This window comes from Albibacterium sp. (assembly GCF_035514885.1).
Taxonomy (GTDB): domain Bacteria; phylum Bacteroidota; class Bacteroidia; order Sphingobacteriales; family Sphingobacteriaceae; genus Albibacterium.
In genome coordinates, this window is the sequence record NZ_DATJCH010000022.1 from 1 (window position 1) to 57,671 (window position 57,671).

46 protein-coding genes, 1 tRNA gene and 1 riboswitch (1 of these 48 running past the window's edge) are annotated in these 57,671 nt (G+C 36.8%); of the genes, 21 read left to right on the plus strand and 26 right to left on the minus strand.

The window, feature by feature from the left end:
- Positions 1 to 32: 32 nt before the first annotated feature.
- Genes VL047_RS10080 through VL047_RS10100 form a run of 5 tightly spaced genes read right to left on the minus strand, consistent with a single transcriptional unit; the run spans position 33 to position 9,194 of the window.
- The gene (locus VL047_RS10080; protein ID WP_325360204.1) at positions 33 to 368 is read right to left on the minus strand and encodes a LytTR family DNA-binding domain-containing protein; all 336 of its coding nucleotides are present in this window, start codon (positions 366 to 368) and stop codon (positions 33 to 35) included.
- A 10-nt stretch (positions 369 to 378) separates the two neighbouring features.
- Entirely contained in the window at positions 379 to 1,857 is a 1,479-nt protein-coding gene (locus VL047_RS10085) for a TolC family protein (RefSeq protein WP_325360206.1), read from the minus strand.
- Positions 1,854 to 4,907: an efflux RND transporter permease subunit gene (locus tag VL047_RS10090; protein ID WP_325360207.1), complete on the minus strand. Its 3,054-nt coding sequence runs from the start codon at positions 4,905 to 4,907 to the stop codon at positions 1,854 to 1,856. The genes VL047_RS10085 and VL047_RS10090 overlap by 4 nt, the downstream gene beginning before the upstream one ends.
- Positions 4,888 to 8,103 carry an efflux RND transporter permease subunit gene (locus tag VL047_RS10095; protein WP_325360209.1) on the minus strand — a complete coding sequence of 1,072 codons (3,216 nt, stop codon included), beginning with the start codon at positions 8,101 to 8,103 and terminating at the stop codon, positions 4,888 to 4,890. Before VL047_RS10095 ends, VL047_RS10090 begins: the two co-directional genes overlap by 20 nt.
- Before the next feature lie 14 nt (positions 8,104 to 8,117).
- Positions 8,118 to 9,194 carry an efflux RND transporter periplasmic adaptor subunit gene (locus VL047_RS10100; RefSeq protein WP_325360211.1) on the minus strand — a complete coding sequence of 359 codons (1,077 nt, stop codon included), beginning with the start codon at positions 9,192 to 9,194 and terminating at the stop codon, positions 8,118 to 8,120.
- A gap of 529 nt (positions 9,195 to 9,723) precedes the next feature.
- Between VL047_RS10100 and VL047_RS10105 the strand changes: the two genes are divergently transcribed.
- Positions 9,724 to 11,541 carry a glycoside hydrolase family 15 protein gene (locus VL047_RS10105; protein ID WP_325360213.1) on the plus strand — a complete coding sequence of 606 codons (1,818 nt, stop codon included), beginning with the start codon at positions 9,724 to 9,726 and terminating at the stop codon, positions 11,539 to 11,541.
- A 3-nt stretch (positions 11,542 to 11,544) separates the two neighbouring features.
- Complete coding sequence (locus tag VL047_RS10110; protein WP_325360215.1) at positions 11,545 to 12,657, plus strand: glucose 1-dehydrogenase; 1,113 nt, start codon at positions 11,545 to 11,547, stop codon at positions 12,655 to 12,657.
- A 37-nt stretch (positions 12,658 to 12,694) separates the two neighbouring features.
- Here VL047_RS10110 and VL047_RS10115 read toward each other — a convergent pair whose 3' ends face one another.
- The 5 genes from VL047_RS10115 to VL047_RS10135 all read right to left on the minus strand — a co-directional run bounded on the left by VL047_RS10115 (position 12,695) and on the right by VL047_RS10135 (position 16,058).
- Positions 12,695 to 13,345 (minus strand): carbonic anhydrase, encoded by a 651-nt coding sequence (locus tag VL047_RS10115; protein ID WP_325360217.1) that lies wholly within the window; start codon positions 13,343 to 13,345, stop codon positions 12,695 to 12,697.
- Positions 13,346 to 14,685: 1,340 nt separating this feature from the next.
- Positions 14,686 to 14,901, minus strand: a complete 216-nt coding sequence (locus VL047_RS10120) for a hypothetical protein (RefSeq protein ID WP_325360219.1) — start codon at positions 14,899 to 14,901, stop codon at positions 14,686 to 14,688.
- A gap of 47 nt (positions 14,902 to 14,948) precedes the next feature.
- Positions 14,949 to 15,212, minus strand: coding sequence for a hypothetical protein (locus tag VL047_RS10125; RefSeq protein ID WP_325360220.1), 264 nt, complete (start codon positions 15,210 to 15,212; stop codon positions 14,949 to 14,951).
- A 20-nt stretch (positions 15,213 to 15,232) separates the two neighbouring features.
- On the minus strand, positions 15,233 to 15,742 hold the full coding sequence (locus tag VL047_RS10130; RefSeq protein ID WP_325360222.1) for a hypothetical protein: 510 nt from the start codon (positions 15,740 to 15,742) through the stop codon (positions 15,233 to 15,235).
- Positions 15,743 to 15,981: 239 nt separating this feature from the next.
- Positions 15,982 to 16,058, minus strand: a tRNA-Met gene (locus VL047_RS10135).
- Between the two features lie 349 nt (positions 16,059 to 16,407).
- Between VL047_RS10135 and VL047_RS10140 the strand changes: the two genes are divergently transcribed.
- The 3 genes from VL047_RS10140 to VL047_RS10150 all read left to right on the plus strand — a co-directional run bounded on the left by VL047_RS10140 (position 16,408) and on the right by VL047_RS10150 (position 18,522).
- Entirely contained in the window at positions 16,408 to 17,022 is a 615-nt protein-coding gene (locus tag VL047_RS10140) for a hypothetical protein (protein WP_325360224.1), read from the plus strand.
- Entirely contained in the window at positions 17,019 to 17,318 is a 300-nt protein-coding gene (locus VL047_RS10145) for a transcriptional regulator (RefSeq protein ID WP_325360226.1), read from the plus strand. The genes VL047_RS10140 and VL047_RS10145 overlap by 4 nt, the downstream gene beginning before the upstream one ends.
- A 64-nt stretch (positions 17,319 to 17,382) precedes the next feature.
- The gene (locus VL047_RS10150; protein WP_325360228.1) at positions 17,383 to 18,522 is read left to right on the plus strand and encodes a hypothetical protein; all 1,140 of its coding nucleotides are present in this window, start codon (positions 17,383 to 17,385) and stop codon (positions 18,520 to 18,522) included.
- Between the two features lie 13 nt (positions 18,523 to 18,535).
- Here the strand turns inward: VL047_RS10150 and VL047_RS10155 are convergent, their stop codons facing one another.
- Together VL047_RS10155 and VL047_RS10160 are read right to left on the minus strand one after the other, a co-directional pair.
- Complete coding sequence (locus tag VL047_RS10155) at positions 18,536 to 18,733, minus strand: hypothetical protein (protein WP_325360230.1); 198 nt, start codon at positions 18,731 to 18,733, stop codon at positions 18,536 to 18,538.
- A gap of 64 nt (positions 18,734 to 18,797) precedes the next feature.
- On the minus strand, positions 18,798 to 19,487 hold the full coding sequence (locus VL047_RS10160) for a YetF domain-containing protein (RefSeq protein ID WP_325360232.1): 690 nt from the start codon (positions 19,485 to 19,487) through the stop codon (positions 18,798 to 18,800).
- Positions 19,488 to 19,613: 126 nt separating this feature from the next.
- Between VL047_RS10160 and VL047_RS10165 the strand changes: the two genes are divergently transcribed.
- From VL047_RS10165 to VL047_RS10180, 4 genes are all read left to right on the plus strand, one after another.
- On the plus strand, positions 19,614 to 21,986 hold the full coding sequence (locus tag VL047_RS10165) for a TonB-dependent receptor (protein WP_325360234.1): 2,373 nt from the start codon (positions 19,614 to 19,616) through the stop codon (positions 21,984 to 21,986).
- 23 nt (positions 21,987 to 22,009) lie between these two features.
- Entirely contained in the window at positions 22,010 to 22,582 is a 573-nt protein-coding gene (locus tag VL047_RS10170) for an NAD(P)H-dependent oxidoreductase (protein WP_325360236.1), read from the plus strand.
- 37 nt (positions 22,583 to 22,619) lie between these two features.
- On the plus strand, positions 22,620 to 23,651 hold the full coding sequence (locus VL047_RS10175; protein ID WP_325360237.1) for an LLM class flavin-dependent oxidoreductase: 1,032 nt from the start codon (positions 22,620 to 22,622) through the stop codon (positions 23,649 to 23,651).
- A 100-nt stretch (positions 23,652 to 23,751) separates the two neighbouring features.
- Positions 23,752 to 26,541: a DUF7133 domain-containing protein gene (locus tag VL047_RS10180; RefSeq protein ID WP_325360239.1), complete on the plus strand. Its 2,790-nt coding sequence runs from the start codon at positions 23,752 to 23,754 to the stop codon at positions 26,539 to 26,541.
- Positions 26,542 to 26,631: 90 nt separating this feature from the next.
- On the opposite strand, the gene VL047_RS10185 is transcribed toward VL047_RS10180, so the two are convergent.
- From VL047_RS10185 to VL047_RS10200, 4 genes are all read right to left on the minus strand, one after another.
- Complete coding sequence (locus VL047_RS10185) at positions 26,632 to 28,278, minus strand: ribonucleoside-diphosphate reductase subunit alpha (protein WP_325360240.1); 1,647 nt, start codon at positions 28,276 to 28,278, stop codon at positions 26,632 to 26,634.
- 21 nt (positions 28,279 to 28,299) lie between these two features.
- A complete protein-coding gene (locus VL047_RS10190) occupies positions 28,300 to 29,274 on the minus strand; it encodes a ribonucleotide-diphosphate reductase subunit beta (protein WP_325360242.1) in 975 nt (324 codons plus the stop codon).
- Between the two features lie 123 nt (positions 29,275 to 29,397).
- A riboswitch (cobalamin riboswitch) is annotated at positions 29,398 to 29,530 on the minus strand.
- A gap of 131 nt (positions 29,531 to 29,661) precedes the next feature.
- Positions 29,662 to 30,174: a CinA family protein gene (locus VL047_RS10195; RefSeq protein WP_325360244.1), complete on the minus strand. Its 513-nt coding sequence runs from the start codon at positions 30,172 to 30,174 to the stop codon at positions 29,662 to 29,664.
- Positions 30,167 to 31,027, minus strand: coding sequence for an SDR family oxidoreductase (locus VL047_RS10200; protein ID WP_325360246.1), 861 nt, complete (start codon positions 31,025 to 31,027; stop codon positions 30,167 to 30,169). The genes VL047_RS10195 and VL047_RS10200 overlap by 8 nt, the downstream gene beginning before the upstream one ends.
- A 205-nt stretch (positions 31,028 to 31,232) precedes the next feature.
- Here VL047_RS10200 and lpdA point away from each other — a divergent pair, with 205 nt between their 5' ends.
- Positions 31,233 to 32,621 carry a dihydrolipoyl dehydrogenase gene (gene lpdA / locus VL047_RS10205; protein ID WP_325360248.1) on the plus strand — a complete coding sequence of 463 codons (1,389 nt, stop codon included), beginning with the start codon at positions 31,233 to 31,235 and terminating at the stop codon, positions 32,619 to 32,621.
- An 87-nt stretch (positions 32,622 to 32,708) separates the two neighbouring features.
- Here the strand turns inward: lpdA and VL047_RS10210 are convergent, their stop codons facing one another.
- The 7 genes from VL047_RS10210 to VL047_RS10240 all read right to left on the minus strand — a co-directional run bounded on the left by VL047_RS10210 (position 32,709) and on the right by VL047_RS10240 (position 41,366).
- A complete protein-coding gene (locus tag VL047_RS10210; RefSeq protein WP_325360250.1) occupies positions 32,709 to 33,566 on the minus strand; it encodes a TIGR02757 family protein in 858 nt (285 codons plus the stop codon).
- Positions 33,567 to 33,585: 19 nt separating this feature from the next.
- Entirely contained in the window at positions 33,586 to 34,200 is a 615-nt protein-coding gene (locus VL047_RS10215; RefSeq protein ID WP_325360252.1) for an HAD family phosphatase, read from the minus strand.
- A gap of 160 nt (positions 34,201 to 34,360) precedes the next feature.
- Positions 34,361 to 35,575, minus strand: a complete 1,215-nt coding sequence (locus tag VL047_RS10220; protein WP_325360254.1) for an MFS transporter — start codon at positions 35,573 to 35,575, stop codon at positions 34,361 to 34,363.
- Positions 35,576 to 35,579: 4 nt separating this feature from the next.
- A complete protein-coding gene (gene thrC / locus VL047_RS10225; protein ID WP_325360256.1) occupies positions 35,580 to 36,890 on the minus strand; it encodes a threonine synthase in 1,311 nt (436 codons plus the stop codon).
- Positions 36,891 to 36,915: 25 nt separating this feature from the next.
- Positions 36,916 to 37,893 carry a homoserine kinase gene (locus VL047_RS10230; protein ID WP_325360258.1) on the minus strand — a complete coding sequence of 326 codons (978 nt, stop codon included), beginning with the start codon at positions 37,891 to 37,893 and terminating at the stop codon, positions 36,916 to 36,918.
- Between the two features lie 11 nt (positions 37,894 to 37,904).
- Positions 37,905 to 40,358 carry a bifunctional aspartate kinase/homoserine dehydrogenase I gene (thrA, locus tag VL047_RS10235; RefSeq protein WP_325360260.1) on the minus strand — a complete coding sequence of 818 codons (2,454 nt, stop codon included), beginning with the start codon at positions 40,356 to 40,358 and terminating at the stop codon, positions 37,905 to 37,907.
- Between the two features lie 270 nt (positions 40,359 to 40,628).
- Positions 40,629 to 41,366: a YoaK family protein gene (locus VL047_RS10240; protein ID WP_325360262.1), complete on the minus strand. Its 738-nt coding sequence runs from the start codon at positions 41,364 to 41,366 to the stop codon at positions 40,629 to 40,631.
- A 104-nt stretch (positions 41,367 to 41,470) separates the two neighbouring features.
- On the opposite strand from VL047_RS10240, the gene nagA reads away from it, so the two are divergent.
- From nagA to VL047_RS10255, 3 genes are read left to right on the plus strand one after another with little or no spacing between them, the layout of a single operon-like run.
- Positions 41,471 to 42,589 (plus strand): N-acetylglucosamine-6-phosphate deacetylase, encoded by a 1,119-nt coding sequence (gene nagA / locus VL047_RS10245; protein ID WP_325360264.1) that lies wholly within the window; start codon positions 41,471 to 41,473, stop codon positions 42,587 to 42,589.
- Positions 42,586 to 43,887: a DEAD/DEAH box helicase gene (locus tag VL047_RS10250; RefSeq protein WP_325360266.1), complete on the plus strand. Its 1,302-nt coding sequence runs from the start codon at positions 42,586 to 42,588 to the stop codon at positions 43,885 to 43,887. Before nagA ends, VL047_RS10250 begins: the two co-directional genes overlap by 4 nt.
- Before the next feature lies 1 nt (position 43,888).
- The gene (locus tag VL047_RS10255; RefSeq protein WP_325360268.1) at positions 43,889 to 44,263 is read left to right on the plus strand and encodes a YccF domain-containing protein; all 375 of its coding nucleotides are present in this window, start codon (positions 43,889 to 43,891) and stop codon (positions 44,261 to 44,263) included.
- Between the two features lie 2 nt (positions 44,264 to 44,265).
- On the opposite strand, the gene VL047_RS10260 is transcribed toward VL047_RS10255, so the two are convergent.
- Together VL047_RS10260 and VL047_RS10265 are read right to left on the minus strand one after the other, a co-directional pair.
- Positions 44,266 to 45,132, minus strand: a complete 867-nt coding sequence (locus VL047_RS10260) for a DUF72 domain-containing protein (protein WP_325360269.1) — start codon at positions 45,130 to 45,132, stop codon at positions 44,266 to 44,268.
- Between the two features lie 34 nt (positions 45,133 to 45,166).
- On the minus strand, positions 45,167 to 46,057 hold the full coding sequence (locus tag VL047_RS10265) for a CorA family divalent cation transporter (RefSeq protein ID WP_325360271.1): 891 nt from the start codon (positions 46,055 to 46,057) through the stop codon (positions 45,167 to 45,169).
- A gap of 194 nt (positions 46,058 to 46,251) precedes the next feature.
- On the opposite strand from VL047_RS10265, the gene VL047_RS10270 reads away from it, so the two are divergent.
- From VL047_RS10270 to VL047_RS10305, 8 genes are all read left to right on the plus strand, one after another.
- Positions 46,252 to 46,785, plus strand: a complete 534-nt coding sequence (locus VL047_RS10270; RefSeq protein WP_325360272.1) for a DUF4142 domain-containing protein — start codon at positions 46,252 to 46,254, stop codon at positions 46,783 to 46,785.
- Positions 46,786 to 46,815: 30 nt separating this feature from the next.
- A complete protein-coding gene (locus VL047_RS10275) occupies positions 46,816 to 47,418 on the plus strand; it encodes a DUF4142 domain-containing protein (protein ID WP_325360274.1) in 603 nt (200 codons plus the stop codon).
- A 200-nt stretch (positions 47,419 to 47,618) separates the two neighbouring features.
- The gene (locus VL047_RS10280; RefSeq protein WP_325360275.1) at positions 47,619 to 48,206 is read left to right on the plus strand and encodes a sigma-70 family RNA polymerase sigma factor; all 588 of its coding nucleotides are present in this window, start codon (positions 47,619 to 47,621) and stop codon (positions 48,204 to 48,206) included.
- A 117-nt stretch (positions 48,207 to 48,323) separates the two neighbouring features.
- Positions 48,324 to 49,364: a FecR family protein gene (locus tag VL047_RS10285; RefSeq protein ID WP_325360277.1), complete on the plus strand. Its 1,041-nt coding sequence runs from the start codon at positions 48,324 to 48,326 to the stop codon at positions 49,362 to 49,364.
- Between the two features lie 201 nt (positions 49,365 to 49,565).
- Entirely contained in the window at positions 49,566 to 52,916 is a 3,351-nt protein-coding gene (locus VL047_RS10290) for a TonB-dependent receptor (protein WP_325360279.1), read from the plus strand.
- 10 nt (positions 52,917 to 52,926) lie between these two features.
- Complete coding sequence (locus VL047_RS10295; RefSeq protein WP_325360281.1) at positions 52,927 to 54,507, plus strand: RagB/SusD family nutrient uptake outer membrane protein; 1,581 nt, start codon at positions 52,927 to 52,929, stop codon at positions 54,505 to 54,507.
- 112 nt (positions 54,508 to 54,619) lie between these two features.
- The gene (locus tag VL047_RS10300) at positions 54,620 to 55,783 is read left to right on the plus strand and encodes an esterase (protein ID WP_325360283.1); all 1,164 of its coding nucleotides are present in this window, start codon (positions 54,620 to 54,622) and stop codon (positions 55,781 to 55,783) included.
- 8 nt (positions 55,784 to 55,791) lie between these two features.
- Positions 55,792 to 56,940, plus strand: coding sequence for an esterase (locus VL047_RS10305; RefSeq protein ID WP_325360285.1), 1,149 nt, complete (start codon positions 55,792 to 55,794; stop codon positions 56,938 to 56,940).
- Positions 56,941 to 57,027: 87 nt separating this feature from the next.
- Here the strand turns inward: VL047_RS10305 and VL047_RS10310 are convergent, their stop codons facing one another.
- A protein-coding gene (locus tag VL047_RS10310; protein WP_325360288.1) for a TonB-dependent receptor crosses the window boundary here: on the minus strand, positions 57,028 to 57,671 show its final stretch. Its footprint extends 1,951 nt past the window's final position; only the last 644 of its 2,595 coding nucleotides appear in the window; the start codon falls outside the window, past its right edge; the stop codon is at positions 57,028 to 57,030.

Below are 57,671 nucleotides of genomic sequence, written 5' to 3' on the forward strand. Positions count from 1 at the left end.
CCCCCCGACAATATCATCTCATCCCTTTGATTTTATGCTTCTAAAAGACTCCTAAGTTCATTTTGCTGAATAGTAAAAGAAAGCTTTATCGCTTTAAAATTCAATTCTACTTTTTTCTCCTTTTTATGAATCATTTTTAAAAAAGTTCTGTTGATTATTATCGATTGCGATAATTTAATGAATCCTGAATCATCCAATTCTTTGAGAACATCGCCAATGCGTTTACACCATAAAAATGATTCTTCATCATTCGTAAAAACTTTACAATAACTACCATCAGCTTCAAAGTATAAAATATCGGCTAAAGGTATAAATGTAATTGTGTCTAAACTATTAATAATAATTGTCTTTCTTTCTGCTTTCATCATGTTTTCCTTATTAATCAAACTCAAGTGTATAAACCAATTTCTCCACTTTATCAAAATCATATAAAGTAAGCCGCCTCAGGGTGTAATACAACTCCCAATAAGTTCGTATTGCGCTGAAATAAGTCAAAATGGCCATGTCTTTCTGTGCTTGTGCCTGATTCAGATCATTGATACTGATGGTACCTCTTAAATATCGCTCAACCTCCAGTTCATAGTTCTTCTCTGAAATCGCCTTGGTTTCTATTGCTATGGTCATCTGTTGCGTGTGAAGATTCCAGCGCGAGGTATGCAAGGCTATTTCCTGCGCAAACTGCATCTGGTCCTGTTCAATCTGACTTTTCACAATTTCCAAATTGGCCTCTGCCCGTAACTTCTGTGTTTTTGAATAACCCCAATCCAACAAGGGAAGAGAGAAACTAAGGGCAAAGTTTTGTTGATTTTCCAAATGATTGAACAGCTGCGTAAAATTATCGGCTCTGTTAGAAAGCCCGAAATTAGCCCGAATATTAAACTTCAGGTTACTTTCTGAATTAGCCTTGTCCAGTGCCTGTTCTGCATCCAACCTATCTAAGCGAAATCTCAATACCGATTCACTATTTTCATAGGCCTGTTTCAAAGCTTCGTCAAAGCGTACATCAAAAAGAGGAATGGAATCAGGAAGTGACAAAGTAAGGGATTCTCCTTCGGGCAAGGTAAGATAACGCAAAAACTGTTGCTGGCCCAGCACCATATCAACACTGTCCTGTGTAAGTTCTTTTTGCGCATTCAATACTTTCAGCTGCAATTGAAGAAGCTCACTCTGGCTAACCGCCCCCAGTTTAAAGCGCTCTTGGGAAATTCTATAAAGCTTTTCCGAATTGGCGAGGTTTTGTTGGGACAATGCCCTTCTTGACTGGGCAACAAAGAGGTTGAAATAATACGATACGGCCTGCAGTCCAATCTGTTCCATATCGGATATCAGCTTCTTTTGGGAAACTTCAAAGCGCAGGGGCTCTGTCTTTTTAAGCCATTTAAAACGGTTATAACCAATGGCATCCTGATTATATGAAATGGATACTGGAACGGTAGAATAGCGTACCGAACGGTTATCGCCCAAAATATCGATTCGGTCAAGTATGGAACTCAGAGATAATACACCTCCGGTAATTCCTATATTCTGTCGCATCCCCAAGTTCAGGGAACTGAAAGCCTGATTCTGGTTGACAAAAGCATCCTCACCCGTAGGCAAGGTTATCTTGCGAATGCTGCGGCTATAATTTGGAATGGTACCGTCCAAGTATAAGCTTGGCAAAAATGAAGCATTGTGGTTTCTGAAATTCCATACACTGCTCTGATAGCGGTTGGCAGCAACTTTATACTCAAAAGAGTTTTTCTGTGCCATGTGAATAGCCTGTTCCAAGCTGATTACCCTTTCCTGCGCATAGATCGAATTGACCATGCCCGTTCCCAGGAACAAAACCAGAACCTTTAATCGATACGTTATTTTCATAGCAACTCTTTAATTTTATTATTTCTTTCTTCTTCTTTTTTGTAGATTAACCAGTAGATCAGTGGTACAAAAAATAGACTTACCAGCATCCCAATAAGCATTCCACCGATCAATGCCAGTGCAAGAGGCTTTTGTAGCTCAGAACCCAAATCATGCATAAATAAGGTAGGAAGCAAAGCACCTACACTAGTTACAGTAATCATGATAATAGGTTTTAAACGTTTATGTCCGCCATCATAGATTGCTTTCTTTAAAGGTATCCCCTGCCTTCTCAATTGATTGATGGCATCTATTTTCAGAATGGAGTCATTGATAATGAGTCCATTCATGACGATGAGCCCGATCATCGACATCAGGTTCAGGCCGTTGTTTCCAAAATAGAGAAAGATGAAAGCTCCCGACATGGCGATCGGCAGTTCTATTAAAATAAACAAAGGTTGAAGCAGGGATTCAAACTGGGCAGCAAGGATAAAATACAACAACAGTACTGAAATCAAGAAAATGATGGCCATCTCTTTGATCAGAGCCTGGTTTGAAAAATAACTGCCTGTATAAACCGCTTCTACCTCTTCTTGCTGATTCATAAAACTTTTGAGGGTCGTCAAATCCTTTTCAGGTTGCTCAGTATAGATATCGATTGGATAATAAGCACCTGATATACCTGCCGTAATGGATTGATATTCTTTTACCGAACTTACTTCGATGAGGGAATTGAGCGGAATATCAACTTTATCTTGGTTTCTGATGAAATTCTCTGACAAGAGACGATCAATGGCCTTCCCACTTCCCCTGAGCATTACAACGGGAACCAAGACCTGTGCACCTTGAAAATATTCTACAAAATAAGGCTTTAAGATTGACTCCAATTCCTTATTTACATCTGAAATATTGGTTTTGTACAGGAGAGCTGTTTCTGACTTTACACGCAATACAACCTTGTCATGCAAAGCAACTGGATTGATATTGGCATCTGGGAAAAGGCTATCCAGTTTCTGCACAAGGGTTACACTTGTCTCTAAAGAGGGCATCTCCCGCTTGCCAAATGCCGCGGTTTGTATTCTTATGGGAGGTATCTCATCTGAGAAAACCGCATCAAAAGCATTCTTGCCCAGTTCAAAAGTAAGAACAGCCAGTGGATACTCTTGCTGACACATTTTTTCCAACTGTGTCTTTATGTTATTAAGTTCTTTTTTATCAAGCACTTTCACATAGAGCTTTGCTTCCCTAATACTCAGTTCGGTATCTTTCATAAAAAAGTATTGCTGCTTTCCAATCCAAGCATCTGCTACCGTCACTTTTCCTTTTATCTCCGAAATCAAATGAGCAACGCGTTTTTCATTCTCAGTAATACCAATGCTTTCATTCCAATCAACAAAAAGTTCAAAATCATCCCGACTTACCGTCGGAAGTCTTTCTTTCTCAAGGATATCAAAGAGGACAAAAGTGCTTCCAAAAAGTATAAACACAATAAAGAAGGTAAGTTTTGGAAATTTAAAGACAAATGACAAGCCACCTTCGTACCAACTGGTCACATTAACAAAAGAGCGGATTTCGTAAGGTCTTCTATTCGTTTTTATCCGATAAAAAAGCACATATAAAGGAGGAAGAAGCAGAATAGAAACGAGCAGGGAAGAAATTACGCCTATGGTAATTGAAATAGCCTGATCATAGAAAATAGCACCTGCCAGTCCACTCAAAAATATCAGGGGTATAAATACGGCACAATTAGTCAGTACTGAGGTAATCAATGGACGAATGATATCATTGGTGCCTCTTATAGCAGCATCTTCATTACTAGAGCCATTCTTTTTCTCCAGATTAATGGTATCAATTACCACTATGGAGTTATCAATAATCATGGCCAAACCCAAAATCAAACCACCTAATGAGATGATATTGATATTGATGCCCATAAAATAAAAACCAAGCATGCTGATAACCAAAGAAACGGGAATGGTAATTCCAATAAGCAAAGCTGCCCTGATTTGTCTGATAAAGACCAACATCAACAAAAAAGCCAGAATCCCTCCTAGTAACAGATCCTGTTGCAGGTTATTAATTGAAAAGTCAAGCAGCTCCGTTTGGTCATTGCTCACCTCAAATGCAATATCTGGATAATCTTTCTCAAAATTAGCAAGCTGACTATTGAAGCTTTTTTGAAGATCTTCTATTTTGGCAGAAGACTGCTTCATGATGGTCAGATTAATGCCCCGTTTGCCATTGGTATAAAAAGATCCTGTTTCATCGGCATGTGAAAAACGTATTTCGGCCAAATCTTTTAACGAAAACAACCGACCACTCACATTTAAAAGTGTGTTTTCTATTTCACGCAAGGAAAGCAGATCTGAATTAAACTGAAGGTAATACTGATAATGCCCATCTTTTACCAAGATACTTCCCAGGTTTATTTTATTCTCCTGAAAGGCCTGTAGCAAATGATTTGTTGAAATCCCCATTCCTTTCAGATAATCTTCTTTGGGAATAATCTGAACCTGCGGTTCGCTCAAGCCACTAATATCCACCATAGATATTTCGGGCTGTTGCTCCAACCGCCTTTTAATGATCTCTCTGGTAAAGCTACTGAGCTCAGCTAGCCTTGCAGTGTCAATCTCACCTGCTTTGGGATAGATATTCAACCTGAAAATTGGAATATCCGCTACGCTTACTTTATTAACGAGCGGCCTTTGAACTCCTTTGGGCAGATTGCTCATCGCCCTGTCTACCTTCTCATTAACCTCAATAAAGGCCAGGCTAATATTAACACCATGTTCAAAAACCAATCGGATCTGCCCTTCTCCTTCAGAAGAACTGCTTTCAATACTTTCCAGTCCATGCAACTGTTGCAAGTTGCTACGTAAATTAGCGATGCTATTCAGTTCAATTTCTTTTGCACCAGAATTGGGCATCTTCACACTGATATTGATCTGAGGAATATCTGCCTCGGGCAAAAGTGAAGTAGGCAAATACAGAAAGGCACTGATACCCAATAGTAAAAGGGCGAAAAAGCTAACCAGAACTGCTATCGGTCTTTCAACCAGAAATCTTACCATATCGCTTATTTATTTTTATTTTAAATTTCTTTTCTGTTTTCAATAAAGCCAACGGAAGCATTAAATAGGCTCCAAATAAAGAAAACAATAAGCCGCCAATAGTACCAGCTGAAAGGGTAAACCAGAAACCTTGTTCTTCCCCATTGATCATAAAAGGTAATAAACTCAAAATTGCCGATCCCGTAGTAATCATGATCGGCATGGCTTTGGCATTAAAAGCTTTAATATATATTTTCACTCGGTCTTTCGCATCCTTTTTTGGATAGTGCTTGTTAATAAAATTAATATCATTAATGATATATAATGCCACATTGGTAACCAGACCGCTCAACATCAATAAGGCTGCATAACCTCCCTGGTCAAACTTGAGTTCCAACAGATAGAATATCAAAAACACACCGATAAAGGAAAAAGGGATCATCAAGATGACAGCGAACGATTGACTAAACGATTCAAGCAATACAGCACAAATCATAAAGATGATTAACAGTACCAATGCAACGTACCAAAGGTTTTCTGAGCCAGATGTGTTTCCTCCCCACCATCCCATTTCATCGGGTAAAAACACCTCATAACCATGGGGAATCTGCTCATTTAGACTTTTCACTACACGCTTCTTCACCAAATCATTCAGATACCATGTACCAATAAAACGATAATGTACATTGAGCAAATATTCCTGATTATGTCGCTTGATGGAGGAGCTCAGCTTCACCTTAGAAATTTCACTAAGATCAGCAAGCTTCAACATAACCGATTCTTTGACAGGTAAAGGAGTTTGCAAGGCTGACCAAACACTAGGAGGATTTTCATAATTGGTCAGCACTGCCAATTGCATGTACTGATCATTTACAGGGATCATGCCAACAGAACTTTGTTGTTCCTCAACCGCATTAATAGATCGACTCATGTTTCCACGCCCAATCTGATAAACTGTTAAATATTCAGGATCTGTCAAGCTGATCTGATATTGCTGAATAGGCTTTCCTTCATAGCGATCCTGTGAGGAGATTAAAACATCGGCCACCCTCGGGTTCTGCAACAACGTATCGCGTACTTTGAGCGCAAGATCCTGAAGTTGACCATAATTATAGCCTTTCAGCGCAATAGTAGAATCGTAATTATCTACATTAATGGCATTACTGAACCCTTTACCTACTCCATATACTTGAAAATCTGCAGAGCCTGACATAATACTCTCAGTTTCAAGCAAGGCTTTTAAACGATGTGGAAAAGCATCTCTATATTGTTTTGTAAATAAAATATCAATCATTGCCGAATTGGGTCCGGAAACGTTGGCTGTAAAAACTTCAAGTTCCTTATCAAACTGCTTCAGATAGTCTTCAAAGCCTCTTGTCACTTCATCCATCTGAGCCAAGGTAGAGCCGTTCGGCATGCTGATCCGAACAAAAAGCTGGGTTCTTTCTTCATCGCCCGAATTGTTTGCACCTCGAAAACCTCCCATACTGCTGATATAAAGGTAGCTGACACCACCTAAATACTTATTAATGGGTTCTCTTAGATTTTTATTGTAAAATTCACTGCCAAAAATATGGTTGTAGGCCTTGCCCCATGTATTCTCTTTTTCACTTTTTTCTGGAAGCAGATAGGTTGGCAAACCAAAACATAGAATTAATAAAAGCACAAAAATCCATTTCTTTCTGAGCATGAAATGTGCCTGTTTAAAGTAAAAACGGCTAAAGCCTACCAAGCGACGTTTGCGTTTGAAAAGAACAGCACTCTTTTTTATCTGTACGGGAAACTTCTCCAATAATGCGGGTATAAAGAAATAAGCAACAGGGAGTGATACAATGAGGTTGATGATAATAGCAATTGCAAAATCTAACAGGTTTAAACGTTGAGACTCTTCCAATAAAAAGATAACGGAAAGGGCACCTAAAGCAGTAAAGGTAGAAGCCAGAATAGCTGCAAATATTCGGTTCTTTCCTGTATGACGAATATCTTCCACAATCACGATTATATTGTCAATGATAAGTCCAACAGAAATAGTAATGCCTGCCAAAGAATACAAATGAATCTCTAGTTTAAAGATGTAATAAAAGATAAAGGAAAGCAGCACATTAACGGCAAGGGATGCCACAACAATAAACATATAGCGCAATTGGCGGGTAATCAACAGCACAAAGGAAAGCAGGATAAAGACTGATAATAGGGTACGAATATAAATTTTCTCTAATTCTTTCTTTATATATTCGGTTGAATCATAATTCATAGTCAACTTATACCCTGCTGGAAGTTCTTCTTTCACCAGATCCATTACCTCTTTCACCTCTTTCGCTAATGATACAGTATTAACATGCTCCTCAGGATAAATACTGATATTGATCAAATCCTGTCCATTAATACGGTAATAGGTTCTATCGGGTTGAAAATTTTTCTCAATACTGGCTACATCTTTCAAACGAACAATCCGGCCTCCCAAATTTTTCAGTGGGAAATTCTCCAATTGGTCAAACTTAAACAAACTGCCTTCCATCACCACTTCCACCCTTTGATCATTCGCATTGACCATCCCAATATTACGGTTGGCAAGCCCCTCTCCAAGTATTGACACTAACTCTTGATGGCCCATTTGTGCAGATTGCATCTTGGCCTTATCTGTTTGAATAACAATTCGTTCGCTTTTCACCCCAGCAATATTGACCTCAAACACCCCATTTATTCTTGCCAAGAGGGGTCGTATCCTCTCCTCGGCAATCAAAGCAAGTTCATTTGTTTCAACTGGTCCATTGAGCGAATAGCCCAACATGCTGCTTTTATAACGGTTATCGTCAGGTCTATTCAGATAAACCTGCGGATAGCTGGAATTGTCAGGAAGCTGATTTTGCAATTGCCGTAATTGCGAAGAAACTTCAAAGCGAAAGAGCTCAGGATCAGTCCATTTATCTAGTTCAACATGAACCCGTGTTGAACCAGATTCTGTATTAGAGCTAATAGCCTTAATCCCCTTCAAACCAGCCAATACATTCTCAATAGGATTGGTCAGTTCCAACTCCACCACTTCTTGCGATGCACCCGGTAAACTACTATAAATGCTGACTGATGACAATGTTCTGCTTGGTACCAATTGCACAGAAAGAAAAGGGATGGTTGCCACCCCAATCAAGCAAAGCACAAAAAAAATAATAAGCGTACTGAATGCAGGAAAACCAGATTCGGACTTATTTGGATTCATAGAAATCGGGCTTTTTATTCAGTTTCGGTAACTGGTTTATCATGTGCCAGATTAAAATTGCCTTCGTATATTACCTTATCACCTTCTTTAATCCCTTCTTTCAGAGCAAATTGACTACTGTTCTCAAAAGCAATATCTACATAATTCCATATGGCAACTCCATTTTCCAAAGTAAAGACCACCTTTCGGTTCTGCCTGTCAAGCACAGCTTTCTTTGGAACCACCAACTGACCAGAAATTGCTTTTTCAATAATGACGCGTACATTCATTCCATCCATCAATTGCCCGTCACTGTTAGCTAGTTTTGCTTTGACGGTAATCATTCCCGATTGATCTACCAATGGATTGATGCTTGATATCTTTCCAGAATAAAACTGACCATTACCGCTAAAAGATTGCAAACGGATATTTCTGCTTTCCCGCACAAAATCAAGCTCCTGTTCCATCACCTGAAACTCAACTTCCAGTTGCGAATCATCTATCAGCGTACATATGTAGTCAAAAGAATTGGATAGATTATGGGGACTGGCTTTCAGGTTTGCGATTTTACCAGCGAAAGGTGCTTTCAATATGGCATTCTGCTTTTCGATAGTGTTTTTCTGAAGTTCAAGTTCGGCATTGCTCAATCCGCTTCTAAGACGTGCGATTGCCAAAACCTCAGGATTCAAAGCAGCTGTATCTTTCAATTGATAGCCTGCTCGTAATAATTGATCCTGATAATCCAACAAGGCCTGTTTATGTTTTAGTTTAACTTGGAGATAATCACGCTCTTGTTGCTCTTGGTTGAGCTCAGCAAGAACTTGCCCTATATGTACTCTCATTCCTTCTTTGATAAAAACACTTTGGATAATGCCTTGTTCTTTAAAACTAAGGTTTGCCTTGTTCACGGCGAACAACTTCCCGTTGGCTAACAGCTCTCTATTAAACGTTTGACGATTGATTATCAACACCTTTACGGAAGTAAATGACTTAGTCGGAGTAGGTGAATTTTCTTTTTCTGACGTGACTTTCTCGTTTTTATCTTTACTACTATTACAGGCTGTTACTAAAAAGCAAATAGTTAGAAATATAATAATATACAGTTGTTTCATTCGTAGGTTATTATTATAATATAAACCATAAGTTATAAATTAATAAGGCATAGATAACAAATAATTTACAATAGGTTAGTACTTGCTAAACTATGAATAAATCATTTTCGTACTAAGCACTATTGTTAAAATAAATCGCACAAATGTTTAACAATTGAAGTTTAAAAGAATTTGAGTAAAACTATGATTATCGAAAATCTGTGATTTATGTCCTTTTTTTACAGAAATTTCACCAAATATCTAATACTACTCAAATAAAACACTTGACTTTAGCAGCAACTCTACTTTGGATCATTCTTTTATAAAAGAATGATATTGTATAATTGTATTGAGGACTACGCAACGTGAAATATTTTCTGTTCAGGCCCACCAATATCTATGCGTGATTTTCCTACTGCTCCACAACTTTACATGGATTATTCAAAATAAGTTATGAATCATAAAACAACTTAAGCCAAAAAGTGTTGAAAAATTGCCAGTCTTTCTCACTTAACGAGAAATAATCTCATCCAAATAATACAATAATACAATGAGCTATCAACCCATAGAAAATTATGGAATAATAGGAGACCTTAATACCATCGCTTTAGTTGGGCTGGATGGCTCCATAGATTTTATGTGTTTCCCTGATTTTGATTCACCAAGCATTTTTGCGGCTTTATTGGATGATAAAAAAGGTGGATCTTTCCAGTTAAGCCCGTTATTTAAAGAAATGAAGACAAAACAATTGTATTTACCTGATACAAATGTTTTGCTTACGCGGTTCCTATCACCGGAGGGGGTAGCCGAAATAACCGACTTTATGCCGGTTGAAGAACTTTATAATGGCAAGGAGCTGATTAGGCGTGTTACTTCCATCCGTGGGGAAGTGAGCTATAAAATGAAATGTAATCCTAAGTTTAATTACGGAAAAAGCAATCATAGAATTCAACGAATTTCGGATAAAGAAATACTTTTCATCAGTGAGGATAAAACAGTTCTCCGATTAATAAGCTCAATTTCTTTAAAAATAAATGGTGGGGACGTTATCGCAGAATTCACCTTGCAACCAACGGAAACCGCTGACTTTTTACTAGAGCATTTAGACAAAGACCACGGCCAGGAAAGGGATTTGGAAGGATTTATTACACAAAGTTTATTTGAAACGGTAAACTATTGGAAAAACTGGATATCACAATCTACTTATAAAGGAAGATGGCTAGATAGCGTAAACCGCTCAGCTTTAGTCTTAAAGTTATTAACCTCACATAATTATGGATCAATAATAGCTGCACCAACTTTTAGCTTACCTGAAAGTATAGGTGCTTCAAGAAATTTTGATTACAGGTATACATGGATTAGGGATGCCTCTTTTTCGATGTATGCTCTAATACGACTTGGCTACACCAAAGAAGCAGGTGCTTTTATGCATTGGGTTGAAAAACTTTGTCAGGATATCAAAGGGCATAACAGATTAGGAATTATGTATTCTATTAATGGCGAGAGGCAAATTGAAGAACGGGTTCTGGAAAATTTTGAAGGTTACCAAAAATCTTCTCCCGTCAGGATAGGAAATGATGCATACGGTCAATTGCAATTGGACATTTATGGGGAATTATTAGATTCGGTCTACCTCTATAATAAATATGGCGAGCCTATTTCCTACGATTTCTGGAAAGATCTTGAAAAGCAAATTGATTGGCTCTGTGATAATTGGAATCAACCGGATGAGGGTATTTGGGAGGTTAGAGGAGGGAGAAAAAATTTCCTTTATTCTCGTTTATTGTGCTGGGTGTCGTTTGATAGAGCCATAAAAATTAGTGAGGCACGTTCATTCCCATTGAATAGTAAATGGAGGGTAGAACGTGATAAAATCTACAATAGCGTTTTCTCAGAATATTGGAATGAAGAAAAACAGTCGTTTATGCAATTTCCTGGATCTGAAACGGTCGACGCTTCTACATTATTGATGCCGCTCGTTCGTTTCATTAGTCCCAAAGATCCACGCTGGCTCTCAACTATGAAGAGAATTGAAAAAGAGCTGGTTTCAGACTCTTTAGTATATCGCTACCGGCCGGAAGTTGCCGCTCCAGATGGCTTTGTTAGCCATGAAGGAACATTTTCAATGTGTTCATTTTGGTATGTCGAATGTCTTTCTCGTGCGGGCCAATTGGAGAAAGCAAGGTTTTACTTTGAAAAAATGTTAGGATATGGTAATCACTTGGGTTTATATGCTGAACAATTAGGTTTTCAAGGGGAACATTTAGGTAATTTTCCACAAGCTTTTACCCATTTAGGTTTAATAAGCGCTGCCTATAATCTGAATCATCAATTAAACGATAGTCGTAATAAAAACGTTAATTTCTAAAGTATGAAAGCAATATCATTAGTGCCGGGAACCTCAAACATTTCGTTAAAAGATGTGACAGAACCGGTAATCCAATATCCGGATGAAATAAAGATGAAAGTTTTACAAGTTGGAATCTGCGGTACAGACAGAGATGAAGCTACAGGCGGAAGGGCTAAAGCGCCAGCCCGCAAACCTGAATTAATTATCGGCCATGAAATGTTTGGCCGGGTTGTAGCAGTTGGAAACGATGTAAAATCCGTACAGGTAGGTGAATATGGAATATTTACAGTTCGACGAGGCTGCGGGAAATGCATCGCCTGCAATAATAACCGCAGCGATATGTGCTTTACTGGAGAATACACAGAAAGGGGTATTAAAGGTGCGGATGGGTTTCAATCTGAGTTTGTTATAGATAAAGATCAGTACTTTATAAAAATACCTGATGAGATTAAAGACATTGGAGTATTAACTGAACCGATGTCTATCGCAGCTAAAGCAATAGATGAAGCGTTAATTATCCAACAGGCCAGATTTAAGAATTTCGGCAGTTCTGAAAATTGGCTCAATGGTAAAAAGGCTTTGGTAGCTGGCATTGGCTCAATTGGTTTACTAGCAGCTTTTGCACTTCGTTTAAGGGGTGCGACTGTCTACGGAATGGATATAGTAGATGAAAACAGTCTGCGTCCGCAGCTTCTTAAAGAAATCGGCGGAAAATATATAAATGGCAATGAAGTAGATGTAAATAATTTAGATGAGAAGCTAGGCCAGGTTGATTTTATCTTTGAAGCTGCAGGTATTGGTAAGCTGCAGATACAATTGATAGATGCCTTAGGTATTAATGGGATTTATATAGCTACCGGTATTCCCGAAGGTACAAGACCGGTAACCGTGAACGGCGCAGACCTGATGCGTCAATTGGTGCTAAAGAACCAAGTCGTCCTAGGCAGTGTCAATGCAAGCATTGACCATTACAAACTAGCGGTTGCAGACCTCGAAGGTTGCAAAAAAAGATGGCCAGAAGCTACTGATCAGCTGATAACTGAACGCATTCCGTATACTGACTTTAAACAAGCTCTCCATGATCATAAAACCGATGAAATAAAAGTCGTTATTGAATGGGCACAACAAATATGACTTCATAAAGGTAAATTGCGATGTAATTGGACTGGATTTATACAGCGCTATTTTCTAAAAACATCGTTTTAATAAAATCCACCTCACCGGTCTCCACATTATAAAAAGCCCCTAAAACGCCTATCTCTCCTTTTTCATACATGTCATGAAGCACCTCACTTTTATCCAAAATTCCTGCTATCGTATGTTCTACGTGCCGAGACGCTACGAGATTAATTCCCTCGATGGACGCTAAATCAGTGTCGGCATGGTGTTCTTTTACGTATTCAATTGAAGGACTTACTTTCTCAAGAAGATTTGTCAAATGTCCCAATTTGGTTTCTTTACAGGCGCCAGTGATGGCCCCGCATTTGGAATGTCCTAATACTACGATCAGTTTAGAACCAGCAAGCTTACAAGCGAATTCCATTGAACCTATAACATCCTCGCTAATCACATTCCCGGCGATACGTACACTAAATATATCACCAAGACCCTGATCAAAAATAAGTTCTGCCGAGGTCCGACTATCAATGCAACTTAAAATAACAGCAAAGGGAAATTGGCCATTCTTCGTTTCGTTTACTTGTTCGAGCAAATTACGGTTGGCTTTTAAGTTATTTACAAACCGTTGATTCCCTTCTTTTAAAAATGACAATGCCAATGAAGGTGTTATTGATCTTTGATCTTCTATGTTATGTAATCTCATGATATTGTATTGTTTTTTTTACAAAGGTAGAAATCATTCTAAGAAATATGAATAGTTACTAACAAGGCTTGGAGAAATAAGAGGAACACCGCATTGATTCCTATTCTGTTACGCCACGAAGGAAAAATTATATGCAACCAGATCCATCTGGTGCTATCGTAAGAATCTGAATCCTGAATCAACCTGCTTAAATCAATGACTTTTCAATATCCTTAGGCGTTATAATCTCCATTCCGTTTAATGTATATACTAATAACTATGAATAGTTTCTGCAATGAAATAGTTATAAATATAAAACTTTTCCACAATTATAAATTTATAATACATTGTTAATCAGATACATAATATAAATTGTTTGTAATGTTTATAACATTCAGTTAATTTACACCTAACACAAAGCAACATTTTAACTTATATTTGTGATGTTTCAATTATATGATTATAGACCTCCAAGCCTATATCAATCAAATGAAGCTGATCCTGAAGACAAAAAAGATTGGATAGTACGACAAACCTATCGGTAGTTAATGCTAAGTAAAGCTATCCTCGTCAATTCTTAGTAATTTAAAAACAGAAAGGAGGTCTAAATACTATGAATGAAACCATTATCGAAAAAGATGGTAAGCGTTACAAAGTAGTCTTTTCTAAATATACAACTAGAAACGGCAAACGAGTTTACCATCCAAAAGGTAAAGTATACCGTTTCTTAGTTGAAATTAAGTAGACTAACGGTGCGTTGATTATCTGGTTTAAGTTTCCAAGCAGAACCAGGTAAGCATCTACTAGAACTGATTAGGAGTTTGTCGACCTAATCAGTTTTTTTATGAAATTAAAGAGCTTGTATTTTAGTTATATAGAAGCCGTCATCCAAAGGAAAATATTGTTCAATCTGGATTCTTACCCCAATCAATAAATCATAAATTTTATTTGTTCCTTTTACTTCCATAGTATTCTCGTTGAAGTAACAAGGAATACCGTAAATTTTTGCAAGGTGTGTGAATTCAATTATATTTTCTTTCATCATTGCTCTCGGAAAACAATATAAATTTTTAATTTATTTAAATTTTAAATCATTAAAGACTCATAGAAACAACATACTCTATTCATGATTGTTTCACGCTTGCTTAAGTGTTTTGCGTCATCAAATTAACGATGTTTATTTTGATTTCCAAAATATTTATTGGAATATATTTGCAATTAAATTATAAATTAAATTTTATATAGATAGTAACATATTTACTATCAATTACTTATCTATTTAATTTACAAGTTTTCGACTGTCCTTTCTGATTGTGAAACTTTTTTCTATCTTTGCCGCCCGCTAATATAAAAACAGCACATTAAATACCCTCGATTAATTTAGGAAATGTCGTGATTAAAATATGGTTTTTTACCTCTATATTTTGGCTATACACCCTACCCTCATCATCTTGAAATTCAATTACAAACAATATTTGATCTTCATATTCGAGTGAAAAGATCTCAGGCAATGTAGCTGGAGAATAATGTAACTCCCAAATATCAACTCGTTGTATTTCTTTATTTATAAGATCCATTTCTCTGATTACAGCTCGACAATTAAAATTAAATGGTGTAGTATTTGTTAGAAAAAACTGATATTCATCAATAGTCTCCCATTGCCTTTATATTTTTCATGCTTTATCTTAAAACAAGGTCTTATTTCCCTCCTTGCCTTTTCTGAATTCTGCTGATTAATAATTCTCTGTTGCTCTTTATTAATTCCCATTTGTTCCAGCAATGTCCAGATAAGTGCACCGGCAGATACCAGCGTGATTACAACCATTGCCCAATCGGCACAAGTTCCTGAAATAGATGAGGGAGAATGAAAGAAAAAATTAAAATTCATATATAATTAATTTGACCTGATCATCCCTTTTTTAAATAATGGATAGCCACAATATAGATTATTTTGCGCTTATTATCTTTAATTATAAATGACATCAATATCATTCCAAAAAATAACAGGATTACTATTGCGAAGTATGCAATAAATTTAATTGTAGTTTCATCTAAACTTAAAATCTTATAATTACTCTTCATAAGATTTAATCCTTCCAAATCAGCATTAAAAGAAGTAATATATAATATACTCATTAAAATACAAAAGTTAAGAAAGAAAAACAAGGTCACATAATGATATATAGTTTTTAAAGTATAGACTACAAATTTCTGATAGTCGTTTTTCAAGAGCGCTATCAATTCATTATCCTTATTTTTTCTAATCTCGACTGATTTTGCATAGCTTGTGTAAGCATGTTTATAATATTTAGATATTTTTTGTTTAATAAAGTCTTTTAAAATATCTAATACTAATGCACCAATTAAAGCGGTAATCCACCATTTAATTGATAGCACAGAGTCTACGAATTCTTCCATGAAATTTAGGTTTATATTGAATACAAATTTAGATTTAAAATTCAAATTAAAAAGCTCCACCATTACGATGAGACTTCTACTAATATAAACCAATACATGCCGTCTTTTCTGCTGTCACTATTTTTTACACTTGAACTATCTGTTGATATTGTTTTATCAACGCGCAACCTCACCAGCTTTGGCATCTGATACCTGAATACTCGCGCCATTACGTTGCTTGCTTTCGCAAACAGAGCAAATGGTTGCGGATGCTGGACTCGAACCAGCGACCTTGAGCTTATGAGGCTTACGAGCTAACCAACTGCTCCAATCCGCGATATATGTAGTCTTTCCTACTGTCAGTCTTTGATATTCATTACGGCAATGATACTTAGGATGCGACCGCTTGATAAAATGTTGAGATGCAGACTTGTATTAAAACTTGTATTAGACTTGCTTTACTTGACAGAACACTTACAGAACATTTCTAGCGCTAGGTCTGCGCTTTTTAGGCTGTTGTAGCGCAGACATAGCTATTAGATCCCTGTCTTTACATTCATTAATCTAATACGATGTAGGAATATGTTATGTCTAAAGCCAAATCTGCTATTTTCTCCATAAAATAAATTACCAGCTCTTGCATTTATGCAATTTATATTTAACTTTGAAAATAAAAGTACTTTCAAATGAAGGAAAAGGATTACATTCGAGACATTGCCGAGATACACTCCATGATGGAGCGATCTTCAAAATTCCTTTCGCTCTCAGGCTGGGCAGGTGTACTGGCAGGCATTTATGCCTTGTCTGGTGCTTATATCGCATATATGCTGTTCCATTTTAATCCTGTTCAAATAGCATACAGCAATCCCGAATTGCCTGCCAACTTATCAAAAGTCGTAATATTAGCTATCATAATTTTAACCTTGACTATAGGCTCAGCCATTTTACTTTCCAGTAAAAAAGCTAATAAAAGAGGTGAAAATCTCTGGAATCCTACTTCTAAGCATCTTTTAATAAGCATGGCAGTTCCGCTTATTTCAGGCGGCATTTTGATTTTGATTTTAATCTCTCAAGGATTAATTGGTTTGATTGCTCCGTTTACTTTAATATTCTACGGACTTGCACTATACAATGCTGGTAGATATACATATGGAGATTTGAAAATCTTGGGCCTTATCGAGATAGGTTTAGGAGTAATTAGCTCATATTATGTAGAATATGGCTTAATATTATGGGCAGTCGGGTTTGGAATTATGCATATCATTTATGGTATCCATTTGTATTATAAGTACGAAAAGTGAAAATATCAATTACGGGTTTAAATAAAGCGTTTGAAAGCAGAATCAAGCTCGGCATTATGTCAGCATTGGCTGTTAACAATATGCTTGATTTCAACTTACTAAAGGAATACCTTGATGTAACAGATGGCAATTTAGCCAGCCATATCAAGGCTTTGGAAAAAGAAGGCTTTATTGATATTGAAAAGTCTTTTATTGACCGAAAACCAAACACTAAATATTTTATGACTAAGAAAGGTAAGCAAGCCTTTGATAATCATCTTAAAGCATTACAAGAATTGATAGAATTACAAAAATAACAACAATAATCAAAAAAATTTACCCAACAACTTTGAATTACAAAGTTCTTTTAAAAGCATTAAAATGGAAAATCAAAACAGCACAGACTCAATAAAGGATAACATCCTCGCTCATGAAATCAATGAAGTTAACATTGCTACAAAAAGAGAGTTAATATTTATAATAATTGCTTCTCTCCTGGCCGGACTTATCGCAAAGCTGCCAGCATTTTTATCCATCAACGAAGATTTTTTCTTTCCCAGAAACATTGGTTTCATAGTTCTTCCACTCATAACCCTTTACTTTGCCTGGAAAAATAAATTATCAGCAAATAAAATCGCTTTTCTTAGTTGCGTTACGCTCGCAAGTGTATTATTTATTAACTCGCTTCCAGATGTCAAGGAGAGCGATACCTTAATTTTATCCTGCATTCATTTACCACTATTCTTATGGTCAATGCTCGGTTTCACATTCGTTGGTGAGAACAGGAATAACGAAGAAAAGCGCCTCAGCTTTTTAAAATACAATGGAGATTTAGTTGTTATGACTGCTCTCATCCTCATAGCTGGTGCAATCATGACGGGCATTACCATTAACCTTTTCTTATTAATTGGTTATAATATTGAAGATTTTTACTTCAACTATATTGGCATATTCGGACTTTCGGCTGCACCAATTATAGGGACCTACCTTACCCAAACTAATCCAGAATTAGTAGGTAAAGTGTCTCCAGTTATTGCTAAAATATTCAGTCCCTTAGTAACTATCATGTTGGTTGTTTATCTTATAGCAATAGTTTATTCTGGTAAAGACCCTTATAATGACCGCGAGTCTTTACTGATTTTTAATGGCCTCTTAATCGGTGTGATCGCTCTTATTTTTTTTTCTATCGCTGAAACATCCAATACAACGAAAAGCTATATGGAAATCATGATTCTCTTTCTACTATCTATTGTAACCATAGTAGTAAATGGTGTAGCACTTTCTGCCATTTTATTTCGTATCTCAGAATGGGGATTCACGCCAAATAGAACTGCAGTTCTGGGTAGTAATGTTTTATTTTTAATAAATTTACTATTAATAACCATACGGCTTTTAAGAGTACTTTCAAAAAAAGATGATTTGGCTAAAGTTGGAAAAACCATTGCCCTCTATCTACCAATTTATATCATATGGTCAATAATAGTGACATTTCTTTTCCCATTAATATTCGGATTTAAATAAAAGAATAGGTAGGCTAAATTTCCTCATCGTCCATGTCTCGAACGCTCGGATCTTTTTCATCTTCCATCGCTGACCCGCCAGTACTCTCTTCAATATCTAAATCGCTATAATCTATCTCCTTATTCTCTTGCTCGTCTTGTGTAGCAGGAGAATTCTTTTTTGGTGTTCTATTTAAATCATCAGTATTAGGTCGATTTTCTTGATTTTCCATGATCATATAATTAATTTATTAAATAACATAGAGCCATAGCTTTTGTTTTTTACATGGCAAGACATTAAACGATCCGCTTTCTATCAATCGCTTTAACCCATTCAGTATTCTTACAATACTCACAAGTCGTTATATCAGCGTGTTGGAGCATTTGAGTGTATCCGCATCGTGCACATGCGTATAACCCTTTCTGCTCTATTTTCTGGCTTTTTTTATTATAATCATCTGGCAAAACGGGTAATCCAGCCTTTACTTCATCATCAGCTTGATAAAATATACTTAACTTACCTGTATCTTCTAATATCACATAACGAAGTTGTCCGAGATGTTCTATACTCTGACTTCTAAGTTCTCCAAAAAACTCATCGGCTCCCATTTCGCTACCACCAATTTCATTCACACACATCCTTCCATCTCTTAAAAGATATAAAGGTTCACCTTCCAACAGTTTTTCAATTTTTTCACTCTTTGCAATAAAAAATATTATTAATCGATAAGCTATAAGGACAACCACGAATACAGCAAGCGCATGAAAAAGACCCACATCTTCATAAAACATTGAATCGCCTGCTGCAGAACCCAATGTAATAATCATTACCATTTCAAAAATCGAAAGTTGCTGAACTCCTCTCTTCCCAGTTAAGCGCAAAATAAGAACAACAGCCAAAAACATAAGAGGTGTCCTTATCAATATTTCAATGAAAAAACTATAAGGATGATCACTAAAAAATATTCTATGCCAGTCCATTTCCATACATGCAGCTATTGTTTTCTACTTAGAGTCTAAACCTTAAAGATATACTTTGATAAGCGGAAAATCAATCCTAAAGGGAGAAATTTGTATGTTTGTAGGTATTTTAACAAATTTTGATGTTTATTTATGACCAAGCTATTAATCACTAAATTATCTTTTTTATTTCTATTATTAATTGGATCAAACCTTGCTTTCGGACAAAACTTTACCATTCAGGGTAAGGTAGTTAATGAAAACAATATTGGTTTGGCCAATGTCACCATACAGATTCTTAATTCAAACCATAGCGGCCAAACCAATGAAAATGGATATTTTTCATTCAATAACATAGCTGAAGGCACGCATACAATCCGTTTTACTTCATTAGGATATGCTTCAGAGAACCGGACAATTTTAATCGACAAAAACATTAGCCTGAATGTAGAATTAACTCAAGTGAGTAATCGTTTAGACGAAGCAGTGGTAACGGCCTATAAACAAGAGAATGATCCGCAGGAACTGCCTTTAAGTTTGTCGGTATTTATTGAGAAAGATATTGAAGATCATCATATCTGGAATATCAAAGATATTACTGCTATGGTGCCAAACTTAAATAGCTCCAACCCAGGCGACAGTCGGAATGTTACCTCCATTCGTGGGATTACAACAACTTCATACAACCAGGCTATTACAACTTATGTAGATGGAGTAAGTCAATTTAATTTGGATACCTATATACCCTATTTGCAAGATGTAGAACGAATAGAAGTATTGAGAGGACCTCAAGGAACCTTATATGGACGAAATGCAATGGGAGGTGTGATCAATATCATCACTAAAAAACCTACAAATGAACAGTCGGTTTCTACTGAAATAAATTTAGGAAATCACGGACAGCAACGTTATTTATTAGGGTTGCGAACACCTTTGGTAAAAGACAAGTTGTTTTTTGGTGCGTCGGGTTTATTCAATAAACTTGATGGATTTTATACCAATGACTTCAATGAGTCTGATTACGATAAGCAACATACAACCTTTGGCAACTTTTTTCTGAAGTATTTACCAAATGAACATTGGACAATGACCTTAAACTACAAACAGGTAGCGAATAGGAACAATGGAGCTTATCCGCTGGTTTTCGGAAAGGAAGATGCATTAGACAATCCTTTTCACTTGAGTCAGAATGCTTTAACTGAAATGATCGACAATACACGCAATGCTTCGCTTTCACTTAATCATTATGGAAATAATATTAATTTCAGCTCACAAACCGCATATCAATCTAACCAACGTTATTATAAGGAACCAATCGATAGCGATTTTTCTCCGTATGATGCCTTGACGCTTATCAACAACTACGGAAAAGACTGGAATAATGTGAAAGTTTTCACGCAAGAACTTAAACTATCATCAGCTACTAACTCATTGGCTCCGCTAAGCTGGACAGGAGGTGCTTATTTATTTCATCAAGACAAGCCAGAGAAGCAAGGAATCCGTTCGGGAAATGACTCAGCACCTGAAGACGCAGGTACGACTTCAATCCTTAAAAATACAACTTTAAGTAATGGAGTCGCATTATTCGGGCAAGTAGGATATAAAATACTAAGCGACTTACAAGTTATAGCAGGAATCCGCTATGATTATGAGCATGTAAAACACAATGGAAGTGAAGAATTTGAGCTTGCAAATTCCGACATTCAAACCATTCAACCAAATGTATCAGGCTCTGCAAGTTTTCATGCATTTACACCTAATGTGAGCTTACGATACGATTTAGGGGAAGAAAGTAATATTTATGGTAGTTATAGCAGAGGTTTTAGAGCAGGTGGCCTATCTCCTATAGCATCAACTACTGATAACCAACCTGCATTACGAGCCTTCGACCCTGAATACAGTAATAACTTCGAAATCGGAAGCAAAAATGTATTCCTAGATCACAAGTTGCAAGTTAATATAGCAGCTTTCTATACCCGGATATACGATGCACAAGTTCCAACATTAATCCTTCCAGACGCAGTTACCTTAACTCAAAACACCGGAAAAATGAATAGCAAGGGCGTAGAATTAGAGGTAAATGCTAAAGCATTATCTAACTTGGATATCTTTGCCAATCTAGCTTACACACACGCTCGTTATACCGATCTCAATATCGGGCAAGAAGAAGGAAATGTACAACTAAAAGGAAATCGTCCTATTTATACACCTGACTGGACATCCATGTTAGGTGCTAAATACACCTATTCATTCGGGAAGGCGAAATCTCAAAGTATTATTGTAAACGCTTACGGGCAGTTCTTAGGACGTCAATATTTTGATTTAAACAATGCCATTGACCAAAAAGCTTATAGCTTGTTAAATGCGAATGTGGGCTATGAAAACCAAGGATACTCAATTACAGTTTGGGGACAAAATTTGGCAAATACTACTTACCTTGATTATGCCTATGATTTTGGAGCCGTCCATTTAGGCAATCCGGTAACTTATGGTGTTACCTTAAGAAAAACATTTAGAATCAAATAAGATAAAATCATTAACTTCATAAGATGTATAACCTTAAAATAATTACTTCTACTGTTCGTCCGGGTCGTAAAGGACCAATTGTAGCCGCTTGGATTACTGAATTAGCAAAGCAAAATGGAAGCTTCAATGTAGAACTATTAGATCTTGCGGAGATCAATCTGCCAATGATGAATGAACCCAATCATCCGGTATTAAAAAAATACGAGCATGAACATACTAAATGGTGGAGTGCTAAAATAGATGAAGCCGATGCATTTATCTTTGTGACGGCAGAATATGATTATAATTACCCGGCTCCATTAAGGAATGCGCTGGAATATCTTTCTCAAGAATGGGGCTACAAGCCAGCCGGCATTGTAAGCTATGGAGGTATTTCAGGAGGAACAAGAGCGACAAACAGTTTGAAGGCAGATCTTTCTACTTTTAAAATTGTTCCTTTAACGGAAGCTGTAAACTTTCCGTTTTTCCAACAAAATATAAACGATCAGAATGAATTTGAAGCGAATGAAGTTTCACACAAAGCCGCTGATAATATGTTAAAGCAATTGGTTCGATGGACAAAGGGCCTGAAATTAATTAAGGAAGACAAAGAATAAGGAACTAAAGAACTAATTCAGTAAAATTTAAAGACAAATGGAACTAGGCCTAATTACTTTTGCTGATATGCAACCAGAATCTGTTAGTGGAGGAGCAGTAAATGCACATCAACGGATTAAAGATTTACTGGAGGAGATTGAATTGGCAGACCAACTAGGCTTGGATGTATTTGGGATCGGTGAACATCATCGCCCCGATTATGCAGTTTCATCTCCGGCGATTATACTGGCTGCGGCAGCTAGCATTACAAAACGCATCAAACTTGCAAGTGCAGTAACTGTTCTTAGCTCCGATGATCCGGTTCGCGTATTCCAAGACTTTGCGACTGTCGACCTGCTATCAAGTGGACGTGCAGAAATTATTGCTGGTCGAGGTTCTTTTATTGAGTCTTTCCCCCTATTTGGCTATAATCTGAATGATTATGATGAGTTGTTTACAGAAAAATTAGATCTGTTATTAAAGATCAATAAGAATGAGGTGCTTTCCTGGAAAGGTAAACACCGACCATCCTTTGAAAATAAAGGAGTATATCCACGTCCTTATCAACAATCATTACCCATTTGGTTGGCTGCTGGTGGCACCCCTGCATCTGCTGTAAGGGCAGCTACGCTTGGTTTACCTTTAATATTGGCCATTATTGGTGGCATGCCTGAACAGTTTGTACCTTTTGTAAATCTTTACCGTGAAACTGCTAAAAAAGCCGGTCAAGATATATCAAAACTCCAAATGGGAATCAATAATCACGTGTATATAGGTGAAGATTCTCAGCAAGCAGGAGACGAATTCTATCCTTATTATGCAACAATGATGGATCGAGTTGGTCGCGATCGAGGCTGGCCTCCTCATACACGTCGGCAATTTGATAATTCCAGATCATCAAAAGGTGCTTTAATGGTTGGAAGTGTTCAGCAAGTCATTGATAAAATTCTCTACGAATATGAATTATTTGGCAATACACGCTTCATGGCACAAGCCAGTATCGGCAATTTTCCGCATAAACTGACCATGAAATCAATTGAATTATTTGGAACAAAAGTAGCTCCGGTAATTCGAAGAGAAGTTGGTTAATACAAGGGAGATAAGACTAAAAAATAATAAAAGAAAATAAAAAAATTATTTTCTTTTATTCCTACATTTAAAGTCGAATAACCAAAACCAATTAACCAAAATGAAAAAAAATTTTACGAACAAAAGAGACTTCTTAAAATTAGGAGTCTCCTTGCTGATGGTGTCTATGACTTATATGACATGCAGAACTCCTTATGCTCCGGGAGCTGACAAGTATAGCAAGATGGGACCTGCTTTAAATCTTCCTGAAGGTGCTGACCCTGAAGGACCAGATTGGAAAGGAATTGACTTAGCACCTAAAGCACCAGTACTTCCTTTATCACCTGCTGAGGAAGCAAAAAAATTCGTTCTCCAACCCGGTTACGCTATGGAACCCATCTTGACAGATCCGCAGATTGATCAACCTGCAGCTATCTCTTTTGATGGTAACGGACGAATGTTCGTTCTTGAACTTAGAAGCTACATGCTTGATGCAGATTCAAAAGATGAACTTGAGCCAACCAGCAGAATATCCAGATGGGAAGATAAAAATAACGATGGTGTATACGAAACGGGTACTGTGTTTGTAGACAATCTTGTATTTGCACGTTTTGTATTGCCTTATGGTAAAGATGCTATTCTTACTATGGAATCTAACGCAGACAATGTTTACAAATATACCGATACCGATGGTGACGGCGTGTCTGACAAAAAAGAACTCTTTACTACTAAGTACGGAAGATCGGGAAATGTTGAACATCAACAAGGTTTTATGTATTGGGGTATGGACAACTGGTTGTATAGCACCTACAATGCATTCCGCGTACGTTATGACGGATCAGCTCGTGAAAACACTGGTGCTAATGGCGCACAATGGGGTGTAACACAAGATAATGATGGAAAGATCTGGTTCCAGGGCGGAGCAAGTGGTGTTCCTTCTTACTTCCAGTTTCCGATTCATTATGGAAGATTTAATGTTCAAAATCAATTGGCGGAAGGTTTTACCGTCCCTTGGGGATCTCCTGTTTTAATCTCTGATATGCAAGGTGGTATGGACCAAATCAGAATGCCTGATGGTTCATTAAATAGTGTAACAGGTGGTGCAGGAAACGATGTATTCAGAGGTACTCGTTTACCGGAAGAATTGGTAGGACAATATTTCTATGGAGAACCGGTTGCCCGTATCGTTCGTCAGATCAATCCCGTAGTTACTGAAGGTGTTACTCAACTTCATAACGTCTTCCAGGATCAGAAACAAGAATTTATCCGGTCAACAGATCCTTTATTCCGCCCGGTTGATATGACCACAGCTCCTGATGGTACAATGTACATTACTGATATGTATCATGGTATCATTCAAGAAGGTCAATGGACTCCACCAGGAAGTTACTTACGTGCTAAAATTGAACAATATCAATTGGACAAAGCTGTAAACATGGGACGGATCTGGCGCTTGACCTACAAAGGAATGGACCGCGATAAAACACAGCCAAAAATGTTGGATGAAACAGCCGCTCAATTGGTTACTCACCTAGACAATCCAAATGGATGGTGGAGAGATATGGCGCAGCAATTGATTATCTTAAAAGGTGATAAATCTATTGTTCCAACTTTGGAAACAATGGCTCGCAGCGACAAAAACTTGTTGGCTCGTTTCCATGCAATATGGACATTAGAAGGATTGGGTGCTCTGAAACCTGATCTGCTTCGCGAACTGATGAGAGAATCAAACCCTCGTTTACAGATTCATGCAATCCGTGCCAGTGAGTCCTTATACAAAAATGGTGATCATTCATTCGAAAATGAATATAAAGCTTTCGCTAAAAATTCAAATACAGATCTTGCTCTTCAAGCAATCATGACTTTGAATACACTTGAAGTGCCAGATGCAGAAGTAGCTATCAAAGCAGTAGTTGATGCTAATAAAGCAACAGGAATTCAATTAATTGGTGATCAAATATTGAACCCACCAGCTAGTCGTAATGCTAATGCAATGGCAGCATTTACGGCTTCTGAACAAGAATCAATGAAACGTGGAGCTGTTATCTTTAACGAATTATGCTCTGAATGTCACGGCGATAACGGTAAGGGAACTATTGTTAGTCCGGGAGTTTTGATGGCACCATCATTTGTTGGAAACCCTCGTATACAGGGAAATCATGATTATGCACTTAAAGTAATTTTAAAAGGATTGACCGGTTCTATTGAAGGAAAACATTATGCAGGAAGTGTTATGGTGCCAATGGCAGAAAACTCTGACGAATGGATTGCTGATATCATTTCTTATATCCGTAATAATTTTGACAATAACAGTTCTTTTATCACAAAAGAAGATGTTGCCGAAATGAGAACAAAGGTAGCTTCTCAACCAGCACTTTATAACTACGATGAACTGATTACAACCATACCAACTGTATTGTTGCCTGCTTCAAACTGGAATATTACTGCAAGCCATGCACAGCCCACTGTAATAGGTGGTAAGGCAACCCCAAGTTCTGCTTTCAATTTTGAAGGATGGACAACCGGTGTTAAACAAGCGCCAAACATGTGGTTTCAAGTAGAAATGCCAACAGAAACAACGTTAACAGGCATAGACTTTGAATCTCCGGCAACAAGAATCCGCGGAACTGCACCAGCGATGGGCGCTGCAGGAGCGGCTCCTGCTCAACCTACATTCACAACTCTTGAAACCTCTCCTCATAAATACATTGTACAGGTATCTACTGATGGAAAAACATGGTCTCAAGTAGCTGCAGGAGAAGGAAAGAGAAAAACATCTATATCCTTTAATCCGGTTAAAGCAAAGTTTGTAAAAATAACTCAAACCGGAACTTCAGATGATGATGGTCCTTGGAAGATGTTGGGTATGAAGTTCTATCAGGCTGGGAAGACTGAATTAGCTTCTAAATAGTAATTAACAAAATATGCTATTAAACACGGAGTCCGGCTCAATTATGAGCCGGACTCCGTGTTTAATAGCTGTAAAATTTATATAGGATACTTAAGCTTCGCAACTTACACAGGTAACCATATTGGCAATAAACTCTTTCGATACGCTCTGGCTTCTTTGATAATAAAGTGTCTTAACACCCAGCTTCCATGCTTCAATCATCAGCATGTTTACATCCTTGATAGGAAGATTGGAAGGGATATTCAGGTTTAAACTTTGAGCTTGGTCGATGTACTTTTGACGGATAGATGCTTGTTGTATAATCTCGAGCTGGCTTATTTCCTTAAATGTTTTGAATACAGCTTTTTCTTCTGCAGACAGCTCTGGTAAATGTTGTACACTGCCATGATTAAGCATAATACTACGCCAGATATCTTCATTGTCCAGACCTTTTTCAATCAAAAGTTGCTTTAGGTATTTATTCTTACGCATAAAGTTTCCTTTAGATAAGCCTGCTTTGTAATAATTACTGCTAAATGGTTCAATACCAGGTGAGGTTTGACCAAGGATTGCAGAAGAAGAAGTAGTAGGCGCAATTGCCATTAAAGTTGTATTTCTTCTTCCATAATTTTTTAAAATCTCTGGTTCTCCATAAATACTTGCCAATTCAACACTCGCTTTGTCTGCTTTCTCACTAATATCTTTAAAGATGATGGTGGTCAGAGTTTTAGCCTCCATACCTTCAAAGGGGATCTTATTCTTTTGCAAATAAGAATGCCAACCCATAACACCTAAGCCCAAAGCACGGTGTCTTTTTGCAAATCGATTAGCAGAAGCCAGATAATAGTTATCTTCAGTTTTAGCAATGAATTCCTGAAGTACTGCATCTAGAAAATAGATGGCAAGCTTTACAGCTCCGGTGTCCTTCCACTCGTCGTAAAGTTCTAAATTCATCGACGAAAGACAGCATATAAATGACTCATCGAAACTGGAAGGTAAGGCTATTTCAGAGCAGAGATTACTTGAATGAATCTTTAGGTTTTTATCTTTATAGACCTGGGGCTTGTTCCGATTAATATTGTCTGTGAAAAAGATGTAGGGCAAACCCTTTTGCTGACGGCTTTCTAATACCTTGGCCCATACGACTCTTTTTTCAGTATCACCGTCAATCATTTCCTGCATCCAATAATCAGAGACACAGACACCATTAAATAGGTTTTGTATCGGGTTTCCTATATTTTTGATCTCTAAGAATTCTTTAATATCCGGATGATCGATATCAAGATATGCAGCAAATGCACCCCGACGAACTCCTCCTTGAGATATTGTATCCATCGCAGTATCAAATAGTTTCATGAAGCTTACCGCACCGCTACTCTTTCCATTATCCGTTACTGCACTCCCCCGCTCTCTTAAATGGCCAAAATAACCCGAGGTACCTCCCCCTATTTTAGTTTGCATAATTACTTCTCCTAGTTTATGAGTGATGCCCTCAATATGATCAGGAACATACACATTAAAACAGGATATTGGCAAACCTCTTTCTGTTCCCATATTTGCCCAGATGGGAGAGCTTAAACTCATCCATCCTTTTTCTATCATTTCGATAAAAGCTTCAGCTAATTCTGGTTTATACAAACGCTTTGCAGCAGCCGTGGCTATTCTTTCAATAGCAGTTTTTGTTGTTTCTCCTTTCAACAAATATCCTCTATTGAGCACTTGTTGACTTTCTTCATTCAACCACCAAAGTCTTTCCATTGTATCTTAATTATTTAAGAGTTAAAACAAATCATTCGCTGTAATACTTTTATCATGTTTGGTATAGTCTACCGGTCGCTTTGCAAAAAAATCGTCCATACTATTTGCAAAAACCTCTTCCTCAAACCATACCATGGGATGATAATCACTCTCAGAAACGTTAAATATTTTTTGCATTCCGATTTTAAACAAGCTATCATCTACCCTATATTTCATAAAATTGAGGAGGTTTTTTTTGCTGACAATATCGATTTCACCTTGTTCAAAAATCCAGTCAAGTATTTCCGATTCTACCTGAATAGAATGAAGAACGATCTCTGAAATTCTTTTTTTAGTAGTTTCATCAAAGAACTCAGGAAACTCTTCTTTTATCTTATTTACAATATACATTCCGGCATTTGCATGAACCTGCTCATCGACAGAGGTCCAAGCGATGATATTACTGATGTTTTTCATCACTCCTTTAAACCGAGTAAACGAAAGTATGATAGCGAATTGGCTAAAAAGGGAAACATTTTCTATCAGCATGGCAAATAGAACCAGCGAGAAAAGATATTCTTTCTCATTTTCTGATTTACTATAAACTAAAGCATCTGAGAGATAAGCGATTCGTTTTTCTATAACAGGCACATTAATTAACTGCGAAAATTCATTGTTGTAACCCAATACATCTAATAGTCGGGAATATGCTTCAGAATGACGGAACTCACACTCAGCAAAAGTACTTCCTAAACCATTAAATTCTGGTTTTGGTATGTGTGTATATAGGTTACCCCAGAAAGATTTTACTGAGACCTCAATCTGCGCAATTGCAAGCAAACTTCTTTTAATAACTTCCTTTTCATTAGCACTCAAATGAGAATGGAAATCTTGTACATCTGCTGTAAAATCTACTTCTGAATGAACCCAGTAAGATTTATTAATTGCCTCTGTAAAACTTAAAATTTCAGGATATTCAAAGGGCTTGTAGTTTATCCTTTTGTCGAAAATGCTCATATTAATAACTTTTTAATTTTTTAAAAACTAAAAGCTAAAAAAGTAATATGTACAAACGGATTAGCGAAAAACAGGGAATTAATACCCTTGGATTCATTCGGACATTTACTTTTCTTGCGAAAGCAAAGTCAAGCGGATAAGGAAGGTAGTCTGGCTTGAGAGTTAATCTCTATTTACAGTTGCGCAACAGCTCGTGAATTTCACACGATTCCCCTTTTTTTATTACTTGGTGCAATACCTTATTGCTATGATTTTACATGACAAAACTATTGTTTTAAAAATCGAATGCAATATTTACCTAAGAAGTATTTATCAACAATTGCAAACTTATTAACGTATGCTACTGGGAAAGCTTGTGCATCACTATGTATTGTGTTGAAAAATAGGTTAATAATCGTTCAATAGATTCTTAAATAACTTTAAAATCTGTTTTGCATAGCTCTCTTGTATGCTAAAAGAATCATTATTTTTTGCTTCTACAAAACCTTTTAAAATAATCTCCTGATCTTTTGCTACTGCGTAATAAGCATAGGGGTTTTTGAACTCGTGATTAGGAATGGGTTGAGTAAAACCAGTAATAGCGATGGCATAATTACTTAAAAAAAGCTTATTTGAACCTAAAGCCATTTGACAGGCTACTGAAAAATTAACAAACTCATTCTCTTCTCCATAAATTGGCTCGACATCAAGTATCCTTGTTTTTTGTCCTCCTTGATAAACCGTAATGCCACCTTGAAAAAACAAGGTAGCACCTTCTGCTAAAGAAAAGGCAGTTTGTAAACAGCCGGATGTCACACTTTCAGCAACAGATAAAGTCGACCTAGATTTAATCAAAAAAGAGGCAATCTGTTGCAAATCATCTTTATCATAAAGAGATTTCTCCGCACTTTTCTTATCCATTAACTACTTCTCCTCCATTTGGATGAATAATCTGACCGGTCATGTAACTAGCATCGTCAGATGCTAAAAACACATAAGAAGGGGCAACTTCATTGGGTTGACCAGGACGGCCCATTGGGACATCTTTGCCAAATTCAGCAACTTTCTTTTTACTGAAACTCGCTGGAATTAAAGGCGTCCATATGGGTCCCGGGGCTACTCCATTTACTCGTATATTTTTCTTTGCAAGATTATTAGCAAGCGAACGTGTAAATCCTACAATCGCCCCTTTAGTAGATGCATAATCAATTAAATGTTCACTACCACGATAAGCTGTAACAGAAGTAGTATTAATAATTGACGCTCCTTCTTTCAAATAAGGTAAAGCTGCTCTTGTTAAATAGAAATATGCAAAAATATTAGTTTGAAATGTCTTTTGAAGTTGCTCGTTGCTGATATCTAATAGAGATTTTTGAGGATATTGAACAGCTGCATTATTAACAAGAATATCTAATTTCCCAAATGAATCAATCGTTTTTGCTACAATTGCATCACAGTGTTTATCATCTCTTACATCTCCTGCAATTAATAAACAATTGCCACCTGCCTCTTTTATTAACTTTTCTGTTTCTTTCGCATCCTTCTCTTCATCTAAATATGTAATACAAACCTGTGCTCCCTCTCTTACAAAAGCTAGTGCAACTGCTCTTCCGATCCCACTATCCCCACCAGAGATAATAGCTACTTTGCTTTCCAATTTCTTCGCCTGTGCATTATCTGCTTTAGATTCAGGTTGAGGATCCATTTTAAACTGATCGCCCGGTTGCTTATCTTGCTTTTGAGCCTTCGGTGCTTTATCTTTCGTTTCTTTCATAAATAGGGTTGTTTATTCAATAAAATAACACATCGCCGGATTGCTTGTTTTAATAATATTTATAAATTTATCTCACTTTGTGGGTCTATTTAGTATCAACTATGAAGCTGCTTTGGTAGATAGGATATCTTATAAAAAGTAAAAAAATATGTAAGTTTGCATCTAACAACATTATTAAGAAATCTTTATACGTTAATATCAAAGCATGAATTACGACATTATTGTTATAGGAAGCGGCCCTGGAGGCTATGTTGCTGCAATCAGAGCTTCTCAATTAGGCTTCAAAACAGCTATTATAGAACGTGAATCACTTGGTGGAATATGTCTCAACTGGGGTTGTATCCCTACAAAAGCATTATTAAAAAGTGCTCAGGTGTTTGAATATCTTAACCATGCTGAAGACTATGGAATTAAAGTAAATGGTGGAGAAGCGGATTTTCCGGCTATTGTGAAAAGAAGCCGCGGAGTGGCAGATGGGATGAGCAAGGGTATTCAATTCTTAATGAAAAAAAATAAGATTGACGTTATTTTAGGAACAGCTAGTATCAAAAAAGGCGGTAAAATTACCGTTAAAGATGCCGATGGCTCTACTAAAGAATATTCAGCTAAACACACTATTTTAGCTACTGGTGCTCGTTCTCGTGAACTTCCGAATTTGAAACAAGATGGTAAAAACATCATTGGTTACCGTCAGGCTATGAGCCTTGAGAAACAACCTGAATCTATAGTAGTTGTAGGTTCTGGTGCTATTGGTGTTGAGTTCGCTTATTTCTATAATGCCATTGGAACTAAGGTTACCATTGTTGAATTCTTAGATAGAATTGTTCCTGTTGAAGACGAAGAAGTTTCAAAACAACTGGAAAGAAGTTTAAAGAAAGCAGGAATAACTGTATTAACCAGCTCAGAAGTTACAGCTGTAACGAATTCAGGTTCGGTTAATAAAGTTTCTATTAAAAGTGCAAAAGGAACACAAGATTTAGAAGCTAGTATCGTACTTTCTGCTGTTGGAATCACTCCGAATATTGAAAACATAGGCCTTGAGGAAGTAGGTGTTAAAACTGAAAGAGGACATGTTGTTGTTGATGATTTTTACAAAACAAACATTGAAGGTGTATATGCTATCGGTGATATCGTAAAAGGACAAGCTTTAGCCCATGTTGCATCTGCTGAAGGAATTACCTGTGTAGAAAAGATTGCGGGCATGGATGTACAAGCGATTGACTATGGTAATATACCTGGTTGTACCTACTGTACACCAGAGATTGCTTCGGTAGGTTTAACTGAAAAAGCTGCTAAAGAAGCTGGTTACGAATTAAAAATCGGTAAGTTTCCATTCTCAGCTTCAGGTAAAGCGAGTGCTGCTGGTGCCAAAGATGGTTTTATAAAGATGATATACGATGCCAAATATGGTGAGCTTTTAGGAGCACACATGATTGGAGCCAATGTTACAGAAATGATAGCAGAAATAGTAGTTGCCCGTAAATTAGAAACTACCGGACATGAAATATTAAAAGCTATCCACCCTCACCCAACAATGAGTGAAGCTATCATGGAAGCAACAGCTGATGCTTATGGTGAAGTGATTCACTTATAGAATGCATTAGTAACACATAATTCTTATCATAAAAAAAGCAGGTTGGATTTAACGTCTAACCTGCTTTTTTTATGATCTATTTATACCCTACATCTCCTTCTCTACTCCCAATCCAAATAAAGCAAAATCATATTTGACAGGATCTTTATAATCTAATTGTCGTAGATTTTGAGTGAGTTCAATAGCTGTTAGCCAATCAGTTTGTTTTCGTGATATCAAACCTAACTTTCGTGCAACACGATCTACGTGCACATCACAGGGGCATATTAATGATGCAGGAGATAGCTTGGTCCATATTCCAAAATCAACACCTTTATTATCCTTTCTAACCATCCATCGCAAAAACATATTCAAGCGTTTACATGTTGATTTTTGCTGAGGAGAACTTACATGTTTACGAGTTCTCAAAGGATAATCATCCAGACTAAAAAAATAGGATCGGAAGTGATTCAATGCATCTTCAATTACGACAGGTCCCCTCCGCAAATTCTGCAAAAGGCAAGCTGAGGAACTTAACTCTATACTCTCTTCTGTTTGGAAATCTAAATATTCTTCTCTAAACTCCGACTGCTTCACCTTGGGTATAAAGGCCTCTTCAAGGGAAGAATAATGGCTATAATGATGCTTAAAGAAGCTTACAAAATAGAGCAGATCCGTATCATTAAAAGTTCGATGTTTAAATCCCAACAAGGACTTTAAATCTTCTTCCTGATGATTGATAATATAATCGTATGGACTTCCATCCATACGCTCTATAAGGTCAGTACATTTATTTAAGATTGTCTTCCGCTGTCCCCATGCCAACATAGCAGCAAAGAAACCAATGATTTCAATATCTTCCTTTTTAGTGAAACGATGGGGTATACTAATAGGATCCGATTCAATAAAATCGGGCCTATTAAACTGGTCTACCTTATCATCCAAAAAAGTCTTTAAATCAAACATCGAAGTTCATTGCAGTTCTCTAAATTTCATCAACTCGTATCCAATCCATTCCTGCAGCTTCGGCTGCTTGAACGCCTGGTACACCATCTTCAAAGACTACACAGGCCTCCGGCTCTACTCCTAGAAGTTCAGCCGCTTTTAAGAAAGGATCAGCATAGGGTTTACCTTTGGGTGTTTCGCCTGCACATACCAAAACTTCAATATAAGGCAGAATGCCTAAAACGGTCAAGGTCTTTTGAACGGTACTTCTGCTACCACCAGATACTACAGCAATACGGACTTTACCAACGTGTGCCAATAAGTGATCTACAACAAAAGGCATGGGTTCTGTTTTTTCAATAAACTCATTTACAAATACGGTTGACTTTTCTTTCCCAAAGACTTTAGGGTCCAAATTTGCAGCATATCTTCTATTGATTTCTTCAGCTACTTTAACAGTTGGCCAGCCTGCCAATTCATCAACAATATCAGGATTCAAATCAATCCCATATTTAGAAGCAGCCTTCACATATGCTGCTTTATGCAAAAACATATTATTAGCTAAAGTTCCATCGCAGTCATATAAAAAGGCTTTGTATTTTCCTTCCGTCTTCTGTGTTAATACGGCTAACTTATCAATTGTATTTTCTATCATGTCTTTATTTTAAAATAACAAATATAGGCATTATTATCGGCATAGTAAGCTCAAATAACCCCATAGATTTTATCTATATCACTTTGTAATTATCTATTAATCAAATATTAATATCATTTATATATCGCGTTAGTTTATATAAATGTGTCTTGTGAATTAACTACCCAATATCCTTGTGCTGATCTAGATTTGGCAAAAATCCAGCAATCAATCCTAGCAATGGCAAGAAGGAGCAGATGTAATATACATAGGAGATACTCGTCAAATCGGCTAATTGTCCCAATAAGGCCGAACCGATGCCCCCCATTCCAAAAGCAAATCCAAAGAATAAACCTGATACCATCCCTATTTTACCTGGTAAAAGTTCTTGTGCATACACCAGAATCGCTGAAAATGCTGATGCAAGGACAAAACCGATAATTATCGAAAGAATGGTTGTCCAAAGTAAATCTGCATAAGGTAGTGCTAAAGCAAAGGGCGCCGCCCCTAATATAGATGCCCATATTACATACTTTCTTCCAATCCGATCTCCGATCGGGCCACCCATCATTGTTCCTGCTGCCACTGCAAACAAGAACATAAACAAATGTATCTGAGATCCTTGTACGGATAAACTAAATTTATCAATGAGGTAGAAGGTAAAGTAACTTGTAATGCTAGCCAAGTAAAAATACTTGGAGAATATTAATAGAAGAAGAATAATAACTGACCAAATGATTGTCTTTCTCGGGTAGGAGGATTTTTCAACTTCTATTTTATGTTTCTTTAAAACATGAGCTCGCAAAGCCTTTGGCTTATACCACCCTCCAATTCTATAAAGTACGATTATTGCAATTAAAGCAGCCAACGAGAAGTAAATTACGTTGAATTGGCCAAAGGGTGCAACAATAAGCGCTGCCAATAAAGGACCGAAAGAGCTACCGGCATTCCCTCCTACTTGAAAGATTGACTGTGCAAGCCCTCTCTTGCCTCCAGAAGCTGCATGAGCCATCCTAGAGGCCTCTGGATGGAAAACAGATGACCCTACCCCTATAAGACCCACAGAAAGAAGTACAACATGAAAACTACCGGCTATAGAAAGGATTACCAGACCTATTAAACTAAAGCCCATGCCAATAGGCAGGGCAAAGGGAAAAGGTCGTTTATCTGTAATAGTACCTACAAGTGGTTGAAGAATAGAAGACGACATCTGGAAAACCAGGGTTATTAAACCCACTTGTGAAAAGGTTAATGAAAAGGAATCTTTTACAAGTGGGTATATAGCAGGTATTAATGATTGAATAGTATCATTAAGCATATGAGAAAAGCTGATTGCAAACAGGATTGGATAGACTGTTTGTGATGCTTTCCTGGGAGATATTGGATCTGATTCCATGACATTATGCAGGATAGTTCAAAAGGTATGTCTTAAATTCTGAGAAACTGGTACCTAACAACTGCTTCTTCTGCTCTCCTTTTCTCAATTCATTGACTGATTCAGGAACTTTTATATTTTCACCAATTCCTTTAGGGAATACATCTGGAAATTTACAAGGATGAGCTGTAGAAAGAGCTACAAGTGCATAATCTCCTTGGTTTTTGGTACGGTAAGCTTGTCCGGCTAACCAGGCTATAGCCGTATGCGGACAAACAATATATTGATTTTTATAATAAACCTCTTCAATAGCAGCAGTTGTTTGTTTATCAGAATAGGTATCTGCCGTTAATTGCTTTTTAATCTTATCTGTATCTTGATCAAATAAATCCATTATCCGATCCCAATTACTTGGGTTTCCTACATCCATGGCGTTTGATAAAGTTGCAATAGCTGCACGAGTTTCATATGCTTGCCCACTTAAAAAGCGCGGAACAACATCATTGGCATTGGTTGCTGCAATAAAATGCTTAACAGGCAAACCCATTTTTGCGGCGAATAACCCAGCTGTTAGGTTACCAAAGTTCCCGCTAGGTACTGAGAAAACAACCTCTTTGATCCCTTTCTTTACTAATTGGCTATAAGCGTAGAAGTAGTAAAACGTCTGTGGAATAAGACGAGAAATGTTAATGGAATTGGCCGATGTTAAGTTAAGCTTTTCATTTAAGTCATCGTCATTAAACGCCTTTTTAACAAGAGCTTGACAATCATCAAAAGTTCCATCAATTTCTAAAGCATGAATATTCGAATCGTTGGTACACAATTGCAGTTCCTGGATAGCACTTACCTTCCCTTTAGGGAAAAGAATGGTCACTCTTGTATTTGGCACACCCGTGAAGCCCAGAGCAACTGCCCCACCTGTATCACCCGATGTTGCAACCAGAACATCCAATGTCTGCTTACTCTTTTCTGAGAAGTATGCCATAACCCGACTCATAAAGCGGGCACCAAAATCTTTAAAAGCTAATGAAGGACCCTGAAATAATTCAAGAATATAAGAACCATCTTTCAAAGCAATAAGGGGAGCATCGAAGTTTACGGTTTCTTCAATAATTCTTTTCAGATCTGCAGCTGGGATATCGTCTCCGATAATATTTTCAGCAACCTTAAATGCAATCTCAGAAAAGCTATATTGATCAATATTTTTTATAAACTCTACGTCAAGAGTTGGTATAGATTCAGGCATGTAAAGCCCTTTGTCTTTGGGCAAACTAGAAAATACAGCTTCACGAAAAGGAACAAATGACTGCTTGCTATTGGTACTATAAAATCGCATAACGAATATATATTAATGTAGAATATTAGATTTCTTTAGGTCCATTACTATTAATGGACGATACGTAAGTATTACACTCAATGTCATGAGCATTCAGATGTTTGCTGATTTTATGGCTGATTTCCTGTGCTAGTTCCCGATTGGTTGTAAAGGAGAATACCGAAGGGCCTGATCCCGAAATACCAAAACTAAGAGCTCCGGCAGACATTGCTATTTTTCGCATTTCATAAAACTCAGGAATAAGAATAGCACGGGTAGGTTCAATTAAAACATCTTCCATACTCCGGCCAATTAAGTCATAATCTTCCATGAAGAGTCCGCTTACCAAACCAGCAATATTTCCCCATTGCTGTACTGCATCTTTCAATAAAACCTTCTTTCTGATCATCTCACGTGCAGCCCTGGTAGGAACATCAACATGTGGAAATATAACAGAACAATACAGATTAGCTGGAACTGGTAAATGTATCACATCCAGTGGTTCATAACTCCTAACTAAAGTAAAACCTCCTAACAAAGAAGGGGCAACATTATCCGCATGCGGATAACCACAAGCTAACTCTTCACCCTTCATAGCCAGAGGTAAAAGTTCTCTTTGAGTTATCGGCTGACCCAATAATTGATTAATAGCATAAAGACCTGCCACAGTACTTGCAGCGCTTGATCCTAAACCGCTACCGATTGGCATATGTTTAAAAAGCTCAATCTCTACACCAATATCATCTCTCCCTATTAGGTTTAGATAATTCTGAACAGAAGCACTTACCGTATTCTTTTCTGCAGCCCAAGGCAAACGTCCATCATCTCCTTGAATATTAACAATCTTTACGCCCGCTTCTTCTGTTCTACGCATGATTACTTCATCACCCGGTTCCTCCAAGGCGAAACCCAGGATATCATAACCGCAAATTACATTTGCAACAGTAGCAGGTGCAAATACACGCACCTCATCTTTCAATTGTTTACCTACCTGCGGCAAAGCCTTACTTTCTACAGATTCCATTATTTATATCTTTATGAATTATGACCTACATTCACTAATTCTGCGAATACACCCGCAGCGGTAACCTCTGCCCCTGCCCCAGGACCTTTAACCACTAAAGGTCTATGAAAATAGCGTTCAGTGGTAAATGAGATTATATTATCGCTTCCAGACAATGTAAAAAACGGATGGTTACTGTCTACCAGAACCAGGCTAATATTAACTTTCCCGTTTTCTAGCTTGCCAATATAGCGAATAGCTTTATTCTCGGCAGCAGCTTTATCCTTCAATGCCTTAAAATGATCTTCTGACGCTTTTAATTCTGTATAAAAGTCATCTACAGACGATGCATTTATACAGTTTTGCGGTAGTATATTTTCCAATTGAATATCTTCAGGTTCTAAAATCAATCCTGAATCACGTGCCAAAATTAAGAACTTTCTCATAAAATCAGAACCTTTTAAATCATCACGTGGATCAGGCTCTGTAAAGCCTAATTCCTGTGCGGTTTTCACCACTTCATAAAAAGTTTTATCACCATGATAGTTATTGAAGATATAAGAAATTGTACCCGACAAGATAGCTTCAATATTAATGATCTGATCTCCACTCGTCATTAAATCTTTGAGGGTCCTTACAATAGGAAGTCCTGCGCCAACATTCGTTTCATAAAAGAAATCTACACCATGTTTACGTGCACATTCACGAAGAGAGCGATAGCGAGCATACTTACCTGAGTTTGCTAACTTATTACAAGTAACTAGTGAAATATTAGATTTAAAAACATCTTCATAAAAGTGTACTGGAGCTTCACTTGCGGTATTGTCAAGCAAAACACAGTTAGGGAGATTAAAGGCCTTCATCTTTGCTATAAAGTTTTCTAAATCAGCTTTTTCACCTTCCTCTTCTAAAGTTTTCTTCCAGGTATTCAAATCCATACCATCTTCATCGAAATACATTTTCCGACTATTGCTCATACCAATCATTTTCAATTCAATATCATTATTCTCTTGCAAGAACAGATGTTGCTTTTGAATTTGATTAAATAAGGTTGAACTGATATTTCCTGTCCCTAAACAAAACACATGTAATGTAGTTTTCAATACAGAGAAGAAAGCATCATGAACAGCATTCAGAGCTTTCGAAAGGTCATTATGAGATATAATTACAGAGATATTATATTCAGATGAACCCTGCGCAATTGCACGTACATTAATACCATTTCTTCCCATTGCGTAAAACAACTTACCCGATATGCCCGGAGTTTGCTTCATCTTTTCACCAACAATAGCAAGAACTGATAAATTTTCTTCAAGGTCAGGGACATTTATCTTCTCAGCAGCAATTTCCAATTCAAATTCACTCTCTATAATTCTTTTGGCCTGCAAAGCATCCTCCGGATGAACTGCAAAAGTTATACTATGTTCAGAAGACGACTGGGTAATTAAAATAACATTGATGCTATTCTGCGCCAATAGGGTAAATAACTTTCCACTAAAACCAGCTTTACCAATCATCCCACTTCCACTGAGGTTCAAGATGCTAACTCTGTCAATTGAAGAAATACCTTTAATTGGGAAAATAGAATGGCCACTATCACGCTGAATAACAGTTCCCGCAAATGCAGGATTAAACGAGTTCTTTATTATAATGGGGATATCTTTCAGAAAAGCAGGCATCATAGTAGGTGGGTATATCACCTTAGCACCAAAGTAGGATAACTCCATTGCTTCTGTATAAGAAAGGATAGGCAGTGAAAAAGCCTTCTTAACAATTCTCGGATCAGCAGTCAACATACCATCCACATCTGTCCAGATTTCTACTTGATCCGCATTCAATGCAGCACCAAAAATAGCAGCTGTATAATCACTTCCACCTCTTCCCAATGTAGTTATTTTACCTGCCGCATTGCATCCAATAAAGCCGGTTACAAAAAGCATCTTCCGAGGGTTATCCTCTACAAAAGATCTGATTAATTTTTCAGATTCAAATGTATTTACCTTTGCATTTCCAAAGCTGCTATCTGTTCTGATCAAATTGCACGCATCCACAACCATTGTTTCCGGAAAATATTGAGCAGCAACATGATTAACTAAAAGCACAGAACAACGTTCGCCATAACTTAAAATACGATCTTTCGTCTGCAGGCTCAACTCTTGCAAGGTAAATACCCCTTGTAATAGATCTTCAAGCTCATTTAAATAAATTTTGAGCTGTGTATAAACAGGATTCTGTCCCCGAACGGCTATTAGCTGCTTCACTACATTAAAATGCAAGTCTTCTAACGCCCTTAGGTCACTTGAAAAATTAATTCCAACCGCAGCACCCTCTGCCATTTTTGAAAGTAGGTTTGTTACTCCTTGCATAGCTGAAAGAACAATAATCGGTCTTTCTTCCAAACTATCAATATCCTTCAATATTTTCATTAAACGGCCAATACTTTCTACTGAACCGACAGAACTACCTCCAAATTTAAGTACTTTCATTATTTCTATATTACAAGTGTATTTGTTTTATCCTTTAATAATCTGTTTTAAACAAAAAAACGCCTCCCTGTGTAGAGGAAGGCGCTTCTGTTTATAGTATGCTTTATTACATCACAACATTATTGCCCCCTCGGTTATTTATGCCACCGGTGGTAATAATAATGGATGTGATAATTGAATTAAATCTCACGTTCTTTTTGTAAATTTTCTCAAAGTAACTGTATAATTTTTAAAATTGCAAGGAATAAGGCAAAAAAACTATCATATTAATTAATTATCAGTAAATAATCTGCGCTTCAAAAAATAAAATTTATATCGAATTAAATCGTAGAACAAAGTCAGAATCAAAAAAGAGGATGCAACAAGCAAGGTCTTCAATTCATAATATTTAAAAAGGAAGCCTCCAGCAATGCAACCAATAAAGAAGAATAAAATAATAGCGGCCCTTAAATAAATACTTTGTTTCAGTTTCTTTATTTCAGAAGGTGCCCTATAAAATATAAGCTGTGCCAATTCTATTCCCAGATCTGTAAATAGCCCCGTTAAATGTGTTGTCCTGACAATAGATTTAGATACCTGAGTAACCAGTGAATTCTGAACTCCCATCGCAAATAAAAGGGCCGACACGATTACATGCAAATTACTCCCAACTGTTCCGTATAAATAACTATATAACCATACTAGAATCAAAACAAGACTTTCAATTACCATTGGAGGTAAGGCAGGTGACAAATTAAATCTACTACGAGCGGTTATTTCCGTTAACAAACCCGACAAAAACGATCCGAATAAAAAACACAACACATACACTATAAATGTAAAGGCAAGTGCATAATTCTCCAGAACTATTTCTTCAGCAAAAAAAGCAAAATGACCTGTAACATTTGTCGTTAATGTTTTTACAGAAAAAACACCGCAGATATTTACCATACCAGCGGCGAAAGATAATAAAGTCGCTAGCCGAAGATTATGAGCAAGTGTTCTCCCTTTTCCATGATGACGAAACATATAATGATTTTTATTCTATATCCAAAAATACAATTTATTGCACTGCAATGCTCTACTTTCAATTATAATATAATTCATTAAATTACACTCCATAAATAAACTTTATGAAAACATTATTTATAAATGGAACTGTTCTATTCGAGAATAAGTTCCAAAATAATCTAACCGTTGCAGTAGCCGACAATAAAATAGTCAGTATTTCTCGAACAGAGCAATACAAACAACCTTCAGATCAATTTAACGTTATTGATTTACAAGGTGACTACCTGGTTCCGGGGATTATAGATTTGCAATTATATGGAACTGAAGGTAATTTCTTTGGGGGAGAACCCAGTATCGAACATCTTGAAGGAATGGAAACCACCTTAATCAAGCAAGGTGTTTGTGGATTTCTAGCAACCATTGCAACCAATACGAACGATATTGTCTTACAAGCAATTGAAGCAGCAAAAGCCTTCCGCCCAGAAAGCAAAGGAGCATTTTTAGGACTCCATCTTGAAGGTCCATTTTTAAACCCAATTAAAAAGGGAGCGCATCCCGCATCATTAATCAGAAAAGCACAATTAAAGGAAATAGAATACTGGCTCGAACTTGCTAATGGAGAGATTAAAATGATGACCATCGCACCGGAGCTTCAAGATGAAGAAGTTCTGAAATTATTAAAAGATCATCATGTAACCCTATCGGTTGGACATAGTAATGCTACTTATCAAGAAGGCAATAAGTTTCTAAATAAATATGTCACAACTGCAACCCATTTATTCAATGCGATGCCTTCATTGCATCATAGAGACCCAGGCTTAATCTTATCTATTTTTGAAAAGCAATCTTTTGCAAGCATTATTCCAGATGGCATTCATGTAAATTATTCTATTATAGCCTTAGCAAAACGCGAACTAGGCAGAAAACTATTTATTATTACAGATGCCGTTGCTTCCTCTACAACTGGAGTTTATCAACACCAAAAGAAAACTGATCATTATGAAACACCAGAGGGTATACTATCTGGCTCAGCAATAACCTTATTAGAGGGAGTAAGAAATTGCATCGAAAAGGTTGGAATAGAACCTGCAGAAGCTTTTGCTATGGCATCTCAAATTCCAGCAGAAGTTATCGGTTTAGAAAAAGAATTGGGAAGTATTGCTCTCGGTCAAAAAGCAAATTTATTATGGATCGATAAAGATTTCAAACTCAAAGAAGTTTGGTTTACTTTTGCAAGATGACAAAAGAGCTAATTCTTAAAAACTTAAATATCCAGAATCTGAATGAAATGCAGCTAGCCAGCATTCAAGCAGCTTCTACAAATGATCTTACCTTATTAGCTCCTACTGGCTCGGGCAAAACACTGGCTTTTCTGTTTCCAATTTTAGGACGACTTAAAAAGGACACTACAGGTGTACAAGCCCTTATTCTTACTCCTTCACGTGAACTGGCGATACAAATAGAACAGGTTTGGAAGCAAATGAGTACAGGCTATAAAGTTCTCTGTTGCTACGGAGGCCATGCTACTAAAACCGAAAAGAATAGCTTTACAGAACCCCCAACCCTATTAATTGGCACGCCTGGCCGAATATCCTATCATATTCGTAACGAAAGTTTTGATACAGAAAAAGTTAAAAGTTTGGTATTAGATGAATTTGATAAATCGTTAGAATTTGGTTTCCACGATGAAATGAGTTTCATTATCGAGAACTTAAGTAATCTTTCGAAAAGAATACTGACTTCTGCAACCAAACTCAATGACATACCTGATTTTGTTCAGCTAGCCGAAAATGCTCTTGAAGTCAATTTTCTAAAAGCAGATGAACACATCCCCAAAATTGATATCAAAGCGGTATCTACGAATTCAGAAGATAAAGTAGAAACTCTGCTCTCGCTAATTTGCTATATCGGCAATAAGCCCACGTTGGTATTTTGCAATCACCGAGATGCCGTTAATAGAATCAGTGAAACATTGGAGGATAATGGCATCCAACATGGCATTTTCCATGGAGGAATGGAACAGGTAGACAGAGAGAAAGCATTGCTACAATTTAGAAATGGCAGCTATCATCTGCTAATCTGTACTGATTTAGCATCTCGCGGATTGGATATTCCCGAAATTGCCTGCATCATACACTTTCAACTTGGCAATGAGGAAACATTTATTCATAGAAATGGCCGCACAGCAAGAATGCAGGCAGAAGGAACTGCTTACTTGATTCTAAATGATGGGAAGTTTCCTGAATACCTAAAAGCAGTACCTTTTACAACCTTGCCTGATAAAAATACGATTCCTCCTGCAACTGAATGGATTACTCTCTATGTTGCTGCTGGGAAAAAGGATAAAATCAATAAAATAGATATTGTAGGCATGTTTTTACAGAAAGGCAAGCTTGCAAAAGATGACCTTGGTCGTATCGAAGTACATGACAAATCAGCCTATGCGGCAGTTAAACGCACAAAAGTTAATCAGCTTTTGAAACTGCTGGCAAACGAAAAAATAAAAAACAAGAAAGTAAAAATAGGAATTGTAGAATAATATGAATTTAATAGGCAACATTGTCTGGATTATCTTTGGCGGCTTTTTTGTATTCCTTGAATACTTAATTGGCGGACTTATCTTATGCTTAACAATAATTGGGATCCCTTTTGGTGTTCAATGCTTTAAATTAGCTTTAGTTGCACTGGCTCCTTTTGGCATGGAATTCCAATCATCAGAAAGACCAACAGGCTGCTTGTCAACCCTATTGAATATTATCTGGATTCTCTGTGGAGGAATATGGATCGCTCTTACCCACCTATTCTTCGGAATCCTGTTATGCATTACTATTATAGGAATTCCTTTCGGAATGCAACATTTCAAATTAATGGGACTAGCCTTTACTCCGTTCGGACAAGAGTATAGCAGAAAATAAGATTATGCCATTTGGGGAACCTTTAGTTCCAGATCAAACCTCTTATTAAGCTTTTCTATAAAATATGCTGACAGCAGAGGCGACTCTTTTTCAATATTCTGGTGCATAAAAAAGTGCAGCGACTCCAAACCCTCTGCTCTCCACTTTTCTATCCTTTCCAACCAATCATCCAGTCGGGTATAATCACTCGAATGGTTCGCCCCTACATAACGAACAAAAGCTTTCGGACTGGTTAAATGCATATGCAGCAAATCCCTCCTACCAGCAGTATCCACAATAATAGGAGTTGCATTTTCTGATTTAAAAAGCTCAAACGCCTTATCAGTTACTGCCGAATCACTAAACCATTCACTATTTCTTAATTCTACTGCTAATGGAATTACCTTAGGATATTCCTTCACAAACCTTTCTAAACGGTGATAATCCTGCGGTTTAAAATTATCATGTACTTGAAGAAAACTTATCCCCAAACTATCTTCAAAATTACTGATGGCATCACAAAATTCTGCAACCTTGTCCTGCACATTATTAAGCCGTCTGAAATGGCTAATGGTATTACTTATCTTTGGATAGAACTTAAATCCATCAGGCGTCTTATCTTTCCAAACACTCACCTGTTCAGCGCTTGGCGATTTATAAAAGGTAGCATTTAATTCTACTGAATTAAATTGTGTAGCGTAATAAATTAATTCATCTTTAGTACCACGCGGATAGAAGCCCTTTAAATCCTGTTTATTCCACTTTGCGCAACCAACATAAACTTCAAAGGGTTTCTCCTTACCTGAAGAAAGATTTACGGCCGTATCTTCATGATCTTTCGGTAAGGTAAAATCAAATTTCTCCGGATTTTCTATTTGACCAAATTTCATATAAAATATTGTTAACTATAAAAACAAGTTGCGCTTACAACCATTTTTTCCTTTTAAACCAAAGATAAATTATGACGGTAATCGCAAGAATTACTATAATTACTGCCGGGTATGACCATTTATAATGCAGTTCTGGCATAAAATCGAAATTCATCCCATAAAGGCCTACAATAAAAGTGGGCGGAAGTAAAAATACAGAAAAGATAGTCAAGACTTTCATCACCTCATTTGAGTTCTTCGAAGACAACGAAAGATAAATATCAAGCAAATGAGTAGAATCTTCATGTGCCTGTTCAAAGAGCGTACTCAATTTTAAATGCAGGTCTTTCAGGTCTTGCAAAACAACTATATCATTATTCTCTATGGGAATCTTATTAATCACTTCCTTTGTCAATAAAACCAAGCGCATGCAAACCGATGCCTTACGTCGGATAAGGTATAAATCCTTTAATATTTCCTTTGTCAACGGCTTCAAAAAGATCATTTCTTCATACTTGTCAATATGCTCAGAAAGAGAAGTGACAGTATTTTCATAAGACTGCAAAATATACCAGTTAATGTTTGTTACCAATTCAACACTGCTATCATAACTACTAGCTTCGAAAATTTTCTTTAAAAAGGGTTGTTTAATACGATGTACAGTTACAACCAGATCGGCATTGTAGAAAATAGCAACTTTACTACTTATCCCCTGTACGGTATGTGACTCAACAGGAATATCATTTAATAATATACGGGTAATTGCAAATTGCATATTTCCCAAATTCTCATTTTTAGGAAGATGATCAGGCTGCAAACAATCGCGCAAAGTATACTTATGTAATTTGAATTGCTTGCTTATTTGTTTAATCTCAGCTTCTGACGGATTTGAAACATCAATCCATTTGAAACTCTGAGACTCCTTACTTAAATCAACAATTGCCATATCGTTATTTTCTCAAAGATAAAATATTATTGCATTAAATAATCCGTATTTATACTTATAAGAATTGGGATTTCTCACAAAAAGTAGATTAACAAAAACATAAAAATTATTTATCAGTTGATACTAATAATAGCGTAAATAACATGAATTGATATTACTTAATATAAGTTAAAATATAAGTTAAAAGGAAAATTATGAAAAGACTAAGATTTTTAAGTACGGCCATTATTGCTTTAGTAACTGTGTTTGCCTTCCAATCATGCGATGATGATGATGTAGATAATATCCGGATTGACAACCAAACATTTGTGACAAAAGCATCAAATAGTAACACCTTTGAAGTTGCTGCAGGAACTTTGGCTATCACTAAGAGTGATAATCAACAGGTAAAAAACTATGGAAACAAAATGATCGAGGATCATACTGCCGTAGGAATTGAATTATCAGCGCTTGCACAATCAAAAGACTGGACTATCCCAACAGAGTTAGAAGCACAAGAGAAAATTAAATTAGCGACACTTACAGCTTTAACAGGTACAGCTTTCGATAAGGAATATGCAAAAATAATGGTAGAATCACATGAAGATGCCATCAACCTCTTTACTACCGCTTCAGGTTCAAATGGTGTAATGGATATGGAATTAAAAAGTTTTGCTTCAGGAAAATTGCCAGCACTAAAAACACATCTTGAAGAGGCTCAAATCTTGAAGACTGAAGTAAACAACTAATATTTGACACTTATTCTAAAACTAATTATTATGAAAAAATTAAGCTATATAATCGTATTAGCAATGGTTGCATGGGGATTGCAGGCTTGTAATAACCGAAGCAAAGACAGTGTTGATTTAGCCGAAGATGCCAACAGTACTAGCCAAGATTCCTCAGCTTTTAGAACTGTTCCTGACATGGGCGTGATAACAGGCGATAACTATAATGATGCTGATTTTGCTGTTCAAGCCGCCGATGGCGGTATGGCAGAAGAACAATTAGGTACAATTGCATCAACAAAGGCTCAAGATCAAAGAGTAAAAGATTTCGGGCAAATGATGGTTACAGATCATGGCAAGGCCAATGCTGAATTAATGGAGATAGCTAAACAGAAAAATATTGTTCTACCAACTACAATTAGCAGGGAGCACTCAAAACACATGGCAGATTTAAACACAAAAACCGGTGCTGATTTCGATAAAGAATATATGGATATGATGGTAAAAGATCATAAAAAAACTGTCCAGCTTTTTGAAACAGCAGAAGAACACGCAGAAGATGCAGATATTAAATCTTTTGCTGCTAAAACTCTTCCAACGTTAAAGCAACATTTACAATCCGCAGATTCAATAAATAATAGTTTAAATCAATAATCAGCCAAGTTAAAAACAGCATAAAAATAATAAGAGGGGGTCTCAGAAAATCTGAGACCCCCTCTTACTTTAAGTTTTAAATAATTAATTTTTTATTATGTAAATTTTCATTACTTTCGAACAAGCACAATGCGTCAAGAAGACACTAATGTTATTTGTCGCATAAACCACAGTAAACCATTATATTAAATAGTCGAGGATTGAAGGTACATACAAACGAGGATACTTTTTTATGGAATAAATTGAAGGGAGGCTGTACGATAGCTTTGGGCAATTTATATGATCTCTATATTGATGAATTGTTTACATATGGATCCAAAATACACAATAATCGTGAATATGTAAAAGACTGTATACACGATATGTTCTTAGATCTGTATAAATATCATAGAAATCTGGCAAAAACGGACAATATCAAATATTACCTACTTCTATCATTAAAAAGAAAAATCATTAAAAATATCCAATCAAATAGGAATCATCAAGAAATAGATATACATAATACTAACGAACAAGAATTTTACATAGAGTCTATCGAACAAGAACTTATTAATGAAGAAAGCTTCGCCGAGAAAAGCTTAGAACTAATAAAGGCATTAAATCTTCTTCCACGAACTCAGAAGCAAGGCTTACATCTTCGTTATAACGAAAACAAATCGTATGAAGAAATAGCTAAAACAATGAACATCACAGTTCAAACCTCACGAACCACAATTTATAGAGGAATAAAGTCATTAAGAAAACGATTGACGCTATTCATTATCATTCTCTCCAACATATCTTTTTAAAGACGCCAATTTGCTTTGAAAGGACATTAAATATTATTTCTAAAAACTGTCTATAAAAGTATCTTTTCTTACTTATATATATAAAGACCAAACCTGATCACGTCTCTATATAAAATAATGAAAGACAATAATACCACTGAAGGATCATCTTCTTTAACACAGGAAGAAAAAGACACGTTAAAAAAACGTATTGTTTATTCTATATTCTCATATAAAAGAAAGCTTAGAATTAAATATGCTATTGCTGCCAGTCTCATCCTGTTTCTATCTATAGGTTTATTTTTTCATCACAATAAACCATCTGTATCTCAATCAATAATTAATGAAGAATACACTTCTAGACTTCAAAATCTAAGCATTGATACTTTACAAAATGTAACTCTTGTTTTAGGTGAAAACCAGAATATAGATATTACAGATGACAATTCAAGCATCTACTATTCTTCTACGGGTGAAAAAATAAGGATTGGCAATTCACAAGTTGTTGATGATATTACTAGCGTGGCAATAAATACCATAATTGTCCCGTATGGCAAAAGAACGAAAGTTCGATTATCCGATAGCAGCATTGTTTGGCTTAATTCGGGTTCAAAGCTAGCTTACCCTGCAAGTTTCAATAAAGATAAAAGGAGAGTATATTTAGAAGGTGAAGCAATCTTTGATGTCGCTCATGATAAATCACATCCATTCACAGTTATTACAAAGGATTTCGAAATAGAAGTATTAGGAACAGTATTCAATGTAAGTAACTATCCAGATGATCTATCTATCAATACGGTTTTAAAAGATGGAAGCGTTAAAATTCAGTATAAAGGAAACTCAGTAACTGATCAAAGCATTATTATTAAACCAGGCACATTAGCCTCTTATTCTAAAGGCTCACGCAACATATCAACAGCAACTGTTGATATCGACAAATACTTTTCATGGAGAGAGGGTATCATAATCTTCAAAAATGACAACTTAAAGGATATTATGAAACAAATATCCCGCTATTACAATGCATCCATTGAGATTAAAAACAAGCAGCTTGAAAATCAAACATTCTCTGGTTCACTTGATCTAAAAGAAACCGTAGAACAAGTTCTGAATGTAATTAAAGAAACATCGGATTTCAAATTCGAAAAAATAACAAATAGCCAATTTATTATTAACTAAACCCAAAGAAATATGAAATAAACACCAAACTAACCTAACTAAAAAAGTCAGAAGATGCGCTAACATCCTCTGACAGTCAATTAACATCGCTGAAATCCAGCAATACTAAAATTTAAGAAAAACAAAATTATGAATAAAAATCGTATTGCCCCCAAAAACTGGGAGAGGCGCCGAACTTTCAGGTTTAAATTATTAACCGCTATGAAAATATTTGTACTGTTGACTTGCATAGGATTAAGTTCTGCATACGCAAATTCATCCTACTCTCAAACAAAAATGGACGTTAAAGTGAAAAGCGTAGGTATTGAGGACTTATTTAAACAAATTCAAAACTCAAGTGAATACATCTTTTTTTACAAAGATGATATCTTAAATAAAAACAGAAAAGTATCTGTAGATATAAAAGGTGCAACTCTTCCTCAGATACTTGACGAAATCTTTTATGATACTAATCTCGACTATAAGATTGATGACAGACAGGTTGTTATCAGGCAGAAAACAATTGTTCCATTAAAAGAATCTGTAGGCCCGAGTGTTCAGCTACAAAGATTTACTGTTTCAGGAACCATTGTTGACCAGCAAGGATTAGTAATGCCCGGAGCCAACGTTAAAGAAAAAGGAACTAATAATGGCATTGTCACCGATATAAATGGCAATTATTCTATTGAAGTAACCAATCGCAATGCAGTCCTTCAAATCTCTTATATAGGATACACCTTAAGAGAGGTTAGTGTTAATGGACAAGATAGAATTAACGTTTCATTAAGTGAAGATGCAACAGCATTAGAAGATGTTGTTGTTGTAGGTTATGGAGTTCAGAGAAAAAGTGACTTAACCGGATCTATATCTCAGGTAAAATCAGCTGATATAGAAAACCGTACTGTTACCACCGCACAACAAGCCTTACAGGGTAAGGCTGCAGGTATTCAGGTAATACAAACTTCTGGCGCACCCGGAAAAAATGCGACCGTGCGTATTCGGGGCTATAGCTCTAACTCAGCTTCTGAACCTTTGTATGTAGTCGACGGCTTAAGAATAAGTGATATCGGTGCTATTGATCCAAATAACATCGAAAGTATGGAAATTCTTAAAGACGCTGCATCTGCCGCAATATATGGTGCAGAAGCAGGAAACGGAGTAGTCTTAATTACCACCAAAAAGGGAAAGGCTGGTAATGGAAAGATCACCTACGACTACATGTATTCCGTAAACGAGTTGAATAAGATTCCTAAAATTATGAACTCCAATGAATATATAAATTACATGACTGAAGGAAATATTATCACACAGAATGAAATATCTTCTTTATGGGATGGTAAAACGAGCACTGACTGGACAGACGTAGCTTTTGAAAATTCAGTTATGCAAAGACATAATCTTGGTTTTCAAGGAGGAAATGAAAAAGGTTCCTATTATGTATCGCTGTCACATCTGAACCAAAATGGTATTATTAAAGGAGATAATGACGTATACAAACGTTTAACCGGAATGATTAATGCTGATTATAAGATAAAACCTTGGATAAAGATAGGAACAACCAACGTTCTTGAGAAATGGGAAACTAAGTCAGTCTCTGAAAACTCAGAATATGGCAGTTTACTGGCATCCGTTCTAACCATGGACCCACTAACTCCGGATGTATACGATGCTGATAAATTACCTCCATTCATGCAAAACCTTTTAGATAATGGAAGAGTATTGCTCAAAAATGCACAAGGTCAGTATTATGGGCTCTCTCAGATATTTGAATCTGAACAGGTTCACCCAGGAATTATGCGTGATAATAGTGTGGGAGATAATAGCGGATCAAATCTATTAGGAACTCTATTTGCAGATATCACTCCCATCAAGAATCTAACTTTTACATCGAAATTAGGATATAGGGGCTCATTCACCAACGGACACACTTTTGCAAAAATATATTATGCTAATGCTGTAACCAATAGAAATGACATCAACGTGAGCAGAACCTCAGCAAACAGCCTCTATTACCAATGGGAAAATTTTGCAAACTACAGCTTCAGTGTAAATGATCATAATTTTACGGCACTGTTAGGTACTTCCTATCAGCATAATGAAAACACCTCTGTAAACGGTTCTGGAAATGCCATTACCAAAGACGATCCTTTATATTGGGATTTAGGTTACCTAACTCCTTCAGCTACCAAAACCGTGGGTGGAGGTTCAAGTTATGGGCGTAAAATGTCATATTTCGGACGTATCAATTATAATTATCTGGATAGATACCTATTTCAGGCATCGATTCGTAGAGATGCCAGCGATACATCCGTATTACCTTATGAAAACAGATGGGGAACTTTCCCGGCACTTTCTGCAGGTTATGTAATTTCTGAAGAAGACTTCTTCCCAGAAATCAGTGCACTTTCATTCCTTAAATTAAGAGCAAGTTGGGGACAAAATGGTAGTACTGGCCCATTAGGTGGTTATGCATATAGGGCTGCCATAACTTCAGGAGGTAGCTATCCTTACTCTGATGCTATTGTTTATCAAGTTGCATCAGCTCCATCCCGCTTAAGTAACCCGGAATTGAAATGGGAAACCTCAGAACAATTAGACTTTGGTTTTGACCTTAGAGCATTCAACAATCGCTTATCGATGTCTTTTGACTATTATGATAAAAAAACCAAAGATCTTTTAGTTGGAATTACTCCTCCTTACGAAACAGGTGTAAGTTCTACTACTGTAAACGCAGGTAATGTATCTAATAAAGGATTAGAATTGGAACTAGGATGGGCTGATCAAATCAATGATTTTTCATATGGTATCCGAGGTAACATAGCAACACTTAAGAATAAAGTAACCTATCTGGATCCTAGTATCTCAAGAATAAGTGGAGCTTCTTATCACACCAATCAAGGCATAACAGCCTTCGAAGAAGGTTTACCGGTATGGTATTTTAGAGGATACCAAATCGAAGACATCGACAACGCTACGGGAGATCCTATATTCAGAGATCAAATAACTGTTGATAGCAATGATGATGGAATCAAAGATAAAGCAGATGGAATCATTAATGACGACGATAAAGTAATGATTGGAAGTGCAATTCCAGATTTTACATACGGAATTACACTATCAGCTGCTTATAAAGGATTTGACTTGACTGTCTTTGGTGCTGGCTCTAAAGGTAATGATATCTACAATGCTCTGACAAGGACAGACCGTCCCAGAGGAAATAAATTATCTGTTTTTTATGACGACCGCTGGACTCCAACAAATCAAGATGCACAATATCCTCGTCCAAATGCAAACGGAGAAGATAAATACTGGATTAGTGACGCAGCAATCTTTGATGGTTCCTTCTTCAAAATCAAACAAATACAAATAGGCTACAGTCTACCTCAAAAGTTCTCGAAAGGCTTCCTTAGCAATAGCAGAATTTATGTTTCTCTTGACGACTGGTTTACATTTACTAAGTATCCGGGCATGGACCCTGAAGCTTCGGCAGGTTCAACCTCTTCTCTAGGTGTAGACAAAGGTTCATATCCTATTTCAAGAAAAGCAGTAGTAGGTATAAACTTAACTTTTTAATTTAGAAATTATGAAATCAAAAATATTTTATACAAGCCTGCTGTGCATGTTTATTATGCTTAGCAGCTGTAAAGATTCATTAATAGTTCCACAGAAAGGAGCGACCAGTACAGAAGACTTTTACAAAACGGATAGTGATGCAAAAGAAGCTATTGCAGCGGTATATAATGCATGGCGGGCCTCACAATACAATCAATTCTTTCTTAAGAACCTGCTATCCGATGATTTTATTACAGGAGGAGGAGCACGGGGAGATAACGCTCAATTTGAACAGGTGAACGAATATAACTTTAGTGCTGCAAGTACCACTGTAAGTGCCGTCTTTTCAAACTTTTATAATATTATCTATCTTTCCAATCAGGTAATCAACAATTTGGAACCAGATACCGAAGTAAAAGCAAGAGCAAATGCAGAAGCAAAAGTTGTTCGTGCAGCTATTTATTTTGATCTAGTTACACTATGGGGCCCTGTACCTTTGGTAACTACAGAATTAACTCCTAGTGAATACCAACAACCAAATGGTAACCTTGCAGATATCTGGAAACAGGTTGAAACAGATTATACAGAAGCCATTGCTAGTGGAGCGTTACCTAAAAAAGGCAGCGCTGAAAATTTAGCTGAACCCGCACGTTTAACTGAAGAAGCAGCCATTGCATTTCTTGGAAAAGCACAATTATTTCAGGGTAAAAATGCAGAAGCAGCAGCTACACTAAAAAGAATAATAACCCCTGGCAAATTCAGCTTATATGCAGACTATGAGAATGTGATACGCTCTGTATCTGATTTTACCAACGAGACAATTTTTGAATTCAACTCCATTAATGACCCTGACAATGCATTTAACCAAGGTAATACAATTCTTGGAACCATGTTAGGCTACCGCAGTGATAAATTAAATTTAACAGGTTACTATTCAGGTATACACCCTATTTATCCAGCCGGATGGGGTTTCGCCAGTCCAAGAGTTGGTCTTTATAATGCTTTTGTTCAGATGGAAGGAACCTCTGGATACCGTTTAACCAATACCATTAAAACATATAAAGAGTTATTGGCTATGGGCATTAGTCTTAATCCGGGAACGGGCTTATATGGAAATGAAGGTTATTTCAACTGGAAACAACGCTATCTTGGTTCTGAATCAATAACAAATGCTAATGGGTATGCGTTAACTACTAATTACCGTGTAATGCGTTATGCTGAAGTTTTATTATTAGCTGCAGAAGCATCTGTAAAATCGGGTGATGCAGGAAGCGCACTTAACTATATAAACATAGTCCGTGACCGTGCTCATTTACCACTATTAGGTTCAGTTACCATAGATGACATCAAGAAAGAAAAACGTTTAGAACTTTGTTTTGAAGGTGTAAGATTCCAAGATCTGGTTCGGTGGGGAGATGCTAAAACTGCATTAGAAAACCAAGGAAAAAATGTACCGGTACTTTTTGGTGTTAAAGGAGATGGTTCATATGATGTACAATACCCTTATACTAATACCGTCTTTGGGTTCGTGACAGGAAAACATGAATTACTTCCTTTCCCAGAACACGAAATGAATGTAAACAAACAAATCAATCAAAATAATAACTGGTAATAATTTCAGCAGCATATTAAATATAAATATGCTGCCTGTTTTAATTCAAGCAAATAAATAAAATCATATACTTAAAATCAAAAAACCAACAATGAAAATCAAAAAACCAACAATGAAAAAACAAATTGTTTTAACAATCTTTTTTGGCTTACTCTGCATAGCCTCGTATGCACAACAAGCATTAGGGAGTGCATCAAACATCATCTCTCCAGAGGTTAACAACAATCAAACAGTAACCTTTAGATTGCTTGCACCCAATGCAACAGAAGTTAAAGTATCAGGCGACTGGATGCCGGCTGAAGGCTGGGTACCCGGATCAGAAAATATGACCAAAGGTGAGAATGGTATCTGGAGCTATACAACTTCATCGCTACCATCAGATTTATATATGTACTCTTTCTTCGTAGATGGTTTCAAAACTACAGATCCTAGTAATGTTTATTTAATCAGAGATGTAGCCTCTGTAACCAATGTATTTATTGTTGGCAATGGAAAAGCTGACTTATACCAGGTAAATAATGTTCCACACGGAACGGTTGCTCGCAGATGGTATGATTCACCTGGAAACAATAAGAAGAGAAGAGTTACTGTTTATACCCCAGCTGGATATGAAAACAGCAAAGAAAATTATCCTGTACTTTACCTTTTACACGGTATGGGTGGTGATGAAGAAGCGTGGATAGCTCTTGGAAGAACATCACAAATCATGGATAACCTGATTGCTCAGGGTAAAGCCAAACCAATGATTGTAGTAATGACTAATGGTAATGTTGCTCAAGAAGCAGCTCCGGGAGAATCAAGCCTCGGATTATACAAACCAACCATGCAACTTGAAAACACCATGGATGGCAAATTTGAAGAAACCTTCCCAGATGTTATTAAGTTCATAGAAAGTAATTACCGTGTTAAAGCTGATAAAGCCAATAGGGCAATCGCTGGCCTTTCTATGGGAGGCTATCATTCATTACATATCTCAAGATACTATCCTAACACCTTCGATTATGTAGGTTTATTCTCTGCTGCAATTATGCCTAGCCAAACAACATCACCGGTATATGCTGATTTCGATGCTACTCTACAAAAACAAAAAGATAATGGACTTAAACTTTACTGGATAGGTATGGGCAAAACAGATTTTCTTTATAAAAGTGGAACCGAATACAGAGAAAAGCTTGACAAAATAGGCTTTCCTTACACATATGTAGAAAGTGAAGGTGGTCATACCTGGACCAACTGGCGCGATTATCTATCGGAATTTGTACCACTATTATTTTAAAAAAAATTATGAAAAGATCAATCATTCTAGTCTTCTTCTTGAGCTTTTGGAGCATCACTTCATTTGCCCAACAAGCATTGGGAGGAGCTCAGAACATCATCTCACCCGAAGTCAATAGCAATCAAACTGTAACCTTCAGATTGCTGGCACCAAATGCAAAAGAAGTAAAAGTTTCAGGAGACTTTCTGCCTTCAGAAGGATATATACCCGGCTCTGCAAACATGACCAAAAATGCCGAAGGTATTTGGACCTATACTACTCCTGCCTTATCATCTGACTTGTACATGTACTCTTTCCTTGTGGATGGATTTAAAACCACCGACCCAAATAACGTGTACCTAATCAGAGACGTGGCTACAGTGACCAATGTATTTATCATTGGAAATGGGAAAGCAGACCTATACCAAGTAAACAATGTTCCTCACGGAACTGTCGCTCGCAGATGGTATGACTCTCCGGGAAACAATAAGAAAAGAAGGGTAACTATCTACACTCCTCCAAACTATGAAAACACGAATGAAAAATACCCGGTTCTTTATTTATTACATGGTGCTGGTGGTGATGAAGAAGCTTGGATAGCTTTAGGCAGAGCCTCTCAAATTATGGACAACCTGATTGCGCAAGGAAAAGCTAAACCCATGCTCGTAGTAATGACAAATGGCAATAACGCTCAAGAAGCCGCACCGGGAGAATCAAGCCTTGGATTTTACAAACCAAGCATGCAAGTAGCAAATACAGCAGGTAAAATGGAAGAAACTTTCCCCGATGTCATTAAATTCGTAGAAAGCAATTACCGTGTAAAAGCTGATAAAGCCAATAGGGCAATTGCTGGATTATCGATGGGTGGAGGGCATACAATAAATATCTCAAGACTACATCCAAATACATTCGATTACATGGGTGTATTTTCTGCTCCGGGAGCTGCAGATGGCAATGCTGAGTATGATAAAACATTAGAACAGCAAAAAGAAAACGTATTCAAGCTTTATTGGATAGCAGTTGGTAAAACTGATTTCTTGTTCGACCGCGTAACAGCTTATCGGGCAAAGCTTGATCAAATGGGTTTCCCATACAAATACAGAGAAAGTGAAGGAGGTCATACATGGACCAACTGGCGAGATTATCTATCGGAATTTGTACCAATGCTCTTTAAGTAGATTTTTATCTCACAGCAATATCATTTAAATAACAACGAGCTAGGCACTATTACTCCTAGCTCGTTTATTATTACATTTTAACCCATCTTAAAAATCATAACGCAGTGTTATACCAAAAGTTCTTTGGTCTCCAAGTACACCTGCAAAATGACCTGCATTTCCTCCTGCTGGCAATAGCTGCTCAAAATAATTCTTATCAAGCAAATTTCGACTCCAAATATACCCTGAAAGACCATATGGTGCTTTAAAGCCTGTTCTGGCATTAAGTATTGTATAACCGTCAATATTTAAATAAGTTGATGGAGAAGAACTCGAAGAGAAAGAAGAGCGAAAAGAATCATCCAAAGCTATAAAGAATTTCACATCTTTACCTACAGATTTTGCCGCAATAGCAAACTCTCCGCCAAGTGACCCAGCCCATTTTGAAACACCAGGAAGAACTCCTCCTGAAATATCCTTAAATGCTACTTGTACGCCATCTACAGTCAAACCAGTTTCCTCAAGTGGCAATGGAGCATTTGTAAAACGAACATACTTGGCATCCGTATAAGCAGCAGCACCGTAGAATGAGAAATATTGATTTACCTTAATATTACCATCAAACTCAATACCTTTTACATTTACCTTCTCCGCATTAGCTATATATCCACGATTAACCCCCAATTCAGCTGATTGAACATTAGTTTGATAATCCTTAATATCTGAATTATGGAGTGTAAAATTCAAAGTCA

Bases quoted from the DNA above. Each gene is read 5' to 3' on its own strand.
- VL047_RS10210 (WP_325360250.1), bottom strand. From the start codon at position 33,566: ATGTTTGATTTAAAGACTTTTTTGGATGATAAGGTAGACCAGTTTAAT.
- VL047_RS10110 (WP_325360215.1), top strand. From the start codon at position 11,545: ATGAAAGCAATATCATTAGTGCCGGGAACCTCAAACATTTCGTTAAAA.
- VL047_RS10300 (WP_325360283.1), top strand. From the start codon at position 54,620: ATGAAAAAACAAATTGTTTTAACAATCTTTTTTGGCTTACTCTGCATA.
- nagA (WP_325360264.1), top strand. From the start codon at position 41,471: ATGAAAACATTATTTATAAATGGAACTGTTCTATTCGAGAATAAGTTC.
- VL047_RS10170 (WP_325360236.1), top strand. From the start codon at position 22,010: ATGTATAACCTTAAAATAATTACTTCTACTGTTCGTCCGGGTCGTAAA.
- thrA (WP_325360260.1), bottom strand. From the start codon at position 40,358: ATGAAAGTACTTAAATTTGGAGGTAGTTCTGTCGGTTCAGTAGAAAGT.
- VL047_RS10240 (WP_325360262.1), bottom strand. From the start codon at position 41,366: ATGTTTCGTCATCATGGAAAAGGGAGAACACTTGCTCATAATCTTCGG.
- VL047_RS10180 (WP_325360239.1), top strand. From the start codon at position 23,752: ATGAAAAAAAATTTTACGAACAAAAGAGACTTCTTAAAATTAGGAGTC.
- VL047_RS10195 (WP_325360244.1), bottom strand. From the start codon at position 30,174: ATGGATAAGAAAAGTGCGGAGAAATCTCTTTATGATAAAGATGATTTG.
- VL047_RS10215 (WP_325360252.1), bottom strand. From the start codon at position 34,200: ATGATAGAAAATACAATTGATAAGTTAGCCGTATTAACACAGAAGACG.
- VL047_RS10175 (WP_325360237.1), top strand. From the start codon at position 22,620: ATGGAACTAGGCCTAATTACTTTTGCTGATATGCAACCAGAATCTGTT.
- VL047_RS10230 (WP_325360258.1), bottom strand. From the start codon at position 37,893: ATGGAATCTGTAGAAAGTAAGGCTTTGCCGCAGGTAGGTAAACAATTG.
- VL047_RS10285 (WP_325360277.1), top strand. From the start codon at position 48,324: ATGAAAGACAATAATACCACTGAAGGATCATCTTCTTTAACACAGGAA.
- VL047_RS10125 (WP_325360220.1), bottom strand. From the start codon at position 15,212: ATGAATTTTAATTTTTTCTTTCATTCTCCCTCATCTATTTCAGGAACT.
- VL047_RS10100 (WP_325360211.1), bottom strand. From the start codon at position 9,194: ATGAAACAACTGTATATTATTATATTTCTAACTATTTGCTTTTTAGTA.
- VL047_RS10120 (WP_325360219.1), bottom strand. From the start codon at position 14,901: ATGGATCTTATAAATAAAGAAATACAACGAGTTGATATTTGGGAGTTA.
- VL047_RS10290 (WP_325360279.1), top strand. From the start codon at position 49,566: ATGAAAATATTTGTACTGTTGACTTGCATAGGATTAAGTTCTGCATAC.
- VL047_RS10150 (WP_325360228.1), top strand. From the start codon at position 17,383: ATGGAAAATCAAAACAGCACAGACTCAATAAAGGATAACATCCTCGCT.
- VL047_RS10260 (WP_325360269.1), bottom strand. From the start codon at position 45,132: ATGAAATTTGGTCAAATAGAAAATCCGGAGAAATTTGATTTTACCTTA.
- VL047_RS10200 (WP_325360246.1), bottom strand. From the start codon at position 31,027: ATGAAAGAAACGAAAGATAAAGCACCGAAGGCTCAAAAGCAAGATAAG.
- VL047_RS10130 (WP_325360222.1), bottom strand. From the start codon at position 15,742: ATGGAAGAATTCGTAGACTCTGTGCTATCAATTAAATGGTGGATTACC.
- VL047_RS10080 (WP_325360204.1), bottom strand. From the start codon at position 368: ATGATGAAAGCAGAAAGAAAGACAATTATTATTAATAGTTTAGACACA.
- VL047_RS10250 (WP_325360266.1), top strand. From the start codon at position 42,586: ATGACAAAAGAGCTAATTCTTAAAAACTTAAATATCCAGAATCTGAAT.
- thrC (WP_325360256.1), bottom strand. From the start codon at position 36,890: ATGCGATTTTATAGTACCAATAGCAAGCAGTCATTTGTTCCTTTTCGT.
- VL047_RS10105 (WP_325360213.1), top strand. From the start codon at position 9,724: ATGAGCTATCAACCCATAGAAAATTATGGAATAATAGGAGACCTTAAT.
- VL047_RS10270 (WP_325360272.1), top strand. From the start codon at position 46,252: ATGAAAAGACTAAGATTTTTAAGTACGGCCATTATTGCTTTAGTAACT.
- VL047_RS10115 (WP_325360217.1), bottom strand. From the start codon at position 13,345: ATGAGATTACATAACATAGAAGATCAAAGATCAATAACACCTTCATTG.
- VL047_RS10265 (WP_325360271.1), bottom strand. From the start codon at position 46,057: ATGGCAATTGTTGATTTAAGTAAGGAGTCTCAGAGTTTCAAATGGATT.
- VL047_RS10190 (WP_325360242.1), bottom strand. From the start codon at position 29,274: ATGAGCATTTTCGACAAAAGGATAAACTACAAGCCCTTTGAATATCCT.
- VL047_RS10165 (WP_325360234.1), top strand. From the start codon at position 19,614: ATGACCAAGCTATTAATCACTAAATTATCTTTTTTATTTCTATTATTA.
- VL047_RS10295 (WP_325360281.1), top strand. From the start codon at position 52,927: ATGAAATCAAAAATATTTTATACAAGCCTGCTGTGCATGTTTATTATG.
- VL047_RS10220 (WP_325360254.1), bottom strand. From the start codon at position 35,575: ATGGAATCAGATCCAATATCTCCCAGGAAAGCATCACAAACAGTCTAT.
- VL047_RS10275 (WP_325360274.1), top strand. From the start codon at position 46,816: ATGAAAAAATTAAGCTATATAATCGTATTAGCAATGGTTGCATGGGGA.
- lpdA (WP_325360248.1), top strand. From the start codon at position 31,233: ATGAATTACGACATTATTGTTATAGGAAGCGGCCCTGGAGGCTATGTT.
- VL047_RS10185 (WP_325360240.1), bottom strand. From the start codon at position 28,278: ATGGAAAGACTTTGGTGGTTGAATGAAGAAAGTCAACAAGTGCTCAAT.
- VL047_RS10255 (WP_325360268.1), top strand. From the start codon at position 43,889: ATGAATTTAATAGGCAACATTGTCTGGATTATCTTTGGCGGCTTTTTT.
- VL047_RS10305 (WP_325360285.1), top strand. From the start codon at position 55,792: ATGAAAAGATCAATCATTCTAGTCTTCTTCTTGAGCTTTTGGAGCATC.
- VL047_RS10090 (WP_325360207.1), bottom strand. From the start codon at position 4,907: ATGGTAAGATTTCTGGTTGAAAGACCGATAGCAGTTCTGGTTAGCTTT.
- VL047_RS10085 (WP_325360206.1), bottom strand. From the start codon at position 1,857: ATGAAAATAACGTATCGATTAAAGGTTCTGGTTTTGTTCCTGGGAACG.
- VL047_RS10140 (WP_325360224.1), top strand. From the start codon at position 16,408: ATGAAGGAAAAGGATTACATTCGAGACATTGCCGAGATACACTCCATG.
- VL047_RS10095 (WP_325360209.1), bottom strand. From the start codon at position 8,103: ATGAATCCAAATAAGTCCGAATCTGGTTTTCCTGCATTCAGTACGCTT.
- VL047_RS10155 (WP_325360230.1), bottom strand. From the start codon at position 18,733: ATGGAAAATCAAGAAAATCGACCTAATACTGATGATTTAAATAGAACA.
- VL047_RS10160 (WP_325360232.1), bottom strand. From the start codon at position 19,487: ATGGAAATGGACTGGCATAGAATATTTTTTAGTGATCATCCTTATAGT.